Raw genomic sequence first — 57671 nt, forward strand, 5'->3', positions numbered from 1 at the left:
GCGGCCCCCCCCCCCCCCCCCGCCCACCCCCCCCCCCCCGGCCCCCCCGGGCGGGCATCTACCGGGCGCCCCCCGCCCCGGGGTCGGCGCCCCACCTGCACGCGTGGGCGGCCGAAGACCGCGCGGCGGCCCCTGGCCGGTGTCCGGGCGTCAGCCGAGGGTGTCGATCGCACCGATCATGATGTCCCAGAACCGGTCCCGGTCGAGTACGGTTCCGACGTTCGCGTTGGGCTCCCAGTCCATCCGGCCGTGCAGGTCGGCCACGGTGGCGCCCCGGGTGTGCTCACCATCCAGCTCGACCCGCAGACCCACCCGGACATGCGTGAGGACCGCGGGATCGATCAGGTAGGCGACGGTGATCGGATCGTGCAGCGGGGGCGCCTCGAATCCCCAGGTCTGGTGGTAGCTGGAGCCGAAGAAGGTGAGAAGTTCCACGCAGACACGGGCCAGCGGGGTGCCGAGCGCGGCTATGCGGTCGAGCACGTCCGTGGTGACGAGCGCCTGGTGGCTGACGTTGAGCCCCACCCAGGTGGTCGGGATGTCGCTGCCGAGCACCTCCGCCGCGGCCTCCGGGTCGGCGTAGATGTTGAACTCGGCGTAGGGCGTGTGGTTGCCGCGCTCGGTGGAGCCACCCATGATCACGATCTCGCGGATCCGGTCGCGGTCGCCGGGATGGCGGCGCAGCAGCGTGGCGATGTTGGTCAGCGGCCCGATGGCCACGACCGTCACCGGTTCGTCGGCGGCGGCGAGCGTGTCGTGGATGAGCTCGACACCGTGGCGCGGATCGAGGGGCACGTCGGGCTCGCCGAAGGCCGGGCCGTCCAGCCCGCTCTCCCCGTGCACATAGTCGCCGATCTCCAGCGGGCCGGCGAGCGGCCGGTCGCAACCGGCCGCGACCGGCACCCCGGTCACCCCCGCCAGGCTGAGCATCCGCCGCGCGTTGAGGGCGGTCTTCGCCACGGTCTGGTTGCCGGCGACGGTGGTGACCGCGCGCAGGTCGATCGCCGGGTCGGCCACCGCCAGCAGGATGGCCAGGGCGTCGTCGTGCCCCGGATCACAGTCGAGAATCACCGGGATCGGCATGTCAGATCTCCTTCGCCAGCCAGCGCACGGCCCGGGTGAAGAGGGTGCGGTAACCATCCCAGGTGACGAACTCCTCGGGGCACCAGTGCGGGGCGATGTCGGAGGCCCAGGCGAGAGTGCGGCCCGCCCCCGCCTGCCGTACGGCGAGCAGCGGGTCGGCGCCGACGGTGGCGAGCAGCCGGGCGTCCTCGGGGACCTCGAAGCGGTTGTAGCCGAGCAGGTCGGGCCAGTCGGAGGGCAGCCCGTCCACGATGGGATGGGTCGGATCGACGACGACGCCCGGAAGACCCTGCGGGGTCTCCACCCGGTCGTCGTAGGGAGCGATCCGGGCGGGGAGCACCCGCTCCACAGGGGTGCCGCGGAAGGCCGCCTTCGCCTCGATGCCCTGGAAGCTGAGATAGCCACCGGCCATCGCCAGGCCGCCGCCCTGCTCCACCCAGCTCGCCAGCAGGTCGAGCCGGTTCGCCGACTTCCTGCTGTGCAGCCAGGTGTCGGGGTGCAGCAGGATGCTGTTGGCGCCGATGTCGGAGAGCACGACGACGTCGTAGGCCGCCAGCTCCTCGAACGTCCCGGGGAACAGCTTGGGCACGTCGTGCGCGGGTAGATGGTCGACCTCGATGCCGTCCGCCACCAGTACGTCGCGCAGCGGCTCGAAGCCGGTGTGGTAGGTCGTCGTGGTGAACTCGTCGAACCCCTTGTAGTGGGTCGACACGCTCATCCACGACTCGCCGGCGACCAGCACGCGGGTCATATTGTCTCCTTCAGAGGGTCTTCGGGGTGGTGAAGAGCTCGCGCGGGTTGGCGACGAGCAGCCGGTCGGTGTCCTCGGGGGTCAGCCCGTGGTGGTGCAGACGCGGCACGAAATGCGTGAGGATGTGCGCGTAGCCGGTTCCGCCGTACCGGACCAGCATGGTCTTGAGGAACACGTCCTGGGAGAGCAGCAACCGGCCGCCCAGGCCGGCGCGGACCAGCCAGGCGACGGCGGCGGCGTTCTCCTCGTCGCACGGCGACTGGCCCTCGCCGGGGTAGAGGTAGTCCATGCCGCACATGTCGTATCCGAGGTAGGCCCCCCGGGTGGCGAGGGATACCTGGTAGTCGCGCTCACGCAGGCTGGGGTTCAGGTGTGACAGCACGGTGGCCGTGAGGAGGCCGCCCTCCTCGGCGACGACGTCGAGCACCCGGTGGCCGTGCCGTACCCACCCGGGCAGGTGCACCGAGAGCGGCACGCCGGTGCGGGCCTGGGCTCGGGCGGCGCCGCGGAGCACCTTCTCCTCGGCCGGGGTGAAGTCCGGGGAGATCCCGATCTCCCCGATCACCCCGGCACGTACTCCCCCGGCGCCGTCGACCAGATCTCGTTCGATCTCGTCGGCGACGTCGGCGGCGCTCATCCCGCGAACCCGGGCCGGGTGGGTGCGCTCCAGGTAGAAGCCGCAGCCCATCACGATGTTCAGGCCGGTGGCACGGGCGATGCGGACCAGCTCCGCCGGGGCGCGGCCGATGCCCTCCGGGGTGACGTCCAGCACGGTGCGGCCCCCACGGGCCGCGAATCGGGCCACCTCCTCGATCGCCACACCGGTGTCGTCCAGGGACACGTTGTCGCGGGAGAGGTAGGGGTCCAGCCTCAGCCGGCCGAGGAACTCCATCCGCACCGGCGAGCCGGCGATCAGCTCGCCCTCGGCGTCGCCCTCGGGGGCGGGGTGCCAGGCGCTGGCGCCGTCGTTGCGCAGGTGCTCGTGGCAGAGAGTGATGCCGAGCTCGGCGACGGGCACCTCGCCGAGCACCGTGGTCGCGGTCGCGTCGGCCCGGCCGGTCATTTCCGCACCGCGCCGAACCTCGCCCACATTTTGTTGTTGGCGAAGATGGCCAGCAGGAGAATGCTGCCCTGCACGATCTGCACGTAGAACGGCGAGACGTGCAGCAGCACCAGGCCGTTGGCGATGACGCCGAGGGTGAGCGCGCCGAAGATGGTGCCGAGCATGCTGGCCCGTCCGCCGAACAGGCTGGTCCCGCCGAGCACGACGGCCGTGATGACCTCCAGCTCGAACCCGGTGCCCGCGTTCGACGACCCGGAGCTGAGCCGGGTGGCGATCAGCACTCCGGCAAGCGCGGCGGCCAGGCCGGCCAGCACGTAGACGGTGAGCCCGACCCTGCGGGTGTTCACACCGGTACGGCGCAGCGACTCACCGTTGGAGCCGAGACCGACCACGTAGCGGCCGAACGGCGTGCGTGTCAGGACCAGCCAGCCGAGCAGCGCGATCACCACGGCGAGGATGGCCGGCACCGGCACTCCGGCGATGCGGCCCTGGCCGAGCTGGACGATCCACAACTCACCGTCGATCGGAGTGGAGTACCCCTCGGTCGCGCGCAGGGCGGTGCCCCGCAGGATCGAGAGCATGGCCAAGGTGACGATGAACGCCGGGATGCCCTGGTAGGAGGAGAACCAGCCGTTGACGAACCCGATCGCCGCGCCGAGCGCGAGGATCGCGATGAGCGCGAGGGTAGGGTCCCAGCCCTGCTGCAGGACGATCGCCAGCAACGATCCGGACAGCGCGACCGTCGAGCCGACCGACAGGTCGATGCCGGCGGTGCTGATCACGAAGGTCATCGCGACCGCGACGATCAGGGTCGGGGAGATCTGCCGGATCAGGTTGAGCAGGTTGCCGACGCTGGCGAAGCGGTCGGCGGAGAACGAGAAGAAGATCAGCAGCAGGACCAGCACGGCCCCGATGGCGATGGTCTGGGCGTGGCTGCCGATGTGTGCGGTGAGGCGGGCCGATCGGGTGGTGACCACCCTCTCACTGGTGACGGTCATGACCGCGCTCCCTCGGGCTGGTCGTGGGCGACGATCTCCGACACGAGCCGCTCCAGGCTGGTGGTGCGGGCGTCGAGGTCGGCGCGGAGCGTCCCCTCGTACATCACGCAGAGCCGGTCGCAGACCCGGAACAGGTCCTGGAGGCGGTGGGTGATCAGAATCACCGAGACCCCCTGGGAGGAGACGGTCTTGATCAGTTCCAGCACGGTCTCGACCTCGGCGACGGCGAGCGCGGCCGTGGGCTCGTCGAGGATGAGCAGCTTGGGGCCGAAGGTGACCGCGCGGGCGATGGCGACCGCCTGCCGCTGGCCGCCGGAGAGCCCTCCCACCGGGATGTCGGTGAGGGGGATCCGGATGTTGAGCGCGTCGAGTTGCCGGCGCGCGTCCTCGTGCATCCGCTTGATGTCCAGCAGCAGGCCACCGGCCCGGCGCGGTTCACGGCCGAGGAACAGATTGCCCGCCACGTCGATGTCGTCGCAGAGCGCGAGGTCCTGGTAGACCATCTCGATCCCCAGCTCGCGAGCGTCGCGGGGGGTGGCGAAGGACACCTGGCGGCCATCGAAGACGATCTGCCCGGAGTCCGGCACGACGGTGCCCGCCAGCACCTTCATCAGGGTGGACTTGCCGGCGGCGTTGTCGCCGACCAGTCCCACCACCTCGCCCGCACCGACCCGCAGATTGGCCCCGCGCAGTGCGTCGACCATTCCGTAGCGTTTGCGGATGTCGCGCATGACCACACGGTCCGCGCCGGTCGCCTCGTAGTCGGTCATAGGGGTCTCTCCGCCGCTCACTTGAACGTGGAACGGTACTTGTCGACGTTTTCCTGGGTCACGATCGTGACGGGCACATCAATGGTCTTCTTGGCCTGCGCGCCACCGACCAGCGCCTTGACCTCCTTGACCGCCTCGTAGCCCTCGGTCCTGGGGTCCTGCTGCACGACTCCGGCGACGAAGCCGGCGTCGATGCCGCCGATCGCTTCCGCGGTGAGGTCCCAGCCGAAGACCTTGACCCGGTCGCTCGCGTTCTGCGACTTCACCGCGGCCACCGTGCCGAGCAGCGCGGGCTCCCCGGTGGCGTACACGGCCGTGAGGTCCGAGCGCGAGGTGAGCAGGTTCTCGGCGGCGGCCAGGGCGGCCTCCTGCTTGTTCTGCCCGTCCACGGTCTGGACGATCTTGGCGCCGGCCGCCTCGACGGTCGAGTTGAAGCCGTCCTTGCGCACGTTCTGGATGAAGGAGTTGAGCGCGCCGACCACGCCGATGTTCGGCGCGGCCACATTCTGCTTCTTGGCCCACTCGTTGACGAACGTGCCCATCTGCTTGGCCGCGTCCTCGTTGTCCACGCCCACCTGGGTGTCGACCGCCGGGGAGTCCACGATCGCGTCGACGGCCACGACCTTCAGTCCCGCGTCCTTGGCGATCTTGACGGCGGGCTTGATGCCTTCGACGTCGATGGCCACCACGATGACGCCGTCGAACTGCTGCTGGACGAAGTTGTCGATGGCCTCGTTCTGCTTCACCGGGTCGTCGTTGGCATTGAAGATCGTGAGGTCGACGCCCGCCTCCTTCGCGGCCTGCTGGGCGCCGGCGTTCATCTCGTTGAAGAAGATCGCCTGCTGGTTGATCTGCACCAGGCCGATCTTCGGCTTTTCTCCGCCGTCGGCCGAGGGCGCGGCGTCGGAAGCGTCCGTGCCGCCACATGCCGCGGCCAGCAGGCCGGTGGCAAGGATCGCCGTGACGGCGGTCAGGCGGGTGAAGCGAGTCGGTCGTGCCATCGAATCAGCCTTTCGAGACGCTGATACAGCGGGGGGTTGGTAATCGATTACCAATGTCCGGGGATGGTAGCCACCAGGGCAAACTCCCGTCAAGGTGACGTAAGGCCGCGGACGCTCTATGGTTCTAACAACCCGCACATGAGCGAGCTCACATGACGGGGAGGCGGCCGGTTATCCTCAGCGCGACCAGGGAAATCGATTACACAACATGGGCGTGACAATCCACGACGTGGCCAGAGCGGCCGGCGTCTCCGTGGCCTCGGCCTCGCGTGCCCTGTCCGGGCGTCGCAAGGTCACCGCCGAGGTGGCCGAGCGGGTGACCCGGGCCGCCACCGAACTGGGCTACCGGCCGAACGCCATCGCCAAGGCACTGCGCGACCAGACCACCGGAACAATCGGCATGATCGTTCCCGGCATCGGCAACCCGTTCTTCACCACGATCGTCGAGTCGGTGGAGCATCAGCTCCAGGAGACCGGACATGACCTGCTGCTGTGCGCCTCCCTGTACACACCCGAGATCGAGGCCCGGCGGCTGAACACGCTGCTGGCCCGGCGGGTGGACGGCCTGATCATCAGCCCGTGCGACTTCGAGGCCAGCGCGCCGGCCGTGCTGAACGCGGCCCGGCAGGTGCCCCTGGTACAGGTGGACCGCTACATCGAGGGCGGCGGAGCCGACTGGGTCGGCGTGGACGACGACTCGGCGCTGGCCCAGGCGGTCGACCACGTGGTCGCCGGAGGAGCACGCTCCGTCGTCTTCGTCAGCAGCCGCCTGATGAACTCCTCCGCGAGGTTGCGGCTGGCCGGCTTCCAGCTCGCCACAGCCCGTGCCGGGATCGCCTCCCTGCCGCCGCTGCTCGGCGAGTTCACCCTCGCCTGGGGCTTCGAGGCCGGGCAGGCACTGCTCGCCGGCGACGCCCTGCCGGACGCGGTGGTCTGCGGAAACGACGAGATCGCGGTCGGCCTGCTGCGGGCACTGCGGCTCGGCGGTGTGCGGGTTCCCGAGGAGATATCGGTGGTGGGGTTCGACGACGTCGGCCACGCGGCGATGTGCGACCCGCCGCTCACCACGGTGCGCCAGCCCGTGGAGGAGATGGCGGCCGAGGCGGTACGCCTGCTGAACCAGGTACGGGTGGGCGATCCACGGCCCGCGCAGCGCATCGCGATCGCCCCCCGGCTCGTCGTACGGCAGACCAGCCGCCCCGTGACCAGGGGCGTGGTCACCGCCGGAGCCGGAGGAACCATGACCGGGGACGGTCAGGAAGACAAGGAAACGACATGACCGACGTCGTGGAACTGACCCGCGAGCTGATCAGGATCGACTCGGTGGGCGGTGGCGAGGCCGCGGTCGCCGAGCCGCTCGCCCGCAGGCTGGAGGCCGCCGGTTTCGAGGTGCGGGCGCACGACCACGCGCCCGGCCGTACCGGACTGGTGGCCCGGTGGGGAACGGGCATGCCCGTCACCCTCACCGGTCACCTCGACACGGTTCCGCTGGGCGGCCAGGCGTGGACGCACGAGCCGCACGCCGCGGAGGTGGACGGCGACCGGCTCTACGGGCGGGGGTCGAGCGACATGAAGGCCGGAGTGGCCGCGCTGGTCGTCGCCGCCGAGCGGCACGCGCGCGGGCCGGGCCGCCGGGTGGCGCTGGAGATCGTCCTCACCGCGGGAGAGGAGACCGGCTGCGAGGGCGCGATCGACATGATCGCCCGTGGGCTGGTCAGCCGATCCCGGGGGCTGCTGGTGGCCGAGCCCACCGCGAACCGCGCCCTGCTCGGGCACAAGGGCGCGCTCTGGCTGAAGGCGACCGCCCAAGGCCGGACCGCTCACGGCTCGATGCCCCACCTGGGTGACAACGCGATCTACAAGCTGGCCCGTGCCATCGGCGCCGTCGAGCGCTTCGATCCCGGCGTTCCCCCCCACCCCTGGCTCGGCGCGCCGACCGCGAACGTGGGGACCGTACACGGCGGGATCAACGTGAACTCCGTCCCCGACCTCGCCGAAGCGACCGTCGACATACGCACGGTCACCGGCCAGGACCACGCGGAGCTACGCGAGCGGCTCCGGGAGAGGCTCGGCGGGGAGACCTCGCTGGAGGTGCTGACCGACCTGCCCTCGGTGTGGACCGACCCGGACGACCCCTTCGTGCGGGCCCTGCTCACCGCGGGGGCCCGCCCCCCGGGCGACCGACCGGCCGCCAGCTACTTCACCGACGCCTCGGTGCTGGTCGCCGCCTGCGGCGGAGTACCCACCGTGATCTGCGGCCCCGGGGAGCCGGAGCAGGCACACGTCACCGACGAGTACTGCGAGACTCCCCGGATCGAGGAGGCCGTCGAGATCTACACCGGCGCCCTGGCGGGGTTGCCGTCGTAACAAAAATCGGGGGAATTTGCCTGACCTGCGGTAACGCAGCCGGTCAGGTGCGCACCTGGAGCTCGGTGAACTCAGCCTCGGCCCGTGCGACGACGTCCGGATACACCTCGCGCTCGGTGTGTTCGGCCAAGGCCCGGTGGACGCCTGCCGGACTCGGGTTCCGCCTCCGCCGGTGCGATGTCCACCCACGTTCGCCGGACGGCCGGGACCGTCCGGCGAACCGGTGAGGACTCGCTGACACCTGACAGAGCACTACTGGGCGCGAGCGTCGCCGGGAGACGGTACGGCCGTGCCGTCGTCGCCGTCGTCCTGCGGCTTCGCGGTGAGATAGGCGGCCCTTCCCACCATGTAGGCGGCCACCGCGGCCGTCACCACCTGGTAGACGGCGACCAGGATGATGACGCCGGCGATCTTCCAGCTGGGGTCGCGCAGCCACATGGCGAGCAGGATGAGGTGAAGGCCGAGCACCTGGGGCTTGGTCGCCGCGTGCATGCGCGCCAGGGTGCCGGGGAACCTGACCATGCCCACCCCCGCCGCGAACGCCAGCGTCGCCCCCAGCAGCAGGCAGACGGCCGCGGCCACGTCCATCGCGGTCACCGGGCACGCCCGGAGAAGAACCTGGCCAGCGATACCGAGCCGACGAACCCCAGCAGGGAGAGCACCAGCAGCACGGGCAGCATCGAGTACTCCCGGTAGGTCGCCGCCCCCGCCCCGATCGCGCAGATGACGACGGCGGTGAGCACGTCCAGCGCGACGGCGCGGTCCAGCATCGTCGGACCGCGCACCAGGCGGTAGAGCGTCATCGCCGCCGCGGCGGCGAGCAGTCCCAGAGCGATCAGGTAAACCGTCGTCATCGCACCTCCTCCTGATCCGCGCGAGTGCCGAAGGCGGCCACGATGCGGTTCTCCAACCGGGTCACGTCATCCTGGGTGACCTGGCTGACCGTCGACGGGTCACCGGGTACGCCGAGCACGTGGAGCAGGAGCGTTCTCTCCCGGACGTTCGCCTCCAGCACCAGGCTGCCCGGCAGCGCCGACAGCGCCACCGTCACCAGCACCGCCATCGACTCCGACGAGGCGCGCAGTCTCACCTCGACGAACTGGACCGGCGGCGGTTTGCCCAGTCTCAGCGCCCAGAAGGCCACCCGGAAGCTGGAGATCACCATGTCCCGTAAGAAGCGGATGAGGAACAGCAGGATCTTGACAGGGTGGAGCCGGATGCCGGTGTCCTGGATCGGTAGGGGCAGCAGCCACACGAGGACCAGCCCGGCCAGCAGGCCGCCGAGCACGTTGCCCACGCTCAGGTCTCCCCAGAGCAGCAGCCAGATCAGCGTCAGCCAGAGCACCTGCGGCAGCGGCACGGGCCTGCCCAGCAGCCGCAGCACCGTGAACGTCGGGCGGGGCTCGTTCACCGCTCACCGCCGAGCACCGCGGAGATGTACGGTTCGCGGGCCAGCAGTTCCTCCGCGGCCCGCTCCGACAGGGCGGACAGCGGGCCGGCCAGCACGGTGAAGGACAGGGCCAGCGCCACCAGGGCGGCCGTGGAGGCGAACATGAGCTTCGGCATGGTGACGGAGGTGACGATCGCCTCGTCGGCGGCCCCGGCGGCGGGCTTCGGGTCCGCTCCGTCCCTGTCCTCCTGGGTGTCCTCCTGGGTCTCCAGCACGGTTCCCCCCTCGGTGACCATTCCCGCGGGCGGCACCCGCCAGAACGCCTTGTTCCAGGTCGTGGCCACCGCGTACAGGGTGAGCAGGCTGGTCACCAGCCCTCCGGCGACCAGGGTCAGGGCCATCGGACCGCCGTTCGCCACTCCCGCCTGGATCAACCCGAGCTTGCCCAGGAAGCCTGACATCGGCGGGATGCCCGCCAGGTTCATCGCGGGCACGAAGAAGAGCACCGCGATCACGGGTGTCAGTTTCGCCAGACCGCCGAGACCCTCCAGGGAGGTGGTGCCGGTGCGGCGCTCGATCATGCCGGTCACCAGGAACAGGCTCGTCTGCACGGTGATGTGGTGGGCCACGTAGAAGATGGCCCCCGCCATGCCCTGGACGCTGAACAGGGCGACTCCGAACACCATGTAGCCGATATGGCTGACCAGGGTGAAGGAGAGCATCCGTTTTATGTCGGTCTGCGCCACCGCCCCGAGCACCCCGACGAGCATGGTCAGCAGCGCCGCCCACATCAGTATGCCGCCCACCGGACCGCCCGGGAACAGCAGTGCCTCCAGCCGGATGATCGAGTAGACGCCGACCTTGGTGAGCAGCCCGGCGAAGAGCGCCGTCGCGGGGGCGGGCGCGGTCGGATACGAGTCGGGCAGCCACGCCGACATCGGGAAGATCGCGGCCTTGACCACGAAGACCAGCAGAAGCGTCAACTCGACCAGCAGCCTGACATGCTGGGGCAGCACCGAGAAGCGCTCGGCCAGCTGCGCCAGCGACACGGTGCCCGTGGCGCCGTAGGTCACCGCGATCGCGACCAGGAACAGCAGTGACGAGGCCAGTCCTATCACCGTGTAGGTGGCGCCCGCCCGGATGCGGGACTCGGTCCCGCCGAAGGTCAGCAGCACGTACGAGCCGCCGAGCAGCATCTCGAACCCGACGAAGAGGTTGAACAGGTCCCCGGAGAGGAAGGCGTCCGACACTCCGGCGACCATGATCAGGTAAGCCGGGTGGAAGATCGACAGTGAGGCCTTGTACTCCTGGTCGGCCCAGGACTGGGAGAGCGAGTAGATCATCACGCAGAGCGTCACCGCGGAGGAGACCGCCAGCATCAGCGTGGAGAGCCGGTCGGCGACGAGCGCGATGCCGATCTGCCCGCCCCAGCCCCCGGCGTGGGCCACCAGCGGCCCCTGCCGATCCGCCGCGAACAGCAGGACCAGCGACACGAGCAGCACCACCGTGAGCGTGCCCACGCTGATGAGCGCCTGCAACCTGCGCAGCCTCTGGCCGATGGCCAGCTTGAGACCGACGGCCAGCAGCGGCAGCACCACGGGCACCGGGATCAGCGCCTCCATCAGTCCTCCCCCTCCAGCTCGGGATCTTCCGCCCTGGCCTGTCGTGCCCGGTCCTCCCGGATCGCGGCGCGCATCTGCCTGCGGGCGTCGCGCTGGCGGGCGCGGAGCCGCTTGCGGATCTCACGCTCGCGCGCCGCCTGCTCCCGCTGCCTGCGGTCGAACTCGGCGCGCACCTCCCGGAGGCGCCTCTCCCGGCCCTCCTTGGAGACGTCCTCCGCCTGCTGGGCCTCGGCGAAACGCTCGGCGAGCCGCTCGGCGGACAGGCCGTCGTTCTTGTGCTCCTGCAACCAGTGGCCCAGGTCGACGTTGACGTCCAGGATCCGCTGCTCCAGTTCCTCGGCCTCCCGGCGCTCCCACTCGTGGTGTTCCTCCTCCAGCCGGGCCAGCTCGGCGCGCTGCTCGCGGACCAGCCGCTGGTACGCCGCCTGCCGGTCGAGCACGGCCTGGCTCAGCTCGCCTCGCCTGGCGCGCAGCCGCACCCGGCGGTCCTCGGTGTCGTCCTGCACCTCGTCGGCACCGGTGAGCTGCCAGGATCGATGGATCATGGCAAGCAGGAAGGCGGTGACGCCCAGCGTGAGGACGATGGAGGTGAGCACCATGGCCTGCGGCAGCGGGTCGGCCATCCGCTCCGGGGCGGAGGCGCCCAGGATCGGCGGTTCTCCCGGCGGCCCGCCCACGGTGAGGATCAGCAGGTTCACCCCGTTGCTGAGCAGGATGACGCCGGCCAGCAGCCGGACCAGGCTCCGCTCCAGCAGCAGCGTGACCCCCGCGGCCACGAGCACGGCGACCACCAGGAGCGGCAGCACGGGCGCGGTCACCGGCCCTCCCCCTCGTCGATCTGCCGATCCAGCTCGGCGCCCAGGCTGCGCAGGATGTCCCGCACCATGCCGATCACCGTGATGTAGACCCCGAGGTCGAACAGGAGCACCGTCGACAGGTGCAGCTTGCCGACCAGCGGGACGTACAGGTCGGCGGAGAGCATGTCCAGCACTCCGGCGCCGCCCAGCAGCCCCACCAGCGCGGTGAGCGTGGACAGCAGGAGCCCCAGCCCGATCATCACCCCGGGGGCGACCGGTGCGGCGGCGGCCAGCTCGTACCTGCCTCCGGCGAGGTAGCGCAGGACCAGGGCGAGGCCGGCCACGATGCCTCCGGCGAACCCGCCGCCCACCCCGCTGTGCCCGGTGAACAGCAGGAAGACCGAGACCAGCATCACGGTGTGGAAGGTCACCCGGGCCACGAACTCAAGGACCACCGTCCGCTGCCCCGGCGGCAGGGTGGTCGCCAGCCAGTACGTCCGGGGCTCCTCCCCGGTTCTCTCCGGCGGGGATTGCGGCGCGTACGAGCGGCTGCGCAGGAAGATCAGGCCGGTCATGCCGAGGGTGAGCACGACGAGCACGGAGCTCTCCCCCATGGTGTCCCAGGCCCTGATGTCGACCAGAAGCGCGCTGACGATGTTGGCGGCCCCGGCCTCCTTCGCCGCTTCGGCCATCAGCGTGCCGATCGGTGTCGCCTGCCGCGCGTTCATCGCGAACATGCCGGCCCCCGCCACCACGACACCGCTCACGATGCCGAGGGTGAGCCGCGCGCCGAACGACAGCCGTCCCCGCTCCTCCCTCGGTCCGAGGGGAAGCCTCCGCAGCACCAGCACGAACACGACCAGGCTCAGCGTCTCGACGAGGAACTGGGTCAGCGCCAGGTCGGGCGCGCCGTGGACGAGGAAGAGCAGCGCCGTGCCGTACCCGGTCAGGCCGGCCACCAGCACGAGCACGATGTGGGAGCGCACCCTGAGCGCGATGGCCGTCGCGGCGATGATGAGCACGCCGATGACGGGCTGCTCGATGCGGTCCCAGGCCACCACGTCCAGCCGGAGGTCGGGTCCGGGGCCGTACGCCAGCGAGAAGACCCCCACCGCCGCCACCGAGACGAATGCGATCATGAGGTAGTCGGGCAGCGAGCCGCGCTGGACGACGCCGGTCAGCTGCAGGGAGAAACGTTCCAGCCCGCGGACCAGACCCCAGTAGGCCCGGCCGGAATCGATCACATGCAGGGCCTCCCCGATCCGCGCCAGCGGTTTCCTGGCCAGGAAGAGGAGCGCTCCACCCGCCAGCGCGACGGCCGAGAGCAGCAGCGGCACCGGGGCGCCGCTCCACAGCGCGAGGTGGGTGCCGTGGCCGGGCCCGGGGAAGGTGTCGGTGTAGCTCCGCATCGCCTCGCCGTACCGTGCGGCGAACGGGGCGACGGCGAGGCCGAGCACGGAGAGCAGCGCGGGCGGCAGGAACAGCGCGGCGCCGAAGGAGTGCACGGACACCGGCTCGACACCGGGCTTGGCGGCGAAGGCGCCCCATAGGAAACGCGCGCTGTAGCCGGCGGTGAGCGCCGACCCGAGGACGACTCCGGCGAGCACCACCGTGTCGATGCCCCGTCCGGTCAGCAGCGACTCGAAGGCGGCCTCCTTACCGGCGAACCCCAGGAACATCGGGATGCCCGCCATCGAGGCGGCGGCTCCGGTGGCGACCGCGGCCAGCCACGGCGCCGAGCGCCGCAGGCCGCTCAGCTCTCGCAGGTCGCGGGTGCCCGTGGCGTGGTCGATGATGCCGACGACCAGGAAGAGGGAGGCTTTGAACAGCGCGTGCGCGAGCAGCATCCCGACCCCGGCGATCGCGGTGTCGCGGGTGCCCGCGCCGAACAGCACCGTCAGGAAACCCAGCTGGCTCACCGTGCCGTAGGCGAGCAGCTTCTTGAGGTCGTGCTCGCGCAGCGCCCGCCAGGCGCAGAGCAGCATGGTGAGCAGGCCCAGGGGTACGGCGGTCCACCGCCAGGCGGCGAGCTCCCCGAAAGCCGGGCCCAGGCGGGCGAGCAGGTAGATTCCCGCCTTCACCATCGCCGCGGCGTGCAGGTAGGCCGAGACCGGGGTCGGCGCGGCCATCGCGGCGGGCAGCCACATGCTGAACGGGAAGACCGCCGACTTCGACAGCGCGCCGACCAGGATCAGCACCACCGCCACCGCCACCAGGCCGCCGGACGGCGGGCTCTGCACGATCCGCGAGATGCGGTACGTTCCCGCCGCCTCGCCGAGCATGACCATGCCGCCCAGCATCGCCAGGCCACCGGACGTGGTGACGATCAGCGCCTGCATCGCGGCGCGGCGGCTGGTCCTGCTGGCGGGGTCGTGGCCGATCATCAGGTAGGAGAAGACCGTGGTCAGCTCCCAGAACACGTACAGCAGCAGCAGGTCGTCCGCGACCACCAGCCCGAGCATCGCCCCGGCGAAGGCGACGAGCACCCCGGCGAACCGGCCCAGCCCCTCGGCGCCCGCGGAGAAGTAACGCGAGCAGTACAGCACGACCAGCGCGCCCACGCCCGTGACCAGGGCCATCATCAGCAGGGCCAGCGCGTCGGCGCGGAAGGACAGCCCCAGGCCGAGGCCGGGCGCCCAGTCGTGGTGCGACTCGACGGGAACGCCGGTCAGGGCGATCCAGATCGTGTAGCCGAACCCGCAGGCCGGCGGCACGGCGAGCATGAGGAACGCGGCCCTGCCGAAGCGGCGCACCAGCGCCGGAGCGAGCACCGCCGCCACGGCGTGCAGGATCAGCAGCGGCTCCATTTTCCCCCGTGACCCGTCGTGGCAGACGTACGCCAGGATCCTAAAAGGCGTAAGTTTGCCTGGTCAAACGCGCGGACCGCTGCCCCGAACACCGTAGATCCTTCATCGAGGCATGATCGACTCCTCGAACGTTCCTGCTGGCAGGGCCATTGACACCCCTCGGCGCCGCCGCCTGCGGAAGCGCTTACCCCTCTCCTTTTGTGAGCGACGTCACCGCTTTCTGCCGGTACGGCCGAGCAGCCAGCCGATCACCGCGCTGCCGAGCGCGACGCCCGCGCCCATGCCGAACGCGGCGAGGAGCGACCAGGCGGGGACTCCGGCTCTGGGCTGTTTCGCCGGGCGCTCGAAGACGTGCGCGGGGCCGGCTTCGACCGTCACTCCCGGCGCGGCGGGTGCGGCGGCCTCCGCGGGTACCGTGGCGACGGGGGCCTCGCCGGAGACACCGGATACACCGGAGACGAGATGGCTCTCCACCGCGGAGAAGAAGTCACCCGCGGTCTTCCTCGCGACGGAGCCGAGCATGCGCTGGCCGACGCCACCGATCATGCCGCCGATCACGGCCTCGGCGTCGTAGTCGATCCGGGTGCCGCCCTCGACCTCGCTGAGACGGACCTGCACCGTGGCGTCCACGGTGCCGGGGGCGCCCTGGCCGCGAGCCTTGAGCACGAACCGTTCCGGAGCCTCGGGCTCCGACAGGGCGACCTCGCCCTGGTAGACGCCCTTGATGGAGGCTACTCCCGCGGTGACGGTCATCCGGTAGGTGTCCGGGCCCGTCTCCTCAAGGCGCTCGCACCCCGGAATCGTGCGTACGAGCACGGCCGGGTTCTGGAGCGCTGACCACACACGATCTCTGTCGATGCCGAGCACGGCACTGCCTGCGAGCTTCACATCAGCACCCTAGGCAATTTCGGGGCGGGCGGATAACAGCAACATCTGCCCGCCGGCGCGACCCTTCGTTGTCAGTGCTGCCGCTCTGACGCACGAGACCTGCCGGGGTCAGCCGGGCGCGGGGCTTCCGGCTCGCAGGGACGCGCCCACGTCGTGCAGGTGGCGCAGCGCCTGTGCGTACGAGCTGACGATCCCGGACTCCAGGTAGTCGACACCCAGCTCCTCGCAGTAGGCCCGGACGATCGGCTGGGCGCGGCGCAGGTTGGGCATCGGCATGCTGGGGAAGAGGTGGTGCTCGATCTGGTAGTTGAGCCCGCCGAGCACGGTGTCGAGGACCCTGCCGCCGCGCACGTTGCGCGAGGTCAGCACCTGGCGCCGGAGGAAGTCGAGCTTCTCCTCGCCCCTGAGCATCGGCATCCCCTTGTGGTTGGGCGCGAAGGTGCAGCCCAGGTAGACGCCGAAGATCGCCTGGTGCAGCAGAAGGAAGACCACGGCCTTGCCCGGCGACAGCACGGTGAACAGCGCGCCCAGGTACAGGACCGCGTGCACGGCCAGCAGCGCCGCCTCCACGGCCCGGTTCTTGGTCGTCGGGCGCAGCAGGGCCCGGACGCTGGACACGTGCAGGTTGAACCCCTCGAGCGTGAGCAACGGGAAGAACAGGAACGCCTGCCGGCGACCCAGGAGCCTGGACAACCCCCTGCTCTCGGCGGCCTGCTCGTGCGACCAGACCAGGAAGTCGGGGGCGACGTCGGGGTCGTGGTCCTCGTGGTTGGGGTTGGCGTGGTGGCGGGTGTGCTTGTCCATCCACCAGCCGTAGCTCATGCCGATGGCGAGGTTTCCGGCCACCAGCCCGGCGAGCTCGCTGGAGCGGCGGGAGCGGAAGACCTGGCGGTGGGCCAGGTCGTGGGCGACCAGCCCGATCTGCGCGAACACCACCGCGAGGAAGGCGGCGACCAGCAGCTGGTACCACGAGTCGCCGACGGCGAAGAAGACGGCCCAGCCGCCGATGAAGGAGGCCGCCACCAGGCCGAGCCGTACGGCGTAGTAACCGGGGCGCCGGTCCAGCAGCCCCGCCTGGGTGATCCGGCGCGACAGGCGGGCGAAATCACTACCCCGCTCCACGCTTTCAAGGGGGGCGGGGGGATCCGCGTCGTCGATCGCGGTGGAGTTGGTCACGGTTCTCCTCAGATGGGCCGGATCACTCGAATGATTACGTCAACCGGCGACGCCATATATCTACGTCAACCGGGCATGATGACTTTCCCAGGATTGCGTGCTCACCGCGCTCGCAAACCCCCGCTCCCACCCCTACTCGTGGTAGTGCTGACCCTACCCCGCCAAATGCCGTGATCAAGGAATTACAACAACATAGCCATTTGAATCGCCCTCGCGCGGCATGATCGAACAGACTCCCGGCTGCTGGCAGGATGGTCGCCCATGGCATCGGGGACGTACTGGACGATAAGAGCGGCGGCGACGGCGACGGCCCTGGCGGTGAGCGCCGGGTGCGCCCCCGGCCTGGACGGCGGGGCCGGCGAGGGAGCCGCCCCCGCGCCGGGTGCCTCCTCCGGTGCGGGGAAGGCCCCCGCCGGCGGGGACGGCCGGGCCGCGAAGACACCGGCAGGGCCGCCGGGTGCGATGCCCAGACCGGGCGAGGTGGGCGTGATCCCCCGTCCCGCTGACGGCCTGCCTCCAGTGATCAGTTCCATCCCCACCAGGCGGAAGGTCGTCTTCCTGACCATCGACGACGGCTGGGAGCAGGATCCCGGCTTCGTGGCACAGGTCCGTGACCAGCGGATCCCCGTGGCGGCCTTCGTCACCCGCGACGCCGTGGAGGCCAGGGGCGCGACCGACCCGACCGCCCAGGGCGGCAGGTTCCTGGGCGCGGGCAAGTGGAGGTACGTACGCGACCTGCGCGACGCGGGGGCGACGATCGAGAACCACACGCTGACCCACCCGAACCTGCCCGCGCTCGGCTACGAGGGGCAGAAGGCCGAGATCTGCGGCGCCTCCACACTGATCCGCAGGCACACCGGCACCGCGCCCACCCTGTTCCGCCCTCCGTTCGGCAACCACAACACTCTGACCCGCAGGGCCGCCAAGGCCTGCGGCATCGACGCGCTCCTGCTCTGGACCGCGACCGTGCAGCCAGGCGGGAAGATCGCCTACCAGGTGCCCGACAAGAAGCTCCGCCCCGGCGATGTGCTGCTGCTGCACTTCCGTCCGAACCTCGCCCGTGACTTCGAGATCCTCGTCGCCAAGATCAGGCGCCGGGGGTTCGAGCTCGGCAACCTCGACGCGTACCTGAAGGCGGCGACCTCGAAGGCGGCGACCCGCTAGCACCGACCGGGAACCTCGGCCGGGTTTCCGGTCGCCGTCCCGCCGCGGCCGTCACCGGCGACCGGGAGTCACCGAACCCGGTGCCGAGGGCCCTGAATCCGGCGCGGGAGGCTCGCGGTGTCGCCCGCGCGGCGTACCTCGAAATCACTCCGGAGGTGGACGCCCCGGGGGTGCCTCCCGCCCCACCATGGAGTCACGCCTCCGGGGGGATGGCGGGCGGCGGGGATGCGTCCATGTGACGGGACATGCGTGGCGACTCCCCGCGGCAGGAGGAGAGCCGGCGCCGCGAGCCGAAGGGCGGTCTCGGTCCGGCCGAGAAGTGCGGTCTCGCACCGGACCATGTGACAAAGATCGCACCAGCTCGCGGCGCCCCACCCTCTTTTTGCTCTACAGCTTGTAGTACTACTAAGGATAGAACTACGAGCTGTAGAGCAACAGGCCCGCGAGGGGAACGCGAAGGGAAGATGGACGCACTAGACCTGGCCCGGTGGCAGTTCGGGGTGACCACCGTGTACCACTTTCTGTTCGTACCCCTGACCATCGGCCTCGGCGTCTTCGTGGCCGGCCTGCAGACCGCCTGGCACCGCACGGGCAAGGAGCACTACCTGCGGCTGACGAAGTTCTTCGGGAAGATCTTCCTGATCAACTTCGCGATGGGCGTGGTGACCGGCATCGTGCAGGAGTTCCAGTTCGGCATGAACTGGAGCGAGTACTCGATCTTCGTCGGTGACGTCTTCGGCGCCCCGCTGGCGCTGGAGGCACTGCTCGCGTTCTTCCTGGAGTCGACCTTCATCGGTCTGTGGATCTTCGGCTGGGACAAGCTGCCCAAACGCGTTCACCTGGCCACCATCTGGATCGCGGTCATCGGCTCCACCGTGTCCGCCTACTTCATCCTCGCCGCCAACGCCTGGATGAAGCACCCTGTCGGCTACGAGGTAATCGACGGCAAGGCCCGGATGACCGACCTGTGGGCGGTGCTCACCAACTCCGCCGCCCTCGCGCAGGTGCCCCACGTGGTGGGGGCGGCCTTCGTGGTCGGGGGCGGTTTCGTGCTGGCGATCTGCGGCTACCAGGTCCTGAAGGAGCGGCGCGCCGCCACGGCGCGGCGGAACACCCCGAGCATCTGGCGGACCCCGATCCGGGCCGCGCTGGCCATGACGGCGATCGCCGGCGCGGTGGTCGCGGTCAGCGGGGACATGTCCGCCAAGCTGCTGTACGAGCAGCAGCCGATGAAGCTGGCCGCCGCCGAGGGGCTCACCCACGACACGGCCGGCGCGGCGTTCTCCCCGGTGCCGGGGGTGGAGATCCCCAAACTGCTCAGCTTCCTGTCCACCAACGACCCGAACGCGGTCGTCCAGGGCACGGCGGACATACAGACCCGGTTCACCGAGCAGTTCGGCCCGGCCGACTACCTGCCCAACCTGCCGGTGGTCTTCTGGTCCTTCCGCGTGATGATCGTCTTCGGGATGGCCACGGTGGGCCTGTCGATTCTCGGCCTCTGGCTGACCCGAAGGCGCCGCGGCGGCAAGCACCCGCAGCAGGAGATCCCGGCCTGGTTCGCCAGGGCCGCCCTGCTGGCGCTGCCGCTGCCGACCATCGCGATGATCTCGGGCTGGCTGCTCTCCGAGATCGGCCGCCAGCCGTGGACCGTCCAGGGTGAGCTGCTCACCGCGGCGAGCGTGTCGCCCGGCGTGAGCCTCACCGAGGTGGCCATCTCACTTGCGGTCTTCACCCTGGTCTACGGCGTGTTCGCAGTGGCCGAGGCCGTACTGATCATCCGCCACGTCAAGGCAGGCCCCGAACCCGCCGTTCCCGCCGTGCCCCTCACCCCGCCCTCACGCGACGACCAGACCGCGGACGTCCGGCTCCAGCCGACCCTGATGTACTGAAGGCGACCATCATGGAACTCACCACCTTCTGGTTCGTACTCATCGCGTTCCTGTGGATCGGCTACTTCGTGCTGGAGGGCTTCGACTTCGGCGTGGGCATGCTGGCACCGGCGCTGGCCAGGAACGAGGCCGAGCGCAAGCAGGTCCTGGGCACGATCGGCCCGGTCTGGGACGGCAACGAGGTCTGGCTGATCACCGCGGTCGGCGCCATGTTCGCCGCCTTCCCCGCCTGGTACGCCGGGCTGCTCAGCGAGTTCTACCTGCCGATCACGCTGATCCTCGTCGGGCTGATCGTGCGTGGCATCGGCCTGGAGTGGCGCGGCAAGGTCCAGCACGCCTCCGACCGCGCCTGGTGCGACCTGAGCGTGCTGGTCGGCAGCGCGCTCCCCGCGTTCCTGTGGGGCGCCGTCTTCGCCGACCTGCTGCGGAACAGCGCGGCGGCCGCGCTGGTCGGCGGGGTGCTCTCCCTCTCGCTGTGCGTGCTGCACGGGGCGGTGTTCGTCGCGCTCAAGACCTCGGGGCCGGTGCGCTCCCGTGCCCGGCGCGCCGCGATGATCGCCGCCGCGGTGGCGCTGCCCGCCGCGGTGGTGGCACTGCCGAACATCCCCGCCACGGACGCGGTGGCCGCCGGCTGGTCGGCGGCCCCGTGGCTCTGGGCGGGCGCGCTCGCCTCGATGGCGGCCTTGGCCGCGGGGATCGCGCTGACCTGGCGCGGCCGGGACGGCTGGGCGTTCGCCGCCACCGCCTCGTCCATCGCGCTGGGCGGCGGCGCCCTGTTCGGCGCCCTGTGGCCCGCCCCGCTCCCCGGCCTCACCGTCGCCGAGGCCGCCTCCGGCCCGTACACGCTGGGCATGCTCACCTGGATCGGCCTGATCGCGCTGCCGTTCGTGCTCGGCTACCAGGCGTGGTCGTACTGGGTCTTCCGCAAGCGCCTGGTCGCCGAGGTGTCCTGAGACACCCTGGCGCGCCTCTCACGGGTCAGGCTTCCCGCTTCACCGCCGGTCGCCGGTCGCCGGTCGCCGGTCGCCAGGAGAGCCCTGCCCCGAACCCGCGCGTGGCGTTCAGTGCAGGCCGAGCCTGGCGAGCGGCTCGACCAGTTCCCTCTCCTCGTACGACAGGTGGGAAAGGAGCGTGTCGGTGAGCAGGTCCATGGCCGCCCGTAGTTCCTGGTGACCGTCCGGCCGGCCGACGAAGGCGACCAGCGCCCGGTCGACGCCTTCGAGGACCTCGTGGATGGCGTGGTGCTCCTGCTGGAGGCGGTCGACGACGGGCGTGAGCCTGGGGTCCGAACGGCGCAGGTGCGGGAAGAGGCTCTGGTCCTCCAGGGTGTGGTGGGTCGTGACGACGCGGCAGTAGGACTCGCAGTACGTGCCGACCGTCCAGTTGTTCTGGCGCATCGTCATCGTGTTGATGTGCGAGCGTGCGGCACCGGGATCCACGGCACCGGCGGTGACCTGGTCGACGAGCCCGCGAATCTCGGTGAGCTCCTTGCGAAGGTGGTCGTGGATGTCGACGAGGTGCTGCCCGGCCGCCCGCTGCCGGGCGGTGTAGGTGCGATCCGGGTCGGGATCAGGACCTGTCGGACGGGTGCTCTCGTCCCAGACCTGGACGTCGGCGAGCCGGACGCCGTCGTCCGGGGTGGGCGTGACTCCCAGGGCGGGGACCGCGCCCCTGATCTGGGCGGGCGGGGTGCCGGTCGTTGGCGAGCCGCCACCCCGGACGGGCGGGACGACGGCCGCCGGCGTGCCGCGTACCTCGGCGTCGGCGGCCCCGGACCGGTCGGCGGCGGACGGCCCCGAACCGCCGCGCTCGGCCTCGACGAGTTCGCGGACGCCGGGAACGACCTCGGCGGCGAAGCGCCGGATGTCGTCGGGGTCGTCGCTCGCCAGGATGTAGGCGCTCATCCCCTGGGTGAGGGTGAGCTCGGCGAGTTGCTCGGCCCAGACCTGCGCCGGTCCCTGGAGGAAGTCGCGTCCCGAGCCGGTGAAGGCGCCGGAGATGTTGTACAGGCGCCGGACGTCACCGGGTGAGCGTCCCGCATCGACCGCGGCCTCGTCGATGGCGGCGTTCATCGCCGGGAGCGCGTCCAGGGCGGCGTAGGCGCTGCTGGGCAGCCAGCCGTCCGCGAGCCGCCCGGTCAGGTCGAGCATCCGCCTCTTGTAGGCCCCCAGCCAGATGCCGACGTCGTGGGCGGGCGCCGGGCCGGGGTGGGCTCCCCAGACGCGGTGATACCGACCGTCGACCCGTACGGACCCGCCGCCGGTCGCCCAGACGGCCCGGATGACCTCGATGCCCTCCTTGAGGGCGTCGACCCCCTGCGCCGCGTTCAGCCGGGGGCCGCCGACGGCGGCGATGGCGTCCCAGAAGGCACCCGCCCCGAGCCCGAGCTCGACCCGGCCGCCGCTGAGGATGTCCAGGGTCGCGACGCTGCGGGCCAGCACCGCCGGCGGGCGCAGCGGCAGGTTCGCCACGTTCGGCGACACCCGCACCGTCGAGGTGCTCGCCGCGATGACCGACAGCAGCGTCCAGGTGTCGAGGAACCGCGCCTGGTACGGATGGTCCTGCACGGTCACCAGATCCAGGCCGACCTGCTCGGTGAGCTGGGCGAGCGCGACGACCCGCTGAGCCTGCTCGGCGACCGGGGTCAGGAAGGTTCCGAACAGCAGCTCGTGCCCGTAGTCGGCCATGTCTCTCCTTGGAACGTCATGTCGGATGTGCGGCACCATGGCACGACAGATCGTATTTAAAACAGATAGATTGTCAAACAGAAGGTCTTTTTCACCTTTAGTACTGATAATCTGGCGACATGCCCGCAACCCAACGTCCCGGCACGGAGACCTCGGACGCCCTGGACAGCGACCTGGGCTGGACCCTCGGGGTGGTCTTCCGCGCCTACGTCAGGACGGCGAACGCACTGGTCAGCCACCTGCCCGGCGGGCCCAGGGGCTATCAGGTGCTCACCGCGGCCGCCCAGGAGCTCCCCGGCGGCCAGGGAGCGCTGGCGCAGCGCCTCGGCGTCGACAAGACGGTCATGACCTACCTGCTCGACGACCTGGAGCAGGCCGGCCTGGTCGAGCGCCGGCCGGACCCCGCCGACCGGCGCAACAAGCGCATCGTCGCCACCGAGCGGGGCAGGGCGACCTGGGCCGACACCCAGACCCGGCTGGAACACGCCGAGGAGCACGTTCTGGCACCGCTGGACCCGGCGGACCGCTCCGTCTTCCGCGAGCTGCTGAGGAAGCTGGCCATCCAGGCCAACACCCTGGACCCGGTGCACGACACCTGCCGGCTCGTCGCCGAACTGGCCCCCGACACCACTCCCGCCAAACCACGCCGCGCCCCCCGCCGCTGAACCCAGGCCTCCCCACGCCGAGGCTGACCTCAACGAGGCCTGAGTACGGCATCTTTGACGGGCGTTCCGACCGGGACGCGCACCGTGTCAGGAAAACGCCGCGGGCCTGCGCCCGAAGGCATTGAGCGCAGTGGCGGCGAGAGCCAGGGCGAGGCCGGCGAGGGAGGCGGCGGGGACGCCGAGGAGGGCCAGGGCGGTGGCCGTGACACCGGCCGGGCCCCACGTCCAGACGGGGATCATCCGGGGTGCGCCGCCCCGGCGGCGGTGCCAGGCCTCGGCGGCCATCGGAACGACGAGCGGGGGCAGGGCGGCGGCCAGCGCCGAGAGCCAGGGCAGGAGATAGAGGTCGAACCGGAGGACGGCCAGCAGTGTGCCGGGGACGGCGACGGTCAGCATGGCCGCGGTCCTGGAGAGGCCGGGCCTGACCGACCTGATCGCCAGAGCGCCAGAGTAGGTGGTGGTCAGGCTGGGGGCGAAGACCGCCGCGGTGACGAAGAGGTTGCCGAACGCCGCGATGTCACCGGTGCCCGCCAGCGTCGCGACCACGTCGGGCGAGCCGGTGCGCAGCCACACCCCGGCGCCGGCCAGGGTCGCCAGCGACGCGGGGACCACCAGCAGCGCCACGCACACCAGCAGGTCCCGCCGCCCGGCGAGGCCGTGGCTGAAGTCCGGTGCCCGCAGCGCGAAGACGGCGACGTACCCGACCAGGACCGCCACGTCCGGCAGGATGCCGCGGACGTCGGCGGTGACCGGCAGCACGGGCGGGCTCAGCCTGATCACGCACACGGCGACCAGCGCGAGCGCCGCCAGCGTGGTGACGACCGCGATCCGGTTGCCCAGCCGGCCGGAGGCGTAGGAGGCGGCCAGGACTGCGGCGGCCAGCAGCACCGCGCCCACCGGTTCCGGCAGGGAGGTCACGGTGCCGAGCGAGGCGCCGCCCAGCCCCACGTTGAAACCGTTCCAGCCGATCATGGCCAGGGTGAGCAGGACGCCCACCGCGGTGCGGGCGGCCGGGGAGAGGTAGGTGGGCGCGACATCCGTCAGCGTGCCGCCCTCGGCGCGGGACGAGCCCAGGCCCAGCATGCCCTGGCCGTACAGGAGCGCGGCCATGAGCGCAGCGCCGAGCAGGACGGCGACGATCGGCACCGCCCCGCCGTGGCGGTCGGCCATCGCCGCCCCCATGGTGAGCGTCGCCGGTGCGGCGCCCAGCCCGAGCCACGCCCCGGCCGCCCCGGTCCAGCGGCGGCCGGCCGGCCCGGCCGGGGAAGACGGGGCCGGCCGGGAGGACGACGTCACGCCGGAGTGCTGTCGGCCTCGACCGGCGTCCCTTCCGGCCTCCCGGCCGCGCCCGACGCCTCGCCTGTACCGCCGGCTCCGGAGCCCGCGCCGCCGGATCTCCCCGCCGCGCCCTCCGCCGCGGCGGGCGCCGTGCCCGCGCGGTCGGGCGGCCCGTCCGGGGCCTGCGCCTTCCTGGCGGCGCTGCCACCGAGGTAGAGGGCTCCCAGGCGGGGGTCCACGACCAGTTCCCTGGCCGGTCCCGAGATGTGCACCCGCCCCAGGTCCAGCACGCAGCCGATGTCGGCCATCTCCAGGGCACGGCGGGCGTTCTGCTCGACCAGCAGGACGGCGACCCCGGTCTGGCGCATCAGGTCGATCTGCTCGAAGACGGTCGAGGTCGTCTTGGGGTCCAGGCCCATAGACGGCTCGTCCAGCAGAATCACCTTGGGCTCCAGCATGAGCGCGCGGGCGAACTCCACCTGCTTCTGCTGGCCGCCGGAGAGCAGGCCGGCGATGCTCGTCCAGCGCTCGCCGACCACCGGGAAGATCTCCTTGACCTCCTCGATGCGCCGTTTGAGCCAGGCCTTGTCCCGGACGGTGTAGCCGCCCAGGCGCACGTTCTCCTCGACCGTCATCTCGCGGAACACGCTGTGCCCCTGGAGCACGTGGGCCATCCCCTTGCCCAGGAGGTCCTGCGGCGAGGCGCCGGTGACGTCCCGGCCGCCGAGCAGCACCGAGCCCGAGCGCGGGACGAGCAGCCCGCTGGCCACCTTGAGCACCGTCGACTTGCCCGCGCCGTTCGGCCCGACCAGGCAGACCACCTCACCCGTGTGGACCGTGACCGACAGCCCGCGCAGCACCAGCGCCGCCCTGCCGTACCCGGCCTGGACGTCGCGCAGTTCGAGAACGGTCCCCGGCGGAGCCGGCATTTCAGACACGTCAGACACCGAGGTAGGCCTCCAGCACTCGGGGGTCGTTCTGCACGACCGCCGGCGGGCCCGCGGCGATGGGGGCGCCGCGGTCGAAGACGATCACGTGGTCGCACATCCCCATGACCATGTCCATGTTGTGCTCGACGACGAGGAACGTCCGTCCCTCCCGGTTGAGCTCGCGGACGAGGGTGACGATCCGCTCGATCAGCGCCGGGTTGACCCCTCCGGCGGGCTCGTCGAGCAGCACCAGCTCGGGGTCGCCCATGAAGACGGCCGCGAGCTCCAGCAGCTTCTGCTGCCCGTAGGAGAGGTTGCGCGCCTCGGCGTGCTCCAGGTGGTCGATACCGACCCGGCGCAGCCAGTGGCGGGCCCGCTCGACCTCTCCCCGGTCGTGGCTGCCGGCCAGCAGCTCGCGCAGCCGGGTGCGGCGCACCGCCACCAGCATGTTCTCCAGCACGGTCATCCGGGGGAAGACCCGGCAGAGCTGGAAGGTGCGGCCCAGCCCGGCGTGCGCGATGCGGTGCGGCGAGTAGCGGGTGATCTCCCTGTCCCCGTAGAGGGTCCGCCCGGAGTCGGGCCGGATCATCCCGGTGACCAGGTTGAAGAAGGTCGTCTTGCCGGAGCCGTTCGGCCCGATCAATCCGTTGATCTTGCCGTGCACCAGCTCGACCGTCGCGCCGTTCACCGCGGTCACGCCGCCGAACGCCTTGGTCAGGCCCTCGGTGCGCAGCGACGTGCTCATCGGGCCGCCTCCTGCAACTCCGCCCGCTGTGCGGCGGTCTCCTCGCGGATCGACGTCTCCGGGGGCCGTCTCCGGCGCAGCAGCTTCGCGGCGGCCGGGATGATCCCCTCGGGCATGAACAGGACCACGAGCACCAGCACCAGGCCGGTCGCGGTCAGGTGGATCTGCGACTCGCCGAGCGCGACCAGGAAGTACTCCCCGGCCGGGGCCACGATGAGCGCGCCGAGCAGCGGGCCGAACAGGTAGCGGACCCCGCCGAGCAGGCTCATCAGCACCATGTAGGAGCCGATCAGGATGGAGAAGACGAAGATCGGGTCGAGGCTGCGGAACCAGACGGCGTACAGGCCGCCGGCCAGGGCCACGAACAGCGCCGACAGCGCGTAGGCGGCGACCTTGAACGCGACCGTCGGCACGCCGAGCGACTCGGCCTTGTCCTCGTCCTCGCGGATGGCCCGCAGGCCGCTGCCGAACCGGGAGCGATCGACGAACCACCAGGTCAGCAGGGTCAGCGCGAGCAGGGCCAGGAAGAGGTAGAAGAACACCAGGTGCGCCTCGCCGCGGTTGAGCTCGCGGAACGGCGTGGGCACCCGCAGGCCGGTGGAGCCGCCGGTCAGCGACCGCCAGCCCTGGACCAGCAGGTTCATCATGGAGACCAGGGCGATGGAGACGATCACGAAGGAGGCCCCGCGCACCCGGACCGCGGCGATACCGACCAGCACGGCGAAGAGCGCGACCGCGACGGCCGAGGCGAGCAGCGCGAGGATCCAGTTCCACTCGGCCCGGGTGATCAGCAGGCCGGTGCCGTACGCACCGAGCCCGAAGAACGCCGAGTGGCCGAGGGAGACGTATCCGGTGAACCCGCCAAGCAGGTTCCACGAGGTGGCCATCACCGCGTACATCACGGTGAGCACGCCCGCGTAGAGAAGATAGGTGTTGGGCGCCAGCCACGGGTAGGCCAGGGCGAGGAGCGCCCCGAGCGCGACGAGCCCGGCCTTCGTCTTAGAACCGTTGCGCAAGGCGGCCTCCGAAGAATCCCTGGGGACGCACGACGAGGGTCAGGAAGAGGAAGACGTAGAACATCATCGTGGCCCAGGTCGCGTCGACGGTGACCAGCACCAGGCTCTCGATGACGCCGAGCATGAGCGCGGCGGCGGCGGCCCCCTGCACGCTGCCCAGGCCGCCGACGACGATGATCGCCATCAGCTTGCCGATCCAGGCCCAGTGCGCGGCCGGGAAGAACGGGGTTATCAGGGCGAGCACAGCGCCGCCGACCGCCGCGGTGGCCAGGCCCACCCCGAAGCCGTATCCGGTGACCCTGTCAGTCTTGATGCCCACCAGCCGGGCGGCCTGCGGGTGCTGGATGGTCGCGCGCAGGGACTGCCCGAAGCGGGTCATCCGCAGCACCACGAAGAGCAGGCCGAGGGTGAGCGCGGCGACGCCGAAGGCGATGATGCGGTCGTACGGCAGGCGGACCGCGCCGAGCGACAGCGACTTGGTGGCGTATTCCATGCTGATCGACCGGTAGGAGCCGGTGTAGACGGTGCCGAGCACGCCCTCGATGATCAGAGCCATGCCGAAGGTGAGCAGCACCGACATCATCGCCATCGTGTCGGAGGCGAGCCTGGAGATCAGCAGCCGCTGGATCGCCACGCCCGCCGCGAAGAACAGCGGGACGGTGAGCGGGATGGTGAGCAGCGGGTCGAGCCCGAGGCGGACGTTGAGCGTGTAAGTGAGGTAGGCGGCGACGATGAGGAACGCCGGGTGGGCGACCATCACCACGCGCATGACTCCGAAGTACAGTGACAGGCCCGAGGAGAGCAGGGCGTACAGGCCACCGGTCAGCACGCCCAGGACGAGTCCCTGCAGCAGGAGGGAGCCTGACGGCATCAGGTCACCAGTCCTTCTTGGGGAAGACCAGCTTGGTGGTCTGCGCCTTGGAGCCCTCGGGCAGCACGATCTGGACCTTGCCGTCCACGTACTGCTGGATCATGTGCGCGGCCTCGGGACGGCCCTTGTCGTCGAAGGAGAGCGGGCCGACGATGGTGTCGAACGTGCCCTCGCGGATGTGGTCCGCGAGCTTCGTCTGGCACTCCTCGGTCGGGTCGACGCAGCCGACCGCCTTGACGGCGGCCTCCACGATCTGGCCGACGGTGTAGCCGTTGGCCGCGTCCTCGTTGGCCTCGCCCTTGAACATCTCCTTGTAGCGCTTGACGAAGGCGTCGTTGCCGGGGAAGCCGGAGGTGAGCGACCAGCCCACGGGCGACAGGATGCCCTCGACCGCGCCGCCGACCGCCTCGGGGAACTCCTGCAGGGTGGGGCCGGTGGAGAAGGCCGCGAGCTTGGGCTGGGCGCCGAGTTCCTGCAGGGCGCGGACCAGGCCGACGGAGTCCTCGAACTGGGTGCCGCCGACCACGATGTCCGGCTTGGCGTTGGCGATCCGGGCGGCGATGGGGGCGAAGTCGGTGGTCTCCGGCGGGTAGACCTCGTCGGCCACGGTCTTGATGCCGGCCGCGGCGAGCTTGTCGCGCAGGCCGTAGGCGGTGCCCTGGGCGAACGGGTCGTCCAGGGAGGCGTACGCCGCGGTCTTGGGCCGACTGTCCGCCGGGAGCGCCAGGATGTATTCGGCCAGGTAGTTGTAGTGGTCGCCGGCGATGGCCGGGGCGGCGTAGAACAGGTTCTTGAACCCCTGCTCGAAGACCTCCTTGGCGGCGCCCGCGGGCTCGACGAACAGCATGTTGTAGGACTCGGCGACCTCTGCGGCGGGGATCACCAGGCGGGTCGAGAACGGGCCGAACACCAGGTTGACCTTGTCCTGGGTGATGAGCGACTCGTAGTCGGAGACGACACGGTTGGGGTCGGAGGCGTCGTCCCGGAAGATCAGCTCGACCTTCCGGCCGAGGAGGCCGCCCGCCGCGTTGACCTGGTCGGCCCAGACCTCGTACCCCTCCCGCACACCCTTGCCCGGTTCGGAGAAATCGCCGGTCAGCGGCAGGGAGATGCCGACCTTGACCGGACCGGTGCCACCGCTCTCGGCGGCCGGCTCATCGCCGATGCCTCCGCAGGCGGAAAGGCCTAGAGTGCACATCGCTACCAAGGCAAGGCTTCTGAGGGCGAGGGGAGCCCTTACCATGTCGAACCCTCCAGAGCGTGGGTCGGTTTCGCCTTCGTAAGCGCTTTCGTAAGCGCTTTCGGTTACCATGGCACGCGTTACAGCGACGTGACAAGGGGGTAATCCCGCGAATGGAAGAGCGCACAGCCATTCCGCGTCTAGTGGACGTCGCACGAGCCGCAGGGGTCTCGCTGGCGACGGCCTCCCGCGCGATGACCGGGAGCAGCGGAGTCAGCCCCGCGCTCGCGGCACACGTCCAGGCCGTGGCGGCCCAGGTCGGCTACGTCCCCAACAGCCACGCCCGAGCCCTCGCCGGCGGGCAGGCCTCCATGATCGGGCTGATCGTCCACGACGTCGGCGACCCCTACTTCGCCGAGATCGCCCGGGGCGTGCTGCGCGAGACCGAGAGCCGCGGCTACATGGCCATGATCAGCCAGACCGAGCGCGACCCGCGTGCCGAGCTGGCGCGCATCCGCACGCTGCGGGCCCACCGGGTCACCTCGATCGTCCTGGCCGGATCGGGATACGTCGAGGCGAGCACCGAGGTCGGTACCGCCGCCGAGCTCGCGTCCTTCAGCTCGGCGGGAGGCCGCGTGGCGGTGATAGGCCGCCACCACCTGCCGGTCGACGCGGTGCTGCCGGACAACCGCAACGGCGCGGAGACCGTCATGCGCCACCTGCTGGACCTCGGCCACCGCGACATCGGCGTGGTCGGTGGCCCGGCCAACCTCACCACCGTGGAGGACCGGCTCGCCGGCCTGCGGAGCGCCGCCGAGGCGCACGGCCTGAGCTGGGAGGCGATCCCCGTCGTACACGGCGACTTCACCCGCGAGGGCGGCGCGTCTTCGACCGCGCAGCTGATGCGCGGGCACCCGGAGCTGACCGCGGTCATCGCGCTCAACGACCCGATGGCCGTCGGCGCGCTGTCCTGGCTGCTGCACGACGGCCGCCTGATCCCCGGCGAGGTCTCGGTCGCGGGCTTCGACGACATCCCGGTGGCCGCCGACGTCTACCCGGGCCTGACCACAGTCCGCCTGCCGATGATCGGCATGGGCCGGCAGGCGCTCGAACTCGTCCTCAAGCCTCCCGCCGCCCGCCCCCGGCGCCGGCGCACCGGCCACGAGCTGGTCGTCCGCGCCTCCACCGGCCCGGTCCCCGCCAGGTCCGGGGCGGCCCGCCTCACCCGCTGAACCCGCACCGGCGTACCGGCGTACCGACCGCAAGGGCGATTTCAGCCTCGAAGAAACATGTCATTGACGCGACTGTAATCGTCTCCTACTTTCAGGGAAGCGCTTTCCGAGCGCCCCCATCGACTGTTAGGTAGGCGGGATGCGGAAGTCCAAATGGTTCCTGCTGACAATCGTCGCCGTCCTCGTAGGCCTCCCCCAAGTGCCACAAGCAGCCGCTTCGTCCACACGACCGGCGGCCGCGCGACTCGATGAACCGATCACCGATCCGATCCCGGAGGAGCCGATCACATCCGGGCTGGGGCTGACCGTCGAAGAGTTCGCCTCGTTCCCCAAGTCGGAGCCGACCCCGGCACCGACCGACCCGCGACTGGTCCGCTGGGCCCGGATCAATCACCTCGGTGAAATTCCAGATGGGTCTGGGCGCAAGTTTGTACCTGACCTAAATGGCAAGATGTACCTGCTCGAAAACGGCGCGCCGCACGTCTACCTCGACGTCGGCGCCACGTTCGCCCCCGAGTTCTTCTCCGGCCGCGGCCTCGGCCAGGGATTCGGCTTCGCGACCTTCCACCCCGAGTTCCGGAAGAACGGCACGTTCTACACGGTCCACACCGAGCTGGCCTCGGCCACCGCGAAGGCCCCGGACCTGACGCCCCAGCCGGGCACCCTGTACCACGGCATCGTGACCGAGTGGACGGCGGACGACCCGTCGGCGGGCACCTTCCAGGGGAGCCGCCGGGAGATCCTCCGGCTCGGGTTCACAGGCCAGATCCACGGCATCCAGCAGATCGACTTCAACCCGACCGCCAAGCGGGGCGACAGGGACTACGGGCTGCTCTACGTCGCGGTGGGCGACGGCGGCACGGGCGTCCGCAACGACGAGCCCCAGAACCTGGCGCTGCCACACGGGAAGATCTTCCGGATCGACCCGCGGGCCGGGAACAGCGCCAACGGCAGGTACGGGATCCCTGCCGACAACCCGTTCGTCGGCAGGCCGGGCGCGCTCGGCGAGATCTATGCCTACGGGATGCGCGACCCGCACCGCTTCAGCTGGGACCCGGCGGGACGGCACCGCATGTTCCTCGGGCACATCGGCGAGAAGAGCGTGGAGTCGGTCTACGAGGTCCGCGCGGGCGCCAACTTCGGATGGAGCGAGCGCGAGGGGTCGTTCGTGTTCGACAAGGCCACCTCGAACCCCTGCGAGCGCCTCCGCCCGCTGCCCGCCGACGACGAGAAGTACGGCTACACCTACCCGGTGGCCGCCTACGACCACAACCCGCCGCCGGGCTGGAACTGCACCTCCGACGTCGGGCGCGGGATCTCGGGTGGCTTCGTCTACCGCGGCCACAAGGTGCCCGAGCTGCGCGGCAAGTATCTCTTCGGGGACATCGTCACCGGCCGCATCTTCTACACCGCCGAGCGTGAGATGCGCATCGGCGCCGAGCGGGCCCCGATCCACGAGCTCATGGTCTACGACCGGACGGGCAAGCGGGTCACGATGCGGGACCTGGCGGGTGACGCCCGGATCGACTTCCGGTTCGGCCGCGACAGCGCCGGCGAGCTCTACATCCTGTCCAAGGCCAACGGCAAGATCTGGAAGGTCACCGGCACGCGGTGGTTCGCCGGCTGCGACGCCGGCCGCACCCGGGTGACCAACGTGACCCGGGCTGAGGACTGGGCCCCCGTCACCCCGGCGAAGTGGCGGTTCCCCGGGAAGGAGGTCGTCCTGGCCGAGGCCGGCCAGTCTCGTCCCGGCCCTCGCCGTCCCTTCGAGTACGCGGTGCTCTCGGCGGGGCCGAAGTTCGGCTCGGTCCGGTTCGACGGCGAGGTCAGGCTGGACACCCCCGTCGAGATCACCAATCGCGATGTGATCGTCGTGTTCGGCTACCAGAGCGACACCCAGTTCTACTACGCCCACCTGTCGACGGATAACACGATCTACCCGCACAACGGGATCTTCGCCGTGAACAACGCCGACCGGGTGCGGATCGAGGATCAGTGGGACGAGGTGCGCTCCAGAGGCGCCAGGCCCGCCGTCACCGACACGCAGTGGCACCGGATCCGGGTGAAGCACTGCGCCGACTCGGGGGAGATCGCCGTGTACGTCGACGGCGCGAAGTCTCCGCTGATGACCGCCGTCGACACCACGTTCACCTCCGGCAGGGTGGGCTTCGGGTCGTTCGACAACATCGGCCGGCTCCGCGGCCTCAAGGTCACCGGCACCCGGGTGGACGACTGACCGTACGCGCGTGACCACGGCCGCCGCCGGGGCGGGTTCCCCGCCTCGGCGGCGGCCGCAGGAGCCGACGCCGTACCAGGGAGAAGACATTGAGAAAACGCCACCTGTACATCAGCCATGACACCGCGGCGCGGGAACACCGCCGGCCACGTGGGCTCTCGACGGCCCTGGCAGCCGCGGTGCTGTGCGGGTCGTTCATGACGGTCCCGGCCGCCCAGGCCCGGGCCGGCGCGCAGACCGTCCCCGTCGGCGCGGCGGCTTCGCAGCAGTCCCGGCCGGACGTGTTCCCCGGCCTGAAGCGGGACCTGGTCGCCTACTACGACTTCGAGCACCCCACTCCCGGGAACGCCGCGCGGGAGCGGGACCAGGGCCGTTCGGGAACGGACATCGACCTCGTCAACGGCGGCGCCTCGATGCGCGTGCCGGACGGCGCCCATCGGGGGAGCCGGTCCTCGCTGCAGACGCGGCAGGTCAACCCTGCCCTCGTCGGCAACGACGACTGGAAGGCCGGCGTCTACTCGGAGACCGGGGTGCCCACCCTGAACGCCTTCAACGGCGCGAAGGGGACCACGATCATGGGGTGGTTCAAGATGACCGGCTCGAACCCGGGCCTCAACTCCAACACGCCGGCCCCGGACGACCGGTACAACGCGGTCGGGCTGGCGGGCGTCCTCACCGGCACCTCCCAGGGGCACGACGTCCGAGCCCTGCTCGAAGTGATCAACGTGTCGGGAGAGCTGCGGGTGGTCGCGCTCGGCAGGCGCGTGGACGGCGGCAGGTCCCAGACGTTCGCCGCGAGCGAGGCCTGGCAGAGCGTGCTACCGCTCGACGAGTGGGTGTTCCTCGCCGCGACGTTCGACTTCGACGAGGGCACCATGGCGCTGTACAAGAACGGGCGGCCGCTCGACGGGTTCTACACGCTCTCGGACGATCCGTGGGGCGTCTCGGGACCGCCGGAGCCGGACCTCACCTCGGAGACGGACCCCAGGGGCATCAAGATCGGCGGTAGTTTCCCGCAGAACACCCGGGAGCAGAACCCGTGCGACTGCCGGCTCGACAGCCTGATGTTCCTCGACCGGTCCGTGACCAGCAAAGAGGTCTTCCAGCAGTATCGCTGGGCCACCAGGCACCGCCCCTGACCGGCCCCCGGGTGTGTTCCACGGATCTTTCCGCCTGTCGCGGCGGAGACCCGCGGAACGCCCCCTGGACGGCGTGACCGTGCCGCGGTGCGGGGAGCCCGACGACGGGCCCCCGCCCCGCGGGCATCTGGGCGCCCGACACCTGGCAGTGCGTGTGGCTGGACGGGCTCCGACATCCTGTACGGCGGCTCCGGGGACCACACTCCGTACCGCGACCGCGGGATCGACGCACTGATCGGCGGGGCGGGTTCCGGCGCCCTGACCGCCGGCCGTGATCCCGGGCCGGGGAGACAGCGGGACGGAACCCACGCCGAAAGCGCCTATCCTGGGGCATGATCGAGTCGGGCAGCCCCGCGGACGCGGCCGCCATCCGCCCCGCCGCGCCGCGTCGACCTCAAGATCGCGAGACGCCGGGAGGCACACGTGTCGGAACCGCGCCCGTTGCGTCCGGGCGAACCGACCCGGCTGGGGAAGTACCGGCTGCTCGGATGCCTGGGCAAGGGCGGCCAGGGATCTGTGTACCTCGGGGAGTCCCCTTCAGGGACGCGGGTCGCCGTCAAGGTCCTGCACGGCCACATCGCCGGTGATCCGAAGACCCACAAGCGGTTCCTCCGCGAGGTGGAGGCGGCCCGCCAGGTGCCCCACTTCTGCACGGCACGCATCCTGGACGTCGGTACGGCCGACGATCAGCCGTACGTGGTGAGCGAGTTCATCGAAGGGGAGTCGCTGGAGCAGCGGGTCGGCTCACGCGGGCCGCTCGACCCGCGTGACCTGGCACGGCTCGCGATCGGTACGGCCACCGCGCTGGCGGCGATCCACCACGCGGGGATCGTCCACCGCGATTTCAAACCCGCCAACGTGCTGCTCGGCCCGGACGGGCCACGGGTGGTCGACTTCGGCATCGCGCGCAGCATGGACCTGGCCACCACGTCCGTCAGCCTGATCGGCACCCCGCCGTACATGTCGCCCGAGCAGCTCTCCGGGGATTCGGTGGGCCCGCCCTCCGACATGTTCAGCTGGGCCGGCACCATCCTGTTCGCCGGGACGGGCAGGACCCCGTTCGGCCATGATGTCGCCCTCGCGGCCCTGGTGTACCGGATCCTCCACCAGGAGTGCGACCTCACCGGCCTGCCGGACGGCCTGCGGCAGATCTCCGGCCGGTGCCTGGCCAAGGCAGCCGAGCACCGCCCCACGGCCGAGGAGGTCCTGCTTGGTCTCATCACCGGTAACGGGGCGGCGGTCCCCACCGGTGACCTGCTGACGACGGCCATGGGGCGGATGGCGCAGTCGTCTCCGCCGAACCCGGCATCCTCTCCGGACCTGCCGCTCACCCGGGAGCGATCCGGCACGGCACCGCTTCCCACCGACCCTCCCCCGACAGCGCCGACCGGCGGCCCGCCCCGGATGACACTCCCCACCGGCCCCTCCGGCGGGCCGGCGGCGTCCCCCTCCCGGGGGCTACCCCGCCGGAGCTTCCTGATCGGCGGAGGAGCCGCGCTGGCCACCTGCGCGGCGGCGGGGGCCGCGGTGCTGGTTCCCCGCTACCTGAGGGAGGCGGCCGGTTCGGCCACCTCTTCGCCCGGGGCGAGCCCGGAGGCCGCGATCATCCCGCCGTCGTCCTCGGCCACCCCGGCGACCTCGCCCACGGGTGAGCCGGCGGCCTCCCCGAGCGCGTCCGGGCTGATCCCGCCCGGCCCGGACGGGCCGCTGGTGCTTGAGAACGGCAACACGGTGCAGGGCCTCGCGGTCTCCGCCGACGGCCGCCTGGTGGCCGCCGGGTGCTGGGACGGCAAGGTCCGTCTGTGGGAGATCCCCACCGGGAAGATGATCGCGGAACTCGACGACCGCACGTCCTACGTCGAGGGCGTGGCGTTGAGCCCGGACGGCCGGACCCTGATCAGTGTCGGCGGGGTGACCGACACCAAGGCGCACGTGTGGGACGTCGCGTCCAGGCGTCGCGTGTCGAAGTCCGTGATCGGCTCCGTCTTCGTGAGGTTCGGCCCGGACGGCGAACAGTTCGTCACCGGCAGCGGGTACGAGTGGGTCCGGCTCTGGCGGACCTCCGACCGCAAGCAGTCGGGCGCCTCCATGCGCCACACCGAACTGGTCAGGAACGCGGCGTTCAGCCCCGACGGGCGCCTGCTGGCCACCGCCGGGTGGGACGACACCGTACGGCTGTGGCACACCTCCGGCTCCAGAGCGGCCGGCAGCCCGTTGACCGGGCACAAGGACGATGTCAACGCCGTCGTGTTCCTCGACGGCGAGACCCTGGCGAGCGCGGGGTACGACAAGGTGGTGCGGGTCTGGGACGTGGCATCCCGCAAACCGAAGGGAACGACGTTCAAGGGGGCCGGTTCGACGATCAACAGCATGGCGTGCAGCCCCGACGGGACCGTTCTCGCCGCCGGAACCGATGAGGACGGCGTCCTGCTGTGGGACGTCGCCACCCGGCGACGGCTCCGGCAACCCCTGGAGACCGGCCAGGTCCACACCGTGACCTTCAGCGCCGACGGGTCCGTCCTGGCGGTGGCCGCAGGTGACGACGTGCTGCTGTACGACGTCGGCAGCCTGCGTACCGCCTGAGGATGCGGCGGTGAGAGCTCAGCCCGCCGCGCGGCGCAGGTCGAACAGCTCACGCCGTCCACCCTGGCCATGCACCCGAACGCGGGGAGCCGGGGTCTGCGACGCCGGGCACGTTAACGGCATACGTCCAGGCACTCGGCGGGCAGCTTGAAGTGGTCGCCACCGTTGACGAGCACCGCTATCGCATCGCCTGACCGGACTGGAGAGGGCGAAGCACTTCCCGTGGCGAGTTGACCTCAAGGTCACTTGAGGTTGAAGGATGGCGCGCATGGACATCGGAGTGATTCTGCCCGGCGTCGGTGTGCAGCGGGAGCAGCGGCTCGGTCTGGGCACCGCCGCGCGCCACGCCGAGGAGGCCGGGCTGGACGGCGTCTGGCACGGCGACCACCTCGCCACCGGGACCGCGTCACTGGACTGCGCCGTGGCACTGGCCGTCGCGGCGGCGGCGACCACCCGGATCCGGATCGGCACGAGCGTGTTCGTCCCGGCGATCCGGCCCCTGGCCTGGGCGTCCAAGCAGGTCGCGAGCCTGCAGCACGTCTCGGGCGGCCGGCTGGTGCTGGGCGTCGGGTCCGGCGGCGGGGCCGGGCAGTGGGCGGCGGCCGGAGTCCCTTACGGCGAGCGCGGCAGGCGGACCGACACCGCGCTGGAGCTGCTGGCGCGGCTGCTGGCCGGGGAGACCGTCGCGCTGGTGGACGAGCCCGGCGAGGTACGGCTCCAACCGGCCGTGACGCCGCCGCCGATCTGGGTCGGCAACGCCTCGGCGGTGGCCGTGCGGCGGGCGGCCCGCCATGGAGACGGCTGGTTCCCCTCGATGATCCCGCCGTCAGAGGTGGCCTCGGGCCGAACCAGGCTGGCCGAGCTCGCCGCAGCCCACGGGCGCCCCGAGCCGATCGTCGCCATCGGCGCCACCGGCGTCCTCGGTTCGGGACCCGGCCTGCCCACTCGCGAGTCCATCGCCTCGGGCGTCACCGGGTACGGCATCCCCATGGAGAAGGCCGTGCAGCTGCCCCTCACCGGGAAACCCGCGCAGGTGGCCGAGCGACTGGCCGCCTACCGTGACGCCGGGGCGCGGCACGTGGTCCTGGGCTTCGCGGGCGGTGACTGGCGCGAGCAGTGCGACCTGCTGGCCGAGACCCGCGCGCTCCTGGCCTGACCCACGCGCGCCGACCATCACCGCTCGGGCGGCGATCTCACGGAACGGGAACCGACTCGCGGGGCAGCCCCGCGGTCTCCCTGTCCTCACCATCGGCCGGGAACCGACACCTCCTCCGCCCTCGGGCGAACCGCCCTCGCACCGACCCGATATCCGGTGGCGGACCCGGTTGCCGGTGACAAGGATTACGGCATGCATGTCTTCCTGGAGACCGACCGGCTCGTGCTCCGCGCGTTCACCGAGGCCGACACCGACCACCTGCTCGCACTGGACAATGACCCCGACGTCATGCGCTTCATCAACGGCGGCCGACCGACGAGCCGCGAGGTGATCCGGGCACAGACCCTGCCGCGACTCCTCCACGACCACCCGTGCTTCGGCACCCGCGGCTACTGGGCCGCTGAGGAGAAGGCCACCGGGATCTTTCTGGGCTGGTTCGAATTCCGGCCCCTGGCCGACCACAGTCCCGTGGTGGTCGAACTCGGCTACCGGCTGAACAAGGCCGCCTGGGGCGCCGGCCATGCCACGGAGGGCTCGCGGGCCCTGATCCGCAAGGGGTTCACGGATCTCGGGGTGGAGCGGGTGACCGCGAACACCATGGCCGTCAACACGCGATCCCGCCGCGTGATGGAAAAAGCCGGCCTGTCATTCGTCCGGAGCTTCACCGAGGACTGGCCGGAGGCGATCGAGGGCTCCGAGCACGGCGAAGTCGAGTATGAACTCACCCGGGCCGAGTGGAGACGGCATCGGCAGGCGCCGGCCGTTCGGTAGCACGACGCCGCTCCGCACTTCGCGGGGTTCGTCAGCTGTGACAGGTAGCGAAGGGGAGGTTGGAAGCGATATCCGGAGTGGGTCTCGCACCGGCGAGAAACCGGATCTCGTGCCGAGCGGGAAAGACGATCGCCGTTACCGGTGGTCACCCCACCCGCTCTGGACCACGAACGGGAGAGGTGCGGCGTGGAAGACGGCGTGCAGGATGTCGCGCTCGTGTTGGTGGACGTGCCGAGTCAGGTGCGGGACGTGTACGCCTGGCTGCGGGAGGATCCCGAGCTGCGCCGCTGGGTCGACCTCGTCGAAAGCCCACCGGCAGAAGGCGCGCTCGGGCCCGTCGCGGAGGCCGTCCAGATCGTGGCCGACGCGCCTGAGGTGGTGGCCACGCTCGCCGGCGTTCTCATCGCCTGGCTGCGCTACCGGACCAGCGACGTCAAGATCAGGATCCGGAGGAGCGCCACCGACACCGAGATGGAGGTCACCGCCAACCGGGTGAAGACCATGAACGCCGCACAGGTACAGGAGCTGAGGACCCAGCTCGAAGCCGTCCTCAACACCCACTCCCCGCTCTCGCCGGCATCCGGATCGGCAGAGTCCGCGGCGGCCCCCTCCCCGTCGGAGGAAGAGGCGGACCCTTCCCCGTCCGAACCCGAACCCGAGGACGAGGCGGATCCCTCCTCATCCGAGGAGGAGACGGGCGGTGGCTGAAGCCGCGCCGAAGCTCCTGCTGTCCGGATCCGGCGTTCGCGTGCTGATCGTCTGCTCTGGCCGGCACGTCGCGGAGGCGAGGATCGGCGACGTGCCCCAGGCGGTCTCCGCCGCGACCGACCTGGCCACCACCCTGGTCGAGCGCACCGATCTGGCGCCCGAGCAGCTGACGCTCCTGGTGAACCCGGACGATCCCGCCCGGCTGGCGACGGCGATCGACACCCTGTCCCGGCAGGCCACCGATGTACTGGTCTTCGTATATGTCGGGCACGGGCTCATCGGTCCCGACAACCACTTGTATCTCGCCACCCAGGCCATGGTGGACCTCACCCGAGGCCCGGTCAGGAACCAGGCGCTGCCGTACGCGGAAGTCGCCGACCTGCTGTCAGGGAGCAGGGCCCGGCTGAGCGTGGTGATCCTGGACTGCTGCTGGGCCGGACGCGCCACCGGCTGGCCGGACACCTATCTGCTGACCTCCACCAGCCGCGACGAGGCGGCCTGGGCGCTGCCCGGGGATCGCCACACCGCTTTCACCGGCGCGCTCATCCACCTGCTCACCGAAGGTGACCCGACCGGACCGTACCTGCTCGGTCTTGACGACGTGCACCGCTGTCTCAGCCGTGGCCTGCGCGAACGCGGCCTGCCCGTTCCCCGCCGCCAGGCCGCCGACCACGGTGGCCGCCCGATCGTGGTCAACGCCGCGTACCGTACCCCGGCCGGTCACCGCTTCCCGGCGGCATTGCCCGATGACGGGCAGCACAGCCCTTACCGAGGTCTGCGCGCCTACCGCGCCGAGGACACGGCCTTCTTCTTCGGCCGCGAAGCACTCACTCGTACCCTTGCCGATCGGGTGATCTCCGAGCGAGGCGCACCGCTCGTCGTCACCGGTCCCTCCGGTTCAGGCAAGTCCTCCGTCCTGCAGGCCGGGCTGATCGCGGCGCTGGGCCCCGAACGTTGCCTGCTGCTCACCCCTGGCGCCGATCCCTTCGGCGGTCTTCTCCAAAGCGTGACCGACCTGACCGGAGGCAACCGGCCCGGCCCAGATCGCACGGGCGACACGACAACTGGACGAGAGCAGCGGCTCGCGACGCCACCTGACCCCGATCGCCTGGGGGACACGGGTGGAGGACACCAACGGCTCATAACCCGGTCCGACCCCGATCGCCTGGGGGACGCCCTTCCTGAGGACACCGTTCTCCTCATTGACCAGTTCGAAGAGGTTTTCACCCTCTGCGAGGACGAGTCGCGCCGCGCACCGTTCATCAGTGCACTCGTCGCGATCTCCCGCAGGGTGCCTGTGGTGATCGGCGTGCGCGCCGACTTCTTCGGCCATTGCACCGCCTACCCCGGACTCGTGGACGCGCTGGAGCACGCGGCCGTCGTTCCGCCGCTGACCCGCGACCAGTTGCGCGATGTGATCGAGGAACCGGCCCGGCTGGCCGGTCTCACCCTCGATGAGGGCCTGGTGGAACAACTGCTGGACGACCTCGGCGACAGCACCGACAGCACCCCTCTGCCGCTGCTGTCCCATGCGCTGCTGGCCACCTGGCAACGCCGCGAGGACGGTGTCCTCACCCTGGCGGCCTACCGCGCGACCGGTGGAATCACCCAGGCGCTGGCCCGCACCGCCGACGAGACTCTGAACTCCCTCCGCTCACCAGACCTTCTCACCACCGCGTCCCGGTCATCGCAGTCGTCCGGCACCGCGCCGTCCCACAGCGCGAAGCGGCTGCCAAGCGGGCCGGAGCCTCCCGATTCCTCGGCCCGGGACGCCGCGCGCCGCATGTTCCTGCGCCTCGTCCGGCTTGGCGAGGCCACCGACGACACCCGCCGAACGGTCCCCCTGCTGGAACTGCTCCCCGCGGCCGGCAGTCCGGAACATGATCAAGCCCGGGTCGTCCTCGACGCCTTCACCCGAGCCCGGCTGATCACCGTGGATCAGGATCGGGCCCACATCGTCCACGAAGCCCTCATCCGTGCCTGGCCGCAACTGCGATCCTGGATCGACGCCGACCGCGCCGACCTGCTCGTGGGCCAGCAACTCTCCGAGGACGCCGCGCGCTGGGACCGCCAGCGACGCGAGCCCGGCTATCTCTACACCGGCGCCCGCCTGGAGGCCATCGACCGGACCCGCGAGCGCTGGCGCTCCGGCCCGACCCGCCACCCCTTTCTGAACGAGGTCGTCGCCGACTTCCTGACCAGCAGTGACGCGGCCGCGAAACGGGCCAGACGGCGCCGCCGGGTCACCCTGGTGATTCTCATCGCCCTGCTGATCGCCTCGCTGGGAGGCGCCGGGGCGGCCGTCCTCGCCGCGAACGACGCCAGGACCCAGCAGCGTCTCGCCGAGGCGCGGAGCCAGGAGGCCACGTCACGCGAGCGGGCGCTACAGAGCGAGTACATCGCGGCCGCCGATCCGATACGGTCCGCCGCGCTGGCCGCCAACGCCTGGCGCATCGCCCGTACGCCCGAGGCGCGCTACAGCGTGCTCGACACCCTCGCCGGCGCCGGCCGAGGCGTCATCGCGGTAGGCGAGGGCTCCGCGTGGGCCGTGGCCTACAGCCCGGACGGAAAGACTCTGGCCGTCTCGGAAACCGATGGCACCATACGGCTGTGGGACGTCGCCACCCACCGCCCCATCGGCACCCCGCTCACCGGCCATCAGGATGTCGTCCCCTCCGTCGCCTTCAGCCCGGACGGGAAGACATTGGCCAGCGCCGGACTGGACGGCACCGTCCGGTTGTGGAACGTCACCACTCATCGCCCCATCGGTGCTCCCCTTACCGGCCACAGCGAATTCGTCTGGGCGGTGGCCTTCAGCCCGGATGGGCACACGCTCGCGAGCGCAGGAAACGATAAAACCGTACGTTTGTGGGATATATCCGCCCATCGGCAGCTCGGCGCCCCCTCACCGGACACCAGGGCCCCGTCTACGCGGTCGCCTATAGCCCGGACGGGCACACCCTCGCCAGTGCCGGAGACGACAAGACCCTACGGTTGTGGGACGTCGCCACCCGTCGCCCACTCGGAACCCCGCTGACCGGCCACCCGGACGACATCCGCGGCGTCGCCTTCAGCCCGGACGGGAAGACATTGGCCACCACGGCCGCCGACAAGGCCGTACGGCTGTGGGACGTCGCCACCCGTCGTCCGCTCGGCGCCCCGCTCACCGGCCACACGGACGCCATCGATTCCGCATTCAACCCCGTCAACGGGGTGCTCTTCAGCCCCGACGGACGCACTGTGGCCACGGCGGGAAACGATGGCACCGTACGCCTGTGGGACGTCGCCACCCACCGCCGGCTCGGTGCCCCGCTCACCGGGCACAAGAACGCCGTCATCGGGCTGGCCTACAGCCCGGACGGACGCACTCTCGCCAGTGCCGGATTCGAGGGAACCGTCCGTCTCTGGGATGTCACCGCGCACCGCCAACTCGGTGGCCCCTTCAACGCCGCCGCCGAGTTCGCCTGGACCGTCGCCTTCAGCCCAGACGGCCGTACCCTGGCCAGCGCAGGAAGCGATGGCATCGTGCACATCTGGGACGTAGCCGCCCACCAACGTCTCGGCGAACCCCTCACCGGCCACAAAGAGCATGTTCTCCGGCTGGCATTCAGCCCGGACGGACGCGTTCTCGCCAGTGCCGGAGCCGACGGCACCGTACACCTGTGGAACATCGCGACGCACCGCGAAGTCGCGACCCTCACCGGACACCGGGAAGGAGTCCGGACCGTCGCCTTCAGCCCGGACGGGCGCACCTTGGCCAGTGCCGGAGACGACGGCACCGTACGCCTGTGGGACGTCGCCACCCATCGCCCGCTCGGCGCCCCGCTGACCGGGCACGGCGGCCGCGTTCTTGGGGTGGCGTTCACCCGAGACGGGCGCGGCCTCGCCAGCGCGGGAGTCGACGGAAGCGTCCGGCTGTGGAACATCGCCGGCCACAGTGGCGTCGCCGTTCTCCCGCCACGTCGCGAGGGCTCGGTGAGCGCCCTTGCCCTGAGCGCCGACGCGCGTACCCTCGCCGCCGCCGACACCGATGAGAGCGTGGTGCGCCTGTGGGATCTTTCCACCGGGCAGGAGCGCGGCAATCCCTTCGCCGGGCACCAGGACACCCGCAACCCAGTGGTCGCCCCCATCAGCAGTATGGCCTTCGGCCCCGACGGACGCGGTCTCGCGACCGGGGGAGCCGATGGCACCATCCGTCTGTGGGACACCACCACCCACCGGCAGCTGGGCGACCCCCTCACCGGGCACACCGCCTCCTCCAATGGATTACCGTTCGTCAGCGGCGTGACCTTCAGCCCTGCCGGAGGGACCCTGGCCAGCGCCGGTGGTGACGGCACCGTACGCCTGTGGGGTGGCGTCGCGGTCCCGGCTGACAGCGATCTATCGCGACTGATCTGCCCGCTGGCCGCCCGATCCCCCTACTCCGAGGGGTATGACGATTACGCCGTTCCACCACCTGATCGAGAAGGGCGGTGCTGAACCCCAGACCGTTTCCGAGCGTGTCCCGGAGGCAGTTGCCTGGTTACTCGCCGGTCAGTTGTGGTGTAGGCGGCAATCTCGTGGAGCGGCCGGAAGAGAGGGTCAAACACCAAGATCTCTTCCAAGGGTCGCAGGCGATCCGATTCCTTCTGGTGGTGGTGGCCGTCTTATCGTCATCAACACGTGTTGGCGTAGGGGGCGGTAGTCGTGGTCGAGGAGCAAAGCGGTGGCGGTCCGGCGGAGGACGCGGCCGTGGTGGGCGCCGCGCTGGCCGGTGACGAGGGGGCGTTCGGAGCGCTTGTCGAGCCTGTCCGCTGGGAGTTGCGGGTGCACTGCTACCGGATGCTGGGCTCCTACGACGACGCGGAGGACATCGTTCAGGAGACGTTCCTGCGGGCATGGCGCCGCCGGGAAACCTATGAGGGGCGGTCGACGTTCCGGGCCTGGCTGTACAAGATCGCGACGAACGCGTGCCTGGACCTGATTGACCGGAACAACCGGCGGGCCGCGCCGTACCAGGTTCCGCCGCTGGTCGAGTCGGGCACGCCGGCGCAGCCACCTACTGATGTGTCGTGGTTACAGCCGGTCCCGGATCGGCTGCTGGAGCCGACCGTCGACGGTGCCGAGGGGCCGGAGTCGGTGGCGATCGCGCGGGAGACGATCGAGCTCGCCTTCTTGGTGGCGATCCAGCGACTCCCTGCCCGGCAACGAGCCGTGTTGATCACCAGGGATGTGCTGGGCTGGCCCGCCACCGAGACGGCCGCGCTGCTGGACACCAGCGTGGCGTCGGTGAAGAGCGCGTTGCAGCGGGCGCGGGCGACGCTGAAACAGCACCTACCCCAGCGGCGCGAGGACTGGGCACCTTCGGCCGAGCCGAGCGCGGACGAGCGCGCGCTGTTGCGACGTTACGTCCAGGCGCATCAGCAATCCGACCTGGACATGCTTACCGGGTTGCTCGCCGAGGACGTACGGATGACGATGCCGCCACACCCGGCGTGGCTGGTCGGGCGGGATGCGCTGCTGACCCTTACCGGACAGGTCTTCGACTCCGGCTCGGAGTGGTATCACGGGCGCTGGCACTGCGTGGTCACCGGCGCGAATCTCCAACCCGCGGTCGCGCACTATGCCGAACACTCCCGCGCACCCGAGACCAAGGACCTGACCGGGCGGTTCCGCGGCCAGGTGCTGGATGTGCTGCGGATCGACGGCGGCCGGATCACCGCGATCACGTCGTTCGCACCACGCCACTTCGCCGCATTCGGCCTGCCTCTGGTCCTGTCGTGAACGTGGGATTCCAACGGCGCGAGGTGACCCTGGCCGGTGAGGTCCGCGGCTCGACGCGGCCGCATGGAATTCCTGCCCGGCTGAGCCGGGCACCGATTCCTTTTCCGGCGCCGTGCCGTCATACAGCTAAACCCAGCAGCATCGAAGCGTACGAGAGAGGACCCCATGTCGAACAGGCAGGACACCGCGCTGGCCGAGCTCGACCGGCTCGTCGGCACCTGGAAGGTGAGCGGCGAGGTCACCGGCCAGGTCACCTACTCCTGGCTGGCAGGCCGTCACTTCCTCAAGCAGGAGGTCGACCTCCAGCATGCCGGCCGGCACATCACCGGCATCGAGATCATCGGCCGGGAAAAATCGTTCGGCGCCGAGGAACCGGGCGAGGACATCACCTCCCGGTTCTACGGCAGCCAGGGCGAAACCCTCGACTACGTCTACGAGATCAACGGCGACACGCTCACCATCTGGGGCGGCGAGAAAGGTTCACCCGCCTACTACCGCGCCCTGTTCAGCCCCGACGGCAACAGCCTTTCCGGGGACTGGATCTGGCCCGGCGGCGGCTACCACGCCGAACAGCACCGCGTCCACTGACCGTCGGCGCGGTCGCGACCCCGCTGTCCTTCGTGCCGAGGACCAGCGGCGGAATTCAGCCAAGCCGGGGCGTAGGTCGGGAAGGGGCGGGAAGATCAGGCGATTGCCCGACAGGGTGGGCAGGGCGAAGGCGACGGCCTTGCCGGGGGTGGCGGCGGTGAGGGTGACGGCCAGGTAGGTCTGGCAGTGACCACCGGAGAGTTGGTGGGCCAGGAGCAGGCCACGGCCGTTCTCGGCGAGCGGCGGCAGGCCGATCTCGGTCACCGAGTGCAGCAGGTTGAGGATGATGGCGACCTCGTGCGGGTCGGGGTCGCCGTCGACGATCTCGCACCAGGTGGGGATGCCGTCCAGGCTGAAGACGCGCAGCTCGTACGGGGGGCGGGCATGCTTTTCGGCGTTGGCGGCGAGTTCGGCGACGATGAGTTCGGCGGTGTCGATGTCATCCTCGGGCAGGCCCGCGTGCTGGAGCACCTCCCGGACGACGACCCGGGCGCGACGCGAGGCCGAACCGGGTTGCAGGACCTTCACCAGCGCACGGATGCCACTCTGCCCGGCCGCACCATCCCACCCCGTCATCCCGGCGCCCGGCCCTGTCACCCCGGCATCATGTACTGGTGGGGTGGTGCTCTGACCGGTTGCATCGAGCTCTTCCCAGTTCTGATCCGGCAGCGTCAGGCGGGGCGCGGTGCTGATACCGGAGATCTCCGGCACGCGACCCGGCCTTTACTCCTTTCGCGATGTGGTGGCGCTGCGAACCTGCGTAACGACGCCTCACTGCAGAAGATCAGGCGGTCTGCTCACCGAACAGGTGCGGATCAACACCGCTTACGTAAGCGAGGTGGCTCGGCACCGCGAGTCACCGGTGACGTTCTCCGCGCAGCTCAGATGCTGAAGGCAGTTGCCTGGTTACTTTCGGTGAGGCATACTTGGCGGTGCCGCACCCTTGGGAGTGCGGAAGTGAGGCCGGGACTACCGAGGGAAATCGGGTGCCCGGCCTTCGCGTTGTCAACTCACCCCAAACAGATCATGCGAACCCGATCGGCCAGCACCTCGAAATACTCGGGTTGTCCATCAAGCCACCACGTAGTGGCTCCGACCACGGCGTCGGCTGCCCACAGCAACGGCTCGTCGAAGGGCAACACCCAATCCACTTTCATGGTCAGGGATATCCGGAGCGACCGGCGCATGCTGGTCAGGAGACTCCGGTCGAGCCGATCTTCGGAGGCCCGGCTCTCCACCGTCACCCGCGTCGTATTTTTCGCGTCTACTTCGTAGAGCAACCGTTCCAGACACAGTCGCCTCGCCCGCTCGTGCCGGACGCCCCTGTCATGAAGATGCACGGCGACGATGCCCTCGATGGGCAACTTTGCCAGCGCCTCCGCGATGTCGATTCGGTGTGCCGGAGACTCATCGCGCCAGTGGAGACGGCGGCGTTTGCCGAGACGGAGAGATTCCAAAGCCGCGCGCATATCGTCATGGTCTGCGGAGTCCACGATGACCGCCGCCATCGCGTAAACGTTGCAGTCATCGGGCCGTCGGCGGAGGCTCTCGTCGACATACGCGGTAAGCACCGAGTAAAGATAGCGTTACGGAGAGCAAGTTTCGGGCTGTTTCCGTGGACACCAGAGAACAGGGCAAAACCGGCCCCGAACCGGCTGGGTGGAATGAAGGCCGGCGAGGTACCCGAGGTGACCGCCGGACCTGTTCCCCTACAGACAGCGCGCAGCCGAGTTGGGAGAATTCACCCGCGTTACCGGTGGGCGCCAACGCCGATGTGAACACCGCCGCCGGGTCAGCGGTAACAGGGTGAGGAGCGGCGTGTGAACGACGTGGGAGCGCCTGGACAAGGCCCGGGGGGCGAGGGAGAGCGTGGGGGCCTCGCCTGGGTGGTGACGGAGGTGGCCGCTCCCCAGTACGTCGCGATCGCGCTGCCGCCGGTGACCGGTCTGCTCGCTCACGGGTGGACAGGTGCGATGTGGGGTCTGCTCGCGGCGGCGTTGTGCGCCGGCGTGCCCGTAGGGGTGATCGCGGTCGGTGTGCGGCGGGGGCGCCTGGACTCGATGCACCTGGTCGACCGGAAATCCCGTAGAGGGCCGATGCTCGCCGGTCTGATCGCGGTGGCGGCCGGCCTGGTGCTGCTCGCCTTGCTGGACGCGCCGGCCATCGTGACGGCGACGGCGGCGGTGATGCTCGGCTGGGTCCTGGTCATGGGTTCGATCACGATGTGGTGGAAGATCTCCTTTCACACGGGGGTGGCCGCCGGGGCGGCGGTCGTGCTGGGGCACGTGCTGTCCGCCGCGGCGACGCTTGCGGTGGGTGCCGCTCTCGTCGGTGTGATCGGTTGGGCGCGGGTACGGGTATCCCACCACACGCCCACCCAGACCATCGCGGGTGCGGCGGCCGGAGCGGGCGTGGCGTGGGCGGTGCTGACGCTGACGCTCTGACCTCGGTGGTCGTCGCCCACGTCACGCGGCTGGAATCGAGGTCTTCGCGTGTCCCACTTGAACCCGGCACGGAAGGGCTCGATACCCCCAAACGGGCCAGGGTGAGCCGGACAGGGGCCGGCCGTCACTTGAGCGGCTTCAGCGGAAAGCGATGTGCTCGCCGACGATGGCCGGGCAGGGTTGGCGGTGCCGCCCCTGCCAGGGGGAGAGGAAGTAAACCCGGGTTTACTGCCGGAACCGACAGGCCCCCGGGCTTCGCGCTGTTCTCAATCAATCGCAGCGCAGTCGATCGACGATCACACCTTAAGGTCAGGTTTCGGGCGTGGACCGTCCGGTGGCGGCGCGGCGTAGGTCGAAGAGGTCCGACGGGGAGATGGGCATCTTGTCGATCCGGATCCCCTCGGCGTCCTCGATCGCCGAGGCGATCACCGCGGAGACCGGGATGACCCCCGCCTCGCCCGCTCCCTTGATGCCCAAGGGGTTGAGCGGGGACGGGGTCTCCAGGTGGGCGGTCTCGATGAAGGGCACCTCGGTGGCGTACGGCATCAGGAAGTCCATGAACGAGGCGTTCAGCAGCTGGCCGTGGCCGTCGTAGACCATCTTCTCGTACAGGGCGCCGCCGACGCCCTGGGCGACCCCGCCGTGGATCTGCCCCTCGACGATCATCGGGTTGATCAGGTTGCCGCAGTCGTGCACCACGGCGTAGCGCAGGATGCGGATCTCCGCGGTCAGCGGGTCGGTCTCCACGATCGCCGCGTGCATGCCGGAGGCGAAGGTCGAGCGGATCGGCGAGTAGTAGTCGCGCCCCTCAAGACCCGGCTCCTCCCCCTCGGCCACCGGCGGCCGGTCGAAGGACGAGGCGCCCGCGAACTGGGTCGCCCTGGCCGCCTCGGCGTCGAAGGCGTAGCGCAGCGGGTTGGACAGCACCGCCACCGTCGCCAGCGGGATCGTGGTGCCGGGAGCGCCGACCACCCGCACCTCCCCGTCGACGATCTCCAGGTCCCGGGGGTCGGCCTCCAGCGCCTCCGCGGCGATCCGCAACGCCTTCTCCCTGACCTTCCTGCAGGCCAGGGCGATCGCGTTGCCGCTCATCACCGCGGCCCGCGAGGCGAACGTGCCGACCGCGTAGCCGAACCTGCGGGTGTCCCCGGTGACCACCGAGACCCGTTCCAGCGGCACACCCAGCTCGGCCGCGGCGATCTGCGCGAACACCGTCTCGTGCCCCTGGCCCTGGGAGGTGAGCCCGGTGGAGACGTGCACCCGGCCGTCCGAGGTGATCTGGACGTGCCCTCCCTCGTATGGGCCGACACCGGTGCCCTCGACGTAGCAGCCGATCCCGATCCCGATCGCGCGCCCCTCGACGGCGGCGCGGGCCTTCAGCCCGGGGAAGTCGTCCCAGCCGATCAGCTCCTTGAGCAGCCGCAGCGACTCCGGGTAGTCGCCGCTGTCGTAGATCAGCGGGCGGCCGTCCTGGAAGATCAGGCCCTGGTCGTAGGGGAACTCGTCGGGCTGGATGAAGTTGGCCGCGCGCACCGCGGTGCGGTCGGCCCCCAGGTGCTCGGCGATGTGGTCCATGGTCCGCTCCATGCAGAAGACCGCCTGCGGGCGGCCCGCCCCCCGGTACGGGGTGACCTGCACGGTGTTGGTGTAGATCGAGGAGAACTCGACCCGATAGGCGCCGATCCGGTATGGGCCGAGGAGCTGGGTGGAGGTGATGATCGGCACGATGATCCCGTACGGCGTGTAGGCGCCGTGGTCGTGCAGGATCTCGACGTCCAGGCCCAGAATCCGGCCCTCGTCGTCGAAGCCGACCCGGACCGACTGCACCTGGGCGCGCTCGTGCGCGGAGGAGATGAAGTGCTCGCGCCGGTCCTCGGTCCACTTGACCTCCCGGCCGAGCGTGATCGCCGCCCACGGGACCAGGATCTCCTCCGGCCAGGGGTGCACGATCTTCACCCCGAAACCGCCGCCCACGTCCGGGGCGACCACCTCGACCTTCGGCAGCGGCAGGCCGAGCTTGGCCGCGATGGCCATCCGGACGCTGGTGGAGGTCTGGGTGCTGGAGTGGACGCGCAGCGAACGGTCGTCGGCGTCCCAGCGGGCGTGCACGCCGCGCCCCTCCAGCGGCATGGACGCGCTGCGCTCGATGTCGAGCCGGAAGGCCAGCGTGTGCGGCGCGGCGTCGATGGCCTCGCGCGCGCCGAGCCCGGCGGCCGAGGGCACCTCCTGGACCAGATGCGCGCCGACGTTGCCCGGCACGTCGGCGTGCACGAGCTGGGCGGACTGCGCGGCCTCCTCCACCCCGACCACCGGCTTGAGGATCTCGTAGTCGACCTCGATGAGCGCGCAGGCGTCCTCGGCGAGGTAGCGGTCACGGGCGACGACCATCACGACGGGCTCGCCGACGTGCCTGACGATCTCGCGGGCCAGCGGGTACGCGGTGCGGCCGTGGGTCAGCGCCGGATGCGGGATGAGCAGCGGCAGCGGCTCGGCGAGCGCGCCCGGCAGATCCTCCCAGGTGTAGATCGCCACCAGCCCCTCGACCTCGATGGCGGCCGAGACGTCGATGTCGCGGATCCGGGCGTGGGCGTGCGGGGATCGGACGAACGCCGCCTGCAGCGCCCCCGGCGCCAGGTCGTCGAGGTAGCGGCCGCGCCCGGTCAGCAGCCGGGGGTCCTCGCGCCGCCTGACCGGCTCGCCGAACAGTTTCGTGGTCATGATCGCCTCACCGGGACGTGTCTCCTGCCTCGCCCGCCCGAGGGTCCTCCGGGACCACCCGGAAAGTCCTCGTGCTCCCCCGAGAATCTCCCGCGCCCGCTCAAGGCTCCTCCGCCATGATCTCGGCCGCGCGGTGGACGGACTTGACGATGTTCTGGTAGCCCGTGCACCGGCACAGGTTGCCGGAGATGCCCTCCAGCACCTCCTCGTCGCTCGGCGCCGGGTTGTCCCGCAGCAGCGCGGTCACCGTGCACAGGAAGCCGGGCGTGCAGAAGCCGCACTGCAGGCCGTGGCACTCGGCGAAGGCCCGTTGCACCGGCGAGAGCGTGCCGTCCTCGCCGGCGAGCCCCTCCACCGTGGTGATGTCGCGCCCGTCCACGGTGACCGCGAACGTCAGGCAGGAGCGGACGGGCTCGCCGTCCAGCAGCACCGTGCAGCACCCGCAGACCCCGTGCTCGCACCCGACGTGCGTGCCGGTCAGGCCGAGGTCGTGCCGCAGGCAGTCCGAGAGCAGCCGCCGCGCCGGGACCGAGGCCTGCCTGACCACCCCGTTGACGGTCAGCGTGATCTCATGCATCTACGGCCTCCCTGGCGGCGTCACGGAGTGCCTGCTCGGTGAGGACTCCGGCGAGGTGCCGCCGGTAGGCGGCGGTCGCGTGGATGTCTGCCTCCGGCTCGATCTCGTCCTGCACGGCGCGGGCCGCCGAGGCCCAGTCCGCCGAGTCCGGCGGCCGGTGACCGACGGCCTCGGTGACGTCGACGAGCACCGGGACGGGGCCGAGGCTCACGCACGCCACCGTGGCCGAGGTGATCCTCAGATCGTCGTCCAGCACGACCAGTGCCGCGATCCCGGCCAGGGCGTAGTCGCCGTGCCGCCGGGCGACCTCGCGGAACGCGGTGCCCGAGCGCGGGGGCGGGACGGGGAAGAACGCGGAGACGGCCAGCTCGCCCGGGTCGATCGCCGACTCCAGGGGACCGGTGAAGAAGTCCTCGGCGGCCACGTCCCTGACGGCGCCCGGCCGGGCCAGCCGTACCGAGCCCCTCAGCAGGGCGAGCACGGCCGGCAGTTCGGCGGCGGGGTCGGCGTGGGCCAGGCTGCCGACCACGGTGCCCCGGTTGCGGATCACCGGGTGGGCCACCAGCCGGAGCGCCTGGCGCAGCAGCGGCTGGGCCGCGGCGACCTCCTCGGAGCGTTCCACCGCCGCGTGCCTGGCCAGGGCGCCGACCCGCACTCCGCCAGGCTCGACGTCGACGGCCGCCAGTTCGGCCAGCCGGTTGATGTCGACCAGATGCGCGGGGGCGACCAGCCGCATGTTCAGCAGCGGGATCAGGCTCTGCCCCCCGGCGAGCACCTTGCCGTGCTCCCCGGCCCCGGCGAGGGCGTCGAGCGCCTCGCCGAGGGAGCGGGGGGCGTGGTATTCGAAAGGGGGTGGTTTCACCCGGCGGCCTCTCGTTGTGGCTCGGACACCTCTGCCGGACCGGCGCCGCCCCGTCCGGAGATGGCCCGGAGCAGGTGGTAACCCACCACCACCACGATGGTGCCGAGGGCGATGCCCTCCAGCGTGAAGTCCGAGCTGATCATATGCTTGACCGGGCCGATGGCGAGGATGATTCCCGCCCCGATCGGGACGAGGTTGACCGGGTCCGCGAAGTCGACCCGGTTCTCGATCCAGATCTTCGCGCCGAGCAGGCCGATCATGCCGTACAGGATGACGGTGATGCCGCCGAGCACGCCGCCCGGCGTGGCCGCGACCAGCGCGCCGAACTTCGGGCAGAGGCCGAACAGGATCGCGATGACGGCGGCGATGTAGTAGGCGGCCGTCGAGTAGACGCGGGTGGCGGCCATGACGCCGATGTTCTCGGCGTAGGTGGTGGTCGGGGAGCCGCCGAAGGTGCTGGCCACGACCGTGGCGGCGCCGTCGGCGATGACCGCCCGGCCCATGTACGGGTCGACGTCGGTCTTGGTCATCTCGCCGACGGCCTTGACGTGGCCGACGTTCTCGGCGACCAGCGCGATCACGGCGGGCAGCACCAGCAGTACGGCGGAGAACTTGAAGTCGGGGAAGTGCATGTTCGGCAGGCCGATCCAGTCGGCCGCCGCCACCGCGTCGAAGCTCACCCTCGGGTGCGTGTCGATCGCGCCGGTGCCCGCGTTGAAGGCGGTGATGTTGCCGAAGATCTTGTCGGCCCCCCAGGAGAGGACGAAGCCGATGATCAGGCCGAGCAGGATGGCGATCCTGCCGATGAAGCCCTTGAAGAGCACGATGAGGACGAACGTGACGGTCATCGTGATCAGGGCCATCCACTGGTCCTGCGGCCAGTAGATGTCGGCGACGACGTACGCCAGGCCGAAGCCGATCAGCATGACGACGGCACCGGTGACGACCGGCGGGAAGACCCGGTTGATGACCTGCACGCCGAGGAAGTGGACGGCCACACCCACGAGCGCGAGTACCAGTCCGGCGACGAGGATGGCGCCGGTGACGATCGCGTCGGTGGCGGGCGTGTCACCGCCCATGAGCGCCCGGATGGCGAGCACGCCTCCCACGAACGACGCGCTGGTCCCGAGGTAGCTGGGGACCTTCCCCTTCACGATGAGCAGGAACATGATCGTTCCGACGCCCGAGAACATGATGGCGACGTTGGGGTCGAGCCCCATCACCAACGGGAAGACGAACGTGGCGCCGAACATCGCGACGACGTGCTGCGCCCCGAATCCGACCATCCGCGGCCATGACAGCCGCTCGTCGGGTCTGACCACCTCTCCCGGGGCGAGTGTTCGGCCGTCGCCGTGTTTCGTCCAACCTGCAACCATCGAGCCCCACCTTTCACCGGGCCGTCGGTCGGTGGCCACCCCGCGGGCATCCCTCCGGCGAGTCCCTTACTACCGTTGCGGGCACATTAGGACTGAGCCCATGTGCGGACATCGTCATGATCTGCCAAATCTGAGCAGCTGACCAGTGAATGCCTCGCGCACCACCAGTGAGAACGCCCGGTGAAGGACACAGGGGACGGTGAAAGATATAGGTATGTGACATAGCCGGCAGCGCGGACGGCCCGTCACGGCCCGGAAGAGCGGCCCCAGAGAGCGGCCGGAGGCAGGCGGACGGCCCGCCGGAGAGCAGGGCGGGGCCGGTGACGGGATCAGGCTCCGGCGGCGACCACCCGGATCTCGAAGCCGTCGCCGGTCACCACCTGGCCGTTGCGTATCTTGCAGGTCTTGCGGAGCTCGACCTCACCGTCCACCAGCACGTTGCCGTCGGCGATGAAGTGCTTGGCCTGGCCGCCCGTCTCGGTGACGCCGCAGTACTTGAGCAGGTCACAGAGCGGGATGTAGTCGGTTTCCAGCTCGAAGGTCTCGTTCACGCCGAACAGCTTAGGTCCCGCGCGCTCCAGGACGCGGGTGCTCCTTCGGACGCCGACTCCCGCGCACGTCCGGGACGCGGAGCACCGGTCTCAGATCCCCCTCATCCGCAGGACGTGCAGGGCCAGGGTGAGGTTCAGCCGCAGGTGGGCGTCCTCGGTGAAGCCGCCGAGCATGCGTTCCAGCTTGCCGATCCGGTAGCGCAGCGTGTTGTAGTGGAAGTGCAGCCTGCGCGCCGTCTCCGCCACGTTGAGGTTGGTCTCCAGCAGCACCTGCAGGGTGCGGCGCAGGTCGGCGTTCTCCGCGTCGTCGTCGGAGGCGAGCGGGCCGAGCGTCTCGCGGACGAAGGCGTGCAGCTCGGCGGTGTCGTTGACCAGGGAGAGCAACCGGTAGACGCCGAGCTGGTCGAAGTGCGCGACCGCGCCGTTGCCGTGGAGCTGGCGGCCCACCCGCGCGGCCTTCAGCGCCTGGCCGTACGCCTCGGGCAGCGCCTCGGCACCGACGGCGGTGCGGCTGGCACCGGTGGAGAAGGTGGCGGGCAGGCACTCGGCGAAGGCCACGGCGGCGTCCTTGGCCAGGCGGCCCGCGTCGACCGCCGCGTCCACGATGGTGACGACCTCGTGGGAGAAGCCCGCCACCGCGCCGCGCGCGTCGTGGCGGCGCATCGCGCCGGTCCAGCAGGTGACCAGCCGGTCCTGGGCGGCGCGCTCGTCGCCCTCCGGGTCGAGCTCGGCCACCAGCACGGTGACCGGGCGCTGCAGGTCCCAGCCGAAGGCCCTGGCCCGGGAGGAGACCCGCTCGGAGCCTCCCGCCCTGCCGGTGAGCACGTCGCGCAGGAAGTCGGCGCGGTACTTGCTCTCGACGGCGTTGACCGCCTCCTGCCGGGTCACCACCAGCGCGGCGACCGTGGCGGCACGTTCCAGAATGCCGACATCGCTGTCACCGATCGAACCGACGGGGCCGCAGGCGACGATCCTGCCGTGGTGGTGGCCGCCCGCCACCACCGGCACCGAGGTGTGGCGGGAGTCGGGGGCGCCGCGCAGCGCGGCCACGTGCTCGGCCGGCCCGGCCGAGGCCAGCACGTGGCCCGTCCCGTCCAGCACCGCCACGCCCACGTCAAGCAGCCCCGCCACCTCGGCCGTCACCTCGCGCAGCCCGCCCCCGGCGAGCACCACCTGGACCAGCGCCCGGTGCGCCTCCTCCGCCCTGGCCAGCACGACGGCCTGGCGGTTGAGGATGTCGGTGAGCACCTGGTTGAGGATGTCGTCGAAACCGACGTCGTCGGGAAGCTGGATCAGCGGGAAGCCCAGCCGGTCGGCCTGCTCCACCATCTCCTCCGGCAACTCGTCGAGGTAGCGGCCGAGCTTGATGGCCAGCGCGGCCAGACCGCGCTCGTCGAGGTCGGCCACCAGCCTGCCGAGCGACTGGGGGGTGTTGCGCAGCGGGTAGCCGGTGGTGAGCAGCAGCTCGTGCGGCTTGACCCAGGCCAGGACGTCGGGCACCTCCATCACGTTGAGCCGCTGCACCACCCGGTCCAGGCCCCGCTCTCCCGCGATCAGCCGGGCTCCCGCCAGCGTCGAGACGCCGAGGACCTCGCCGACGGCGACTCCGTGAATGATCGTTCCGGTGCTCGCCGGCCGTACGGGAGGTTCCATGAGGCGATTGTGACCGATAGACCCGTCTGTCAGGAAGAGCCAACCTTTGGGCTGACTGTTGGCAGCTTTATCCGTACGGCCTGCGTCCACGCCCGTTCTACCGTACGGCTCAATGGATGGGGGAGTCCGTGAGCGAGCGAACCGCTGGAGAGAGCACCTTCACACCCACGGGGCCTGCCGAGGAGCGCTCATGAGCGTTGGAACGCGCCCGAAGGCGCGGCACGTGCACGTGCGGACACATGGCACCGGCGCGGCCAGCACGACCCTGCGCCAGGTGCTGGAGGCGCCCCGCCGCCCGGCGCGGGTGCTGGCGGCCTTCCCCGCCGGCGTCTACCTTGAGGTACGCACCGAGCTGGAACCGCAGGTCATCGCGGTGGTGACCGGGCAGGCCACCCGCCTGCCCAACGCCATGGTGGTCACCGACCCGATGCCTCAGGTCGCGGTGGGTGACGAGGCGTGCGTCGGCGACGGCTCGATCGACGTCGGGCGGCTCAGCCTGCGGGCCCATCGCTGGTGGAACCCGGCCCCGCCGCTCGGCACCGTGAAGGTGGCGGAGCTGGTCCGCTCGCTGCCCGCGATGACCGAGCTGTGCGAGCGGTCTCCGAGGCGGTCGGGGCTGGAGGGCAACGGCGCCGCCGGCCTGCTGGCCCAGGGGTGCGCCGAGGGCTCGCTGCTGAAAAGCGTCGTGGCCGCCGAGCAGCTGGTCGGGCTGGGCCCCGGGCTCACGCCGAGCGGTGACGACGTGCTCGCGGGACTGCTGGTCGCGCTGCGCCACCTGGGCGGCGCGACGGGGGCCGGCCGTGCCGTCTGGCTGGCCGACTGGCTGGCCGCCGCCGTCACCTTCGACGTACGGGGCAGGACCACCCCCATCTCGGCGGCGCTGCTGCACTGTGCCGCCAGGGGCGAGGGCAGCGGCGAGGTCCTGGCCGTGCTGCGGGGCCTGGCGGGGCGGCAGTCCCTGGAGCCGGCGCTCCGCCGCCTGCTCCAGCTGGGTCACACCTCAGGGGCCGACCTGGCATGGGGGCTGCGCATCGGGCTCGCGGCGGTGATCGATCTGGAAGGCAGGGGCAATTGAGCACTGATGTGGTCCGGGTGCGCACCGGGGTCTACCACGACTCCGTGAGCCTGATGCGGGTCAGCCGGACGGCGACCGCGCTTCCCGGCGTGGAGGTCGCGGTGGTGGCGATGGCCACGGAACTCAACCTCGGGATCGCCGCCGAGCTGGGGTTCGACCTCCCCAAGGCCGGTCCCGCCGACCTGCTGATCGCGCTGCGCGGCGGCGAGGCGGACGCCCTGGAGGCCGCCCTCGCGGAGCTGGACGGGTTGCTGGCGGGACTCTCCACCCCGCCGGCCGGCGGCGCCGCCGAGCACCCTCCGCACACGGTCCGTGCCGCGGCCCGCGAACACGCCGCCACGCTGGCCCTGGTCTCGGTACCCGGGCCACACGCGTTCGCCGAGGCGCTGGACGCGGTCGAGGCCGGCCTGTCTGTGATGATCTTCAGCGACAACGTGCCGGTCGAGCAGGAGGTACTGCTCAAGCGGCGCGCCGCCGAGCTCGGCGTGCTGGTCATGGGCCCGGACTGCGGCACCGCGGTGATCGGCGGAGCCGGTCTCGGATTCGCGAACGTCCTGCGGCCGGGCCCGGTCGGTCTGGTGGCCGCCTCGGGGACCGGTGCGCAGCAGGTGGCCTGCCTGCTGGACCACGCGGGAGTGGGGGTCTCCCACGTGCTGGGCGTGGGCGGCCGTGACCTGTCCGCGGACGTGGGTGGGCTGTCCACCCTGCGCGCCCTGGAGGCCCTCGACGCCGACCCCGCGACCGAGCTGATCGTCCTGATCTCCAAGCCTCCCGCGCCCGAGGTCGCGCGGGCCGTCGCCGAGACCGTCGCGAAGCTCGGCACTCCGGTCGTGACCGCCCTGCTCGGCCCCGGCCAGGACGACCTGACCACGGCGACCGAGACCGCCCTGCGCGTCCTCGGCGCCCCGGTCCCCGCCTGGCCGTCCTGGCCCGCCCCCGGCACGGCGCGGAGGCACGCGGGAGGTCTGCGCGGCATCTACTCGGGTGGGACGCTCTGCGTGGAGGCACGGCTGATCACCGGAAGCGGGGAGTTCACCGACTTCGGCGACGACGCCTACACGGTCGGCCGGGCCCACCCGATGATCGACCCGACGCTCCGCCT

At 70.8% G+C, this 57671-nt stretch carries 48 protein-coding genes and 2 pseudogenes (1 of these 50 running past the window's edge); 21 read left to right on the forward strand and 29 right to left on the reverse strand.

Annotated elements, in window-relative coordinates; all coding sequences use genetic code 11:
* Positions 1 to 150 precede the first annotated feature (150 nt).
* From ABT130_RS19265 to ABT130_RS19290, 6 genes are read right to left on the reverse strand one after another with little or no spacing between them, the layout of a single operon-like run.
* Positions 151 to 1083 carry a nucleoside hydrolase gene (locus tag ABT130_RS19265; RefSeq protein WP_350956995.1) on the reverse strand — a complete coding sequence of 311 codons (933 nt, stop codon included), beginning with the start codon at positions 1081 to 1083 and terminating at the stop codon, positions 151 to 153.
* Position 1084: 1 nt separating this feature from the next.
* On the reverse strand, positions 1085 to 1834 hold the full coding sequence (locus ABT130_RS19270) for a glutamine amidotransferase (protein WP_350929457.1): 750 nt from the start codon (positions 1832 to 1834) through the stop codon (positions 1085 to 1087).
* 10 nt (positions 1835 to 1844) lie between these two features.
* Positions 1845 to 2897, reverse strand: a complete 1053-nt coding sequence (locus ABT130_RS19275) for a phosphotriesterase family protein (RefSeq protein WP_350929455.1) — start codon at positions 2895 to 2897, stop codon at positions 1845 to 1847.
* Complete coding sequence (locus ABT130_RS19280) at positions 2894 to 3895, reverse strand: ABC transporter permease (RefSeq protein ID WP_030923544.1); 1002 nt, start codon at positions 3893 to 3895, stop codon at positions 2894 to 2896. The genes ABT130_RS19275 and ABT130_RS19280 overlap by 4 nt, the downstream gene beginning before the upstream one ends.
* Positions 3892 to 4665: an ATP-binding cassette domain-containing protein gene (locus tag ABT130_RS19285; protein ID WP_030923543.1), complete on the reverse strand. Its 774-nt coding sequence runs from the start codon at positions 4663 to 4665 to the stop codon at positions 3892 to 3894. Before ABT130_RS19285 ends, ABT130_RS19280 begins: the two co-directional genes overlap by 4 nt.
* Positions 4666 to 4682: 17 nt before the next feature.
* On the reverse strand, positions 4683 to 5666 hold the full coding sequence (locus ABT130_RS19290; RefSeq protein WP_350929452.1) for a substrate-binding domain-containing protein: 984 nt from the start codon (positions 5664 to 5666) through the stop codon (positions 4683 to 4685).
* A gap of 208 nt (positions 5667 to 5874) precedes the next feature.
* On the opposite strand from ABT130_RS19290, the gene ABT130_RS19295 reads away from it, so the two are divergent.
* Positions 5875 to 6945, forward strand: coding sequence for a LacI family DNA-binding transcriptional regulator (locus ABT130_RS19295; protein WP_350956997.1), 1071 nt, complete (start codon positions 5875 to 5877; stop codon positions 6943 to 6945).
* Complete coding sequence (locus tag ABT130_RS19300; RefSeq protein WP_350956999.1) at positions 6942 to 8033, forward strand: M20 family metallopeptidase; 1092 nt, start codon at positions 6942 to 6944, stop codon at positions 8031 to 8033. The genes ABT130_RS19295 and ABT130_RS19300 overlap by 4 nt, the downstream gene beginning before the upstream one ends.
* A 252-nt stretch (positions 8034 to 8285) precedes the next feature.
* Here the strand turns inward: ABT130_RS19300 and mnhG are convergent, their stop codons facing one another.
* The 8 genes from mnhG to ABT130_RS19340 form a co-directional block, all read right to left on the reverse strand.
* Complete coding sequence (gene mnhG, locus ABT130_RS19305; RefSeq protein WP_350929537.1) at positions 8286 to 8621, reverse strand: monovalent cation/H(+) antiporter subunit G; 336 nt, start codon at positions 8619 to 8621, stop codon at positions 8286 to 8288.
* Between the two features lie 5 nt (positions 8622 to 8626).
* Positions 8627 to 8887, reverse strand: coding sequence for an MrpF/PhaF family protein (locus ABT130_RS19310; protein WP_350929445.1), 261 nt, complete (start codon positions 8885 to 8887; stop codon positions 8627 to 8629).
* Positions 8884 to 9444, reverse strand: a complete 561-nt coding sequence (locus tag ABT130_RS19315) for a Na+/H+ antiporter subunit E (RefSeq protein ID WP_350929443.1) — start codon at positions 9442 to 9444, stop codon at positions 8884 to 8886. The genes ABT130_RS19310 and ABT130_RS19315 overlap by 4 nt, the downstream gene beginning before the upstream one ends.
* A complete protein-coding gene (locus ABT130_RS19320; RefSeq protein WP_350957001.1) occupies positions 9441 to 11045 on the reverse strand; it encodes a Na+/H+ antiporter subunit D in 1605 nt (534 codons plus the stop codon). Before ABT130_RS19320 ends, ABT130_RS19315 begins: the two co-directional genes overlap by 4 nt.
* Complete coding sequence (locus ABT130_RS19325; RefSeq protein WP_350957003.1) at positions 11045 to 11863, reverse strand: Na(+)/H(+) antiporter subunit C; 819 nt, start codon at positions 11861 to 11863, stop codon at positions 11045 to 11047. Before ABT130_RS19325 ends, ABT130_RS19320 begins: the two co-directional genes overlap by 1 nt.
* On the reverse strand, positions 11860 to 14649 hold the full coding sequence (locus ABT130_RS19330; RefSeq protein ID WP_350929437.1) for a Na+/H+ antiporter subunit A: 2790 nt from the start codon (positions 14647 to 14649) through the stop codon (positions 11860 to 11862). Before ABT130_RS19330 ends, ABT130_RS19325 begins: the two co-directional genes overlap by 4 nt.
* Before the next feature lie 210 nt (positions 14650 to 14859).
* The gene (locus ABT130_RS19335; protein WP_350957005.1) at positions 14860 to 15537 is read right to left on the reverse strand and encodes an SRPBCC family protein; all 678 of its coding nucleotides are present in this window, start codon (positions 15535 to 15537) and stop codon (positions 14860 to 14862) included.
* A 108-nt stretch (positions 15538 to 15645) separates the two neighbouring features.
* Positions 15646 to 16713, reverse strand: a complete 1068-nt coding sequence (locus ABT130_RS19340) for a fatty acid desaturase family protein (RefSeq protein WP_451935132.1) — start codon at positions 16711 to 16713, stop codon at positions 15646 to 15648.
* A gap of 261 nt (positions 16714 to 16974) precedes the next feature.
* Here ABT130_RS19340 and ABT130_RS19345 point away from each other — a divergent pair, with 261 nt between their 5' ends.
* The 3 genes from ABT130_RS19345 (at position 16975) to cydB (ending at position 20719) form a co-directional block, all read left to right on the forward strand.
* Positions 16975 to 17877, forward strand: a complete 903-nt coding sequence (locus tag ABT130_RS19345) for a polysaccharide deacetylase family protein (RefSeq protein ID WP_350957007.1) — start codon at positions 16975 to 16977, stop codon at positions 17875 to 17877.
* Positions 17878 to 18341: 464 nt separating this feature from the next.
* Positions 18342 to 19766, forward strand: coding sequence for a cytochrome ubiquinol oxidase subunit I (locus ABT130_RS19350; RefSeq protein ID WP_350957009.1), 1425 nt, complete (start codon positions 18342 to 18344; stop codon positions 19764 to 19766).
* Positions 19767 to 19777: 11 nt separating this feature from the next.
* Positions 19778 to 20719 (forward strand): cytochrome d ubiquinol oxidase subunit II, encoded by a 942-nt coding sequence (gene cydB, locus ABT130_RS19355; RefSeq protein WP_350929428.1) that lies wholly within the window; start codon positions 19778 to 19780, stop codon positions 20717 to 20719.
* Between the two features lie 108 nt (positions 20720 to 20827).
* On the opposite strand, the gene ABT130_RS19360 is transcribed toward cydB, so the two are convergent.
* A complete protein-coding gene (locus ABT130_RS19360; protein ID WP_350957011.1) occupies positions 20828 to 22453 on the reverse strand; it encodes an LLM class flavin-dependent oxidoreductase in 1626 nt (541 codons plus the stop codon).
* A 119-nt stretch (positions 22454 to 22572) separates the two neighbouring features.
* Between ABT130_RS19360 and ABT130_RS19365 the strand changes: the two genes are divergently transcribed.
* A complete protein-coding gene (locus ABT130_RS19365; RefSeq protein WP_350929424.1) occupies positions 22573 to 23118 on the forward strand; it encodes a MarR family winged helix-turn-helix transcriptional regulator in 546 nt (181 codons plus the stop codon).
* Positions 23119 to 23205: 87 nt separating this feature from the next.
* Here the strand turns inward: ABT130_RS19365 and ABT130_RS19370 are convergent, their stop codons facing one another.
* Genes ABT130_RS19370 through ABT130_RS19395 form a run of 6 tightly spaced genes read right to left on the reverse strand, consistent with a single transcriptional unit; the run spans position 23206 to position 29155 of the window.
* Complete coding sequence (locus tag ABT130_RS19370) at positions 23206 to 24414, reverse strand: purine-cytosine permease family protein (protein WP_350957013.1); 1209 nt, start codon at positions 24412 to 24414, stop codon at positions 23206 to 23208.
* Positions 24411 to 25325, reverse strand: a complete 915-nt coding sequence (locus ABT130_RS19375; protein WP_350957062.1) for an ABC transporter ATP-binding protein — start codon at positions 25323 to 25325, stop codon at positions 24411 to 24413. Before ABT130_RS19375 ends, ABT130_RS19370 begins: the two co-directional genes overlap by 4 nt.
* Positions 25326 to 25335: 10 nt before the next feature.
* Positions 25336 to 26070, reverse strand: coding sequence for an ABC transporter ATP-binding protein (locus tag ABT130_RS19380; protein ID WP_350916896.1), 735 nt, complete (start codon positions 26068 to 26070; stop codon positions 25336 to 25338).
* The gene (locus tag ABT130_RS19385; RefSeq protein ID WP_350916899.1) at positions 26067 to 27086 is read right to left on the reverse strand and encodes a branched-chain amino acid ABC transporter permease; all 1020 of its coding nucleotides are present in this window, start codon (positions 27084 to 27086) and stop codon (positions 26067 to 26069) included. The genes ABT130_RS19380 and ABT130_RS19385 overlap by 4 nt, the downstream gene beginning before the upstream one ends.
* The gene (locus tag ABT130_RS19390) at positions 27070 to 27957 is read right to left on the reverse strand and encodes a branched-chain amino acid ABC transporter permease (RefSeq protein ID WP_350957015.1); all 888 of its coding nucleotides are present in this window, start codon (positions 27955 to 27957) and stop codon (positions 27070 to 27072) included. Before ABT130_RS19390 ends, ABT130_RS19385 begins: the two co-directional genes overlap by 17 nt.
* 4 nt (positions 27958 to 27961) lie before the next feature.
* Positions 27962 to 29155 (reverse strand): amino acid ABC transporter substrate-binding protein, encoded by a 1194-nt coding sequence (locus ABT130_RS19395; RefSeq protein WP_350916905.1) that lies wholly within the window; start codon positions 29153 to 29155, stop codon positions 27962 to 27964.
* A gap of 185 nt (positions 29156 to 29340) precedes the next feature.
* Between ABT130_RS19395 and ABT130_RS19400 the strand changes: the two genes are divergently transcribed.
* From ABT130_RS19400 to ABT130_RS19455, 12 genes and pseudogenes are all read left to right on the forward strand, one after another.
* A complete protein-coding gene (locus ABT130_RS19400) occupies positions 29341 to 30369 on the forward strand; it encodes a LacI family DNA-binding transcriptional regulator (RefSeq protein WP_350916908.1) in 1029 nt (342 codons plus the stop codon).
* A 451-nt stretch (positions 30370 to 30820) separates the two neighbouring features.
* Positions 30821 to 32605, forward strand: a complete 1785-nt coding sequence (locus ABT130_RS19405; RefSeq protein WP_350957017.1) for a PQQ-dependent sugar dehydrogenase — start codon at positions 30821 to 30823, stop codon at positions 32603 to 32605.
* A gap of 89 nt (positions 32606 to 32694) precedes the next feature.
* A complete protein-coding gene (locus ABT130_RS19410; protein WP_350957019.1) occupies positions 32695 to 33744 on the forward strand; it encodes a LamG-like jellyroll fold domain-containing protein in 1050 nt (349 codons plus the stop codon).
* Between the two features lie 423 nt (positions 33745 to 34167).
* Positions 34168 to 36327 carry a WD40 repeat domain-containing serine/threonine protein kinase gene (locus ABT130_RS19415; RefSeq protein WP_350957021.1) on the forward strand — a complete coding sequence of 720 codons (2160 nt, stop codon included), beginning with the start codon at positions 34168 to 34170 and terminating at the stop codon, positions 36325 to 36327.
* 268 nt (positions 36328 to 36595) lie between these two features.
* Positions 36596 to 37483, forward strand: coding sequence for an LLM class flavin-dependent oxidoreductase (locus ABT130_RS19420; protein WP_350957023.1), 888 nt, complete (start codon positions 36596 to 36598; stop codon positions 37481 to 37483).
* A gap of 192 nt (positions 37484 to 37675) precedes the next feature.
* Positions 37676 to 38254, forward strand: a complete 579-nt coding sequence (locus ABT130_RS19425; protein WP_350957025.1) for a GNAT family N-acetyltransferase — start codon at positions 37676 to 37678, stop codon at positions 38252 to 38254.
* 186 nt (positions 38255 to 38440) lie between these two features.
* Positions 38441 to 38962, forward strand: a complete 522-nt coding sequence (locus ABT130_RS19430) for an effector-associated constant component EACC1 (RefSeq protein WP_350957027.1) — start codon at positions 38441 to 38443, stop codon at positions 38960 to 38962.
* 40 nt (positions 38963 to 39002) lie between these two features.
* A pseudogene (locus ABT130_RS19435) lies at positions 39003 to 41792 on the forward strand (caspase, EACC1-associated type); the annotation flags it as partial.
* Between the two features lie 38 nt (positions 41793 to 41830).
* Positions 41831 to 41920, forward strand: a pseudogene (locus ABT130_RS19440) (hypothetical protein); the annotation flags it as partial.
* A 36-nt stretch (positions 41921 to 41956) separates the two neighbouring features.
* Entirely contained in the window at positions 41957 to 43441 is a 1485-nt protein-coding gene (locus ABT130_RS19445; protein WP_350957064.1) for a WD40 repeat domain-containing protein, read from the forward strand.
* A 207-nt stretch (positions 43442 to 43648) separates the two neighbouring features.
* Positions 43649 to 44725, forward strand: coding sequence for a sigma-70 family RNA polymerase sigma factor (locus tag ABT130_RS19450; protein ID WP_350957029.1), 1077 nt, complete (start codon positions 43649 to 43651; stop codon positions 44723 to 44725).
* Positions 44726 to 44890: 165 nt separating this feature from the next.
* Entirely contained in the window at positions 44891 to 45313 is a 423-nt protein-coding gene (locus tag ABT130_RS19455; protein WP_350957031.1) for a hypothetical protein, read from the forward strand.
* Here ABT130_RS19455 and ABT130_RS19460 read toward each other — a convergent pair.
* Both ABT130_RS19460 and ABT130_RS19465 read right to left on the reverse strand, forming a co-directional pair.
* The gene (locus ABT130_RS19460) at positions 45206 to 45910 is read right to left on the reverse strand and encodes an ATP-binding protein (RefSeq protein WP_350957033.1); all 705 of its coding nucleotides are present in this window, start codon (positions 45908 to 45910) and stop codon (positions 45206 to 45208) included. The two genes, ABT130_RS19455 and ABT130_RS19460, sit on opposite strands and share 108 nt — an antisense overlap.
* Positions 45911 to 46323: 413 nt before the next feature.
* A complete protein-coding gene (locus ABT130_RS19465; RefSeq protein ID WP_350957035.1) occupies positions 46324 to 46884 on the reverse strand; it encodes a hypothetical protein in 561 nt (186 codons plus the stop codon).
* Between the two features lie 249 nt (positions 46885 to 47133).
* Here ABT130_RS19465 and ABT130_RS19470 point away from each other — a divergent pair, with 249 nt between their 5' ends.
* Positions 47134 to 47757 (forward strand): hypothetical protein, encoded by a 624-nt coding sequence (locus ABT130_RS19470; protein ID WP_350957037.1) that lies wholly within the window; start codon positions 47134 to 47136, stop codon positions 47755 to 47757.
* 309 nt (positions 47758 to 48066) lie between these two features.
* On the opposite strand, the gene cutA is transcribed toward ABT130_RS19470, so the two are convergent.
* The 6 genes from cutA to ABT130_RS19500 form a co-directional block, all read right to left on the reverse strand.
* Entirely contained in the window at positions 48067 to 50475 is a 2409-nt protein-coding gene (gene cutA / locus ABT130_RS19475) for an aerobic carbon-monoxide dehydrogenase large subunit (RefSeq protein ID WP_350957039.1), read from the reverse strand.
* A gap of 100 nt (positions 50476 to 50575) precedes the next feature.
* Positions 50576 to 51052, reverse strand: coding sequence for a (2Fe-2S)-binding protein (locus ABT130_RS19480; RefSeq protein ID WP_350916965.1), 477 nt, complete (start codon positions 51050 to 51052; stop codon positions 50576 to 50578).
* Positions 51045 to 51914: an FAD binding domain-containing protein gene (locus ABT130_RS19485; protein WP_350957041.1), complete on the reverse strand. Its 870-nt coding sequence runs from the start codon at positions 51912 to 51914 to the stop codon at positions 51045 to 51047. The genes ABT130_RS19480 and ABT130_RS19485 overlap by 8 nt, the downstream gene beginning before the upstream one ends.
* On the reverse strand, positions 51911 to 53290 hold the full coding sequence (locus ABT130_RS19490) for a uracil-xanthine permease family protein (protein WP_350916971.1): 1380 nt from the start codon (positions 53288 to 53290) through the stop codon (positions 51911 to 51913). Before ABT130_RS19490 ends, ABT130_RS19485 begins: the two co-directional genes overlap by 4 nt.
* A gap of 329 nt (positions 53291 to 53619) precedes the next feature.
* Positions 53620 to 53841 (reverse strand): RNA-binding S4 domain-containing protein, encoded by a 222-nt coding sequence (locus tag ABT130_RS19495; RefSeq protein WP_343967406.1) that lies wholly within the window; start codon positions 53839 to 53841, stop codon positions 53620 to 53622.
* 90 nt (positions 53842 to 53931) lie between these two features.
* Positions 53932 to 55494 (reverse strand): PucR family transcriptional regulator, encoded by a 1563-nt coding sequence (locus ABT130_RS19500; protein ID WP_350957043.1) that lies wholly within the window; start codon positions 55492 to 55494, stop codon positions 53932 to 53934.
* Between the two features lie 190 nt (positions 55495 to 55684).
* On the opposite strand from ABT130_RS19500, the gene ABT130_RS19505 reads away from it, so the two are divergent.
* Together ABT130_RS19505 and ABT130_RS19510 are read left to right on the forward strand one after the other, a co-directional pair.
* Positions 55685 to 56569 carry an oxamate carbamoyltransferase subunit AllH family protein gene (locus tag ABT130_RS19505; RefSeq protein WP_350916977.1) on the forward strand — a complete coding sequence of 295 codons (885 nt, stop codon included), beginning with the start codon at positions 55685 to 55687 and terminating at the stop codon, positions 56567 to 56569.
* Positions 56566 to 57671 carry the 5' portion of an AllF/FdrA family protein gene (locus tag ABT130_RS19510; protein WP_350957045.1) on the forward strand. Its footprint extends 277 nt past the window's final position, so the window shows 1106 of its 1383 coding nt (coding positions 1-1106); its start codon is at positions 56566 to 56568; its stop codon lies beyond the right edge, outside the window. Before ABT130_RS19505 ends, ABT130_RS19510 begins: the two co-directional genes overlap by 4 nt.

The sequence above is a fragment of the Streptosporangium sp. NPDC001681 genome, from assembly GCF_040298085.1.
GTDB lineage: Bacteria > Actinomycetota > Actinomycetes > Streptosporangiales > Streptosporangiaceae > Streptosporangium.

Excerpts from the sequence above, each read along its gene's own strand:
- ABT130_RS19265 (WP_350956995.1), bottom strand. The coding sequence starts at position 1,083 with ATGCCGATCCCGGTGATTCTCGACTGTGATCCGGGGCACGACGACGCC.
- ABT130_RS19270 (WP_350929457.1), bottom strand. The coding sequence starts at position 1,834 with ATGACCCGCGTGCTGGTCGCCGGCGAGTCGTGGATGAGCGTGTCGACC.
- ABT130_RS19275 (WP_350929455.1), bottom strand. The coding sequence starts at position 2,897 with ATGACCGGCCGGGCCGACGCGACCGCGACCACGGTGCTCGGCGAGGTG.
- ABT130_RS19280 (WP_030923544.1), bottom strand. The coding sequence starts at position 3,895 with ATGACCGTCACCAGTGAGAGGGTGGTCACCACCCGATCGGCCCGCCTC.
- ABT130_RS19285 (WP_030923543.1), bottom strand. The coding sequence starts at position 4,665 with ATGACCGACTACGAGGCGACCGGCGCGGACCGTGTGGTCATGCGCGAC.
- ABT130_RS19290 (WP_350929452.1), bottom strand. The coding sequence starts at position 5,666 with ATGGCACGACCGACTCGCTTCACCCGCCTGACCGCCGTCACGGCGATC.
- ABT130_RS19295 (WP_350956997.1), top strand. The coding sequence starts at position 5,875 with ATGGGCGTGACAATCCACGACGTGGCCAGAGCGGCCGGCGTCTCCGTG.
- ABT130_RS19300 (WP_350956999.1), top strand. The coding sequence starts at position 6,942 with ATGACCGACGTCGTGGAACTGACCCGCGAGCTGATCAGGATCGACTCG.
- mnhG (WP_350929537.1), bottom strand. The coding sequence starts at position 8,621 with ATGGACGTGGCCGCGGCCGTCTGCCTGCTGCTGGGGGCGACGCTGGCG.
- ABT130_RS19310 (WP_350929445.1), bottom strand. The coding sequence starts at position 8,887 with ATGACGACGGTTTACCTGATCGCTCTGGGACTGCTCGCCGCCGCGGCG.
- ABT130_RS19320 (WP_350957001.1), bottom strand. The coding sequence starts at position 11,045 with ATGGAGGCGCTGATCCCGGTGCCCGTGGTGCTGCCGCTGCTGGCCGTC.
- ABT130_RS19330 (WP_350929437.1), bottom strand. The coding sequence starts at position 14,649 with ATGGAGCCGCTGCTGATCCTGCACGCCGTGGCGGCGGTGCTCGCTCCG.
- ABT130_RS19345 (WP_350957007.1), top strand. The coding sequence starts at position 16,975 with ATGGCATCGGGGACGTACTGGACGATAAGAGCGGCGGCGACGGCGACG.
- ABT130_RS19350 (WP_350957009.1), top strand. The coding sequence starts at position 18,342 with ATGGACGCACTAGACCTGGCCCGGTGGCAGTTCGGGGTGACCACCGTG.
- cydB (WP_350929428.1), top strand. The coding sequence starts at position 19,778 with ATGGAACTCACCACCTTCTGGTTCGTACTCATCGCGTTCCTGTGGATC.
- ABT130_RS19360 (WP_350957011.1), bottom strand. The coding sequence starts at position 22,453 with ATGGCCGACTACGGGCACGAGCTGCTGTTCGGAACCTTCCTGACCCCG.
- ABT130_RS19365 (WP_350929424.1), top strand. The coding sequence starts at position 22,573 with ATGCCCGCAACCCAACGTCCCGGCACGGAGACCTCGGACGCCCTGGAC.
- ABT130_RS19375 (WP_350957062.1), bottom strand. The coding sequence starts at position 25,325 with ATGCCGGCTCCGCCGGGGACCGTTCTCGAACTGCGCGACGTCCAGGCC.
- ABT130_RS19380 (WP_350916896.1), bottom strand. The coding sequence starts at position 26,070 with ATGAGCACGTCGCTGCGCACCGAGGGCCTGACCAAGGCGTTCGGCGGC.
- ABT130_RS19390 (WP_350957015.1), bottom strand. The coding sequence starts at position 27,957 with ATGCCGTCAGGCTCCCTCCTGCTGCAGGGACTCGTCCTGGGCGTGCTG.
- ABT130_RS19395 (WP_350916905.1), bottom strand. The coding sequence starts at position 29,155 with ATGTGCACTCTAGGCCTTTCCGCCTGCGGAGGCATCGGCGATGAGCCG.
- ABT130_RS19405 (WP_350957017.1), top strand. The coding sequence starts at position 30,821 with ATGTACCTGCTCGAAAACGGCGCGCCGCACGTCTACCTCGACGTCGGC.
- ABT130_RS19420 (WP_350957023.1), top strand. The coding sequence starts at position 36,596 with ATGGACATCGGAGTGATTCTGCCCGGCGTCGGTGTGCAGCGGGAGCAG.
- ABT130_RS19425 (WP_350957025.1), top strand. The coding sequence starts at position 37,676 with ATGCATGTCTTCCTGGAGACCGACCGGCTCGTGCTCCGCGCGTTCACC.
- ABT130_RS19455 (WP_350957031.1), top strand. The coding sequence starts at position 44,891 with ATGTCGAACAGGCAGGACACCGCGCTGGCCGAGCTCGACCGGCTCGTC.
- cutA (WP_350957039.1), bottom strand. The coding sequence starts at position 50,475 with ATGACCACGAAACTGTTCGGCGAGCCGGTCAGGCGGCGCGAGGACCCC.
- ABT130_RS19480 (WP_350916965.1), bottom strand. The coding sequence starts at position 51,052 with ATGCATGAGATCACGCTGACCGTCAACGGGGTGGTCAGGCAGGCCTCG.
- ABT130_RS19490 (WP_350916971.1), bottom strand. The coding sequence starts at position 53,290 with ATGGTTGCAGGTTGGACGAAACACGGCGACGGCCGAACACTCGCCCCG.
- ABT130_RS19500 (WP_350957043.1), bottom strand. The coding sequence starts at position 55,494 with ATGGAACCTCCCGTACGGCCGGCGAGCACCGGAACGATCATTCACGGA.
- ABT130_RS19505 (WP_350916977.1), top strand. The coding sequence starts at position 55,685 with ATGAGCGTTGGAACGCGCCCGAAGGCGCGGCACGTGCACGTGCGGACA.